General features: G+C 53.9%; 54 protein-coding genes, 3 tRNA genes and 1 pseudogene (2 of these 58 running past the window's edge). 37 read left to right on the plus strand and 21 right to left on the minus strand.

Annotated features, from left to right (window positions below):
- From IPH75_03800 to IPH75_03830, 7 genes are all read left to right on the plus strand, one after another.
- Positions 1-883: the 3' portion of an O-antigen ligase family protein gene (locus tag IPH75_03800; GenBank protein MBK7141191.1), read on the plus strand. It extends 416 nt beyond the left edge of the window; only the last 883 of its 1,299 coding nucleotides appear in the window; the start codon falls outside the window, past its left edge; its stop codon occupies positions 881-883.
- A complete protein-coding gene (locus IPH75_03805) occupies positions 880-2,079 on the plus strand; it encodes a glycosyltransferase (protein MBK7141192.1) in 1,200 nt (399 codons plus the stop codon). The genes IPH75_03800 and IPH75_03805 overlap by 4 nt, the downstream gene beginning before the upstream one ends.
- Positions 2,069-3,241 carry a DUF1972 domain-containing protein gene (locus IPH75_03810; protein ID MBK7141193.1) on the plus strand — a complete coding sequence of 391 codons (1,173 nt, stop codon included), beginning with the start codon at positions 2,069-2,071 and terminating at the stop codon, positions 3,239-3,241. The genes IPH75_03805 and IPH75_03810 overlap by 11 nt, the downstream gene beginning before the upstream one ends.
- A gap of 158 nt (positions 3,242-3,399) precedes the next feature.
- Positions 3,400-4,533 (plus strand): hypothetical protein, encoded by a 1,134-nt coding sequence (locus IPH75_03815; protein ID MBK7141194.1) that lies wholly within the window; start codon positions 3,400-3,402, stop codon positions 4,531-4,533.
- Positions 4,534-4,647: 114 nt separating this feature from the next.
- A tRNA-Tyr gene (locus tag IPH75_03820) sits at positions 4,648-4,732 on the plus strand.
- Between the two features lie 95 nt (positions 4,733-4,827).
- The gene (locus IPH75_03825; GenBank protein MBK7141195.1) at positions 4,828-7,110 is read left to right on the plus strand and encodes a sodium-translocating pyrophosphatase; all 2,283 of its coding nucleotides are present in this window, start codon (positions 4,828-4,830) and stop codon (positions 7,108-7,110) included.
- A gap of 341 nt (positions 7,111-7,451) precedes the next feature.
- The gene (locus IPH75_03830; protein ID MBK7141196.1) at positions 7,452-8,828 is read left to right on the plus strand and encodes an MATE family efflux transporter; all 1,377 of its coding nucleotides are present in this window, start codon (positions 7,452-7,454) and stop codon (positions 8,826-8,828) included.
- Between the two features lie 332 nt (positions 8,829-9,160).
- On the opposite strand, the gene IPH75_03835 is transcribed toward IPH75_03830, so the two are convergent.
- Together IPH75_03835 and IPH75_03840 are read right to left on the minus strand one after the other, a co-directional pair.
- Positions 9,161-9,454: a hypothetical protein gene (locus tag IPH75_03835; GenBank protein MBK7141197.1), complete on the minus strand. Its 294-nt coding sequence runs from the start codon at positions 9,452-9,454 to the stop codon at positions 9,161-9,163.
- Between the two features lie 58 nt (positions 9,455-9,512).
- Positions 9,513-10,367: a TonB family protein gene (locus IPH75_03840; protein MBK7141198.1), complete on the minus strand. Its 855-nt coding sequence runs from the start codon at positions 10,365-10,367 to the stop codon at positions 9,513-9,515.
- Positions 10,368-11,004: 637 nt separating this feature from the next.
- On the opposite strand from IPH75_03840, the gene IPH75_03845 reads away from it, so the two are divergent.
- The 4 genes from IPH75_03845 (at position 11,005) to IPH75_03860 (ending at position 13,027) form a co-directional block, all read left to right on the plus strand.
- Positions 11,005-11,496, plus strand: coding sequence for a hypothetical protein (locus IPH75_03845; GenBank protein MBK7141199.1), 492 nt, complete (start codon positions 11,005-11,007; stop codon positions 11,494-11,496).
- Between the two features lie 78 nt (positions 11,497-11,574).
- Complete coding sequence (locus IPH75_03850) at positions 11,575-11,895, plus strand: hypothetical protein (protein ID MBK7141200.1); 321 nt, start codon at positions 11,575-11,577, stop codon at positions 11,893-11,895.
- A 185-nt stretch (positions 11,896-12,080) separates the two neighbouring features.
- Complete coding sequence (gene lexA / locus IPH75_03855) at positions 12,081-12,722, plus strand: transcriptional repressor LexA (GenBank protein ID MBK7141201.1); 642 nt, start codon at positions 12,081-12,083, stop codon at positions 12,720-12,722.
- Positions 12,723-12,954: 232 nt separating this feature from the next.
- Positions 12,955-13,027 (plus strand) — tRNA-Thr (locus tag IPH75_03860).
- An 854-nt stretch (positions 13,028-13,881) separates the two neighbouring features.
- Here IPH75_03860 and IPH75_03865 read toward each other — a convergent pair.
- The 8 genes and pseudogenes from IPH75_03865 to IPH75_03900 form a co-directional block, all read right to left on the minus strand.
- Positions 13,882-16,158 carry a DEAD/DEAH box helicase gene (locus IPH75_03865; protein MBK7141202.1) on the minus strand — a complete coding sequence of 759 codons (2,277 nt, stop codon included), beginning with the start codon at positions 16,156-16,158 and terminating at the stop codon, positions 13,882-13,884.
- A 15-nt stretch (positions 16,159-16,173) separates the two neighbouring features.
- On the minus strand, positions 16,174-16,716 hold the full coding sequence (locus IPH75_03870; GenBank protein ID MBK7141203.1) for an archaemetzincin family Zn-dependent metalloprotease: 543 nt from the start codon (positions 16,714-16,716) through the stop codon (positions 16,174-16,176).
- 16 nt (positions 16,717-16,732) lie between these two features.
- Positions 16,733-16,930 (minus strand): hypothetical protein, encoded by a 198-nt coding sequence (locus IPH75_03875; protein ID MBK7141204.1) that lies wholly within the window; start codon positions 16,928-16,930, stop codon positions 16,733-16,735.
- 76 nt (positions 16,931-17,006) lie between these two features.
- On the minus strand, positions 17,007-17,687 hold the full coding sequence (gene deoC / locus IPH75_03880; GenBank protein MBK7141205.1) for a deoxyribose-phosphate aldolase: 681 nt from the start codon (positions 17,685-17,687) through the stop codon (positions 17,007-17,009).
- Positions 17,688-17,691: 4 nt separating this feature from the next.
- A pseudogene (locus tag IPH75_03885) lies at positions 17,692-18,876 on the minus strand (phosphopentomutase).
- A 111-nt stretch (positions 18,877-18,987) separates the two neighbouring features.
- Positions 18,988-19,833 (minus strand): hypothetical protein, encoded by an 846-nt coding sequence (locus IPH75_03890; GenBank protein ID MBK7141206.1) that lies wholly within the window; start codon positions 19,831-19,833, stop codon positions 18,988-18,990.
- A 27-nt stretch (positions 19,834-19,860) separates the two neighbouring features.
- The gene (locus tag IPH75_03895) at positions 19,861-20,445 is read right to left on the minus strand and encodes a zf-HC2 domain-containing protein (protein ID MBK7141207.1); all 585 of its coding nucleotides are present in this window, start codon (positions 20,443-20,445) and stop codon (positions 19,861-19,863) included.
- 2 nt (positions 20,446-20,447) lie between these two features.
- Positions 20,448-21,023: a sigma-70 family RNA polymerase sigma factor gene (locus IPH75_03900; GenBank protein MBK7141208.1), complete on the minus strand. Its 576-nt coding sequence runs from the start codon at positions 21,021-21,023 to the stop codon at positions 20,448-20,450.
- A 153-nt stretch (positions 21,024-21,176) separates the two neighbouring features.
- Between IPH75_03900 and IPH75_03905 the strand changes: the two genes are divergently transcribed.
- The 3 genes from IPH75_03905 to IPH75_03915 all read left to right on the plus strand — a co-directional run bounded on the left by IPH75_03905 (position 21,177) and on the right by IPH75_03915 (position 23,315).
- A complete protein-coding gene (locus tag IPH75_03905) occupies positions 21,177-22,577 on the plus strand; it encodes an MFS transporter (GenBank protein MBK7141209.1) in 1,401 nt (466 codons plus the stop codon).
- Positions 22,578-22,631: 54 nt separating this feature from the next.
- A tRNA-Ala gene (locus IPH75_03910) sits at positions 22,632-22,707 on the plus strand.
- A 182-nt stretch (positions 22,708-22,889) separates the two neighbouring features.
- Positions 22,890-23,315, plus strand: coding sequence for an OsmC family protein (locus IPH75_03915; protein ID MBK7141210.1), 426 nt, complete (start codon positions 22,890-22,892; stop codon positions 23,313-23,315).
- A 592-nt stretch (positions 23,316-23,907) separates the two neighbouring features.
- Here the strand turns inward: IPH75_03915 and cysE are convergent.
- The 4 genes from cysE to IPH75_03935 form a co-directional block, all read right to left on the minus strand.
- Complete coding sequence (gene cysE, locus IPH75_03920; GenBank protein ID MBK7141211.1) at positions 23,908-24,471, minus strand: serine O-acetyltransferase; 564 nt, start codon at positions 24,469-24,471, stop codon at positions 23,908-23,910.
- Between the two features lie 19 nt (positions 24,472-24,490).
- Complete coding sequence (gene cysK / locus IPH75_03925; protein MBK7141212.1) at positions 24,491-25,423, minus strand: cysteine synthase A; 933 nt, start codon at positions 25,421-25,423, stop codon at positions 24,491-24,493.
- A gap of 139 nt (positions 25,424-25,562) precedes the next feature.
- Positions 25,563-26,972 carry a PQQ-dependent sugar dehydrogenase gene (locus IPH75_03930; protein ID MBK7141213.1) on the minus strand — a complete coding sequence of 470 codons (1,410 nt, stop codon included), beginning with the start codon at positions 26,970-26,972 and terminating at the stop codon, positions 25,563-25,565.
- A gap of 123 nt (positions 26,973-27,095) precedes the next feature.
- The gene (locus IPH75_03935) at positions 27,096-27,941 is read right to left on the minus strand and encodes a WYL domain-containing protein (protein ID MBK7141214.1); all 846 of its coding nucleotides are present in this window, start codon (positions 27,939-27,941) and stop codon (positions 27,096-27,098) included.
- Between the two features lie 261 nt (positions 27,942-28,202).
- On the opposite strand from IPH75_03935, the gene IPH75_03940 reads away from it, so the two are divergent.
- Positions 28,203-28,889: an aromatic amino acid lyase gene (locus tag IPH75_03940; protein MBK7141215.1), complete on the plus strand. Its 687-nt coding sequence runs from the start codon at positions 28,203-28,205 to the stop codon at positions 28,887-28,889.
- Complete coding sequence (locus tag IPH75_03945) at positions 28,879-29,733, plus strand: aromatic amino acid lyase (protein ID MBK7141216.1); 855 nt, start codon at positions 28,879-28,881, stop codon at positions 29,731-29,733. The genes IPH75_03940 and IPH75_03945 overlap by 11 nt, the downstream gene beginning before the upstream one ends.
- 46 nt (positions 29,734-29,779) lie before the next feature.
- On the opposite strand, the gene IPH75_03950 is transcribed toward IPH75_03945, so the two are convergent.
- The 5 genes from IPH75_03950 to IPH75_03970 all read right to left on the minus strand — a co-directional run bounded on the left by IPH75_03950 (position 29,780) and on the right by IPH75_03970 (position 33,141).
- Entirely contained in the window at positions 29,780-31,402 is a 1,623-nt protein-coding gene (locus IPH75_03950) for an LTA synthase family protein (GenBank protein ID MBK7141217.1), read from the minus strand.
- Between the two features lie 125 nt (positions 31,403-31,527).
- Positions 31,528-31,782: a hypothetical protein gene (locus tag IPH75_03955; GenBank protein MBK7141218.1), complete on the minus strand. Its 255-nt coding sequence runs from the start codon at positions 31,780-31,782 to the stop codon at positions 31,528-31,530.
- Positions 31,783-31,827: 45 nt separating this feature from the next.
- On the minus strand, positions 31,828-32,151 hold the full coding sequence (locus IPH75_03960; GenBank protein ID MBK7141219.1) for a YbjQ family protein: 324 nt from the start codon (positions 32,149-32,151) through the stop codon (positions 31,828-31,830).
- On the minus strand, positions 32,148-32,591 hold the full coding sequence (locus IPH75_03965) for a hypothetical protein (protein ID MBK7141220.1): 444 nt from the start codon (positions 32,589-32,591) through the stop codon (positions 32,148-32,150). The genes IPH75_03960 and IPH75_03965 overlap by 4 nt, the downstream gene beginning before the upstream one ends.
- Positions 32,584-33,141: an RNA polymerase sigma factor gene (locus tag IPH75_03970; protein ID MBK7141221.1), complete on the minus strand. Its 558-nt coding sequence runs from the start codon at positions 33,139-33,141 to the stop codon at positions 32,584-32,586. The genes IPH75_03965 and IPH75_03970 overlap by 8 nt, the downstream gene beginning before the upstream one ends.
- Before the next feature lie 132 nt (positions 33,142-33,273).
- On the opposite strand from IPH75_03970, the gene IPH75_03975 reads away from it, so the two are divergent.
- Entirely contained in the window at positions 33,274-34,248 is a 975-nt protein-coding gene (locus IPH75_03975) for a DUF1028 domain-containing protein (GenBank protein MBK7141222.1), read from the plus strand.
- 69 nt (positions 34,249-34,317) lie between these two features.
- Here the strand turns inward: IPH75_03975 and IPH75_03980 are convergent, their stop codons facing one another.
- Positions 34,318-36,024 (minus strand): M28 family peptidase, encoded by a 1,707-nt coding sequence (locus IPH75_03980; GenBank protein ID MBK7141223.1) that lies wholly within the window; start codon positions 36,022-36,024, stop codon positions 34,318-34,320.
- A gap of 162 nt (positions 36,025-36,186) precedes the next feature.
- Between IPH75_03980 and IPH75_03985 the strand changes: the two genes are divergently transcribed.
- The 5 genes from IPH75_03985 (at position 36,187) to IPH75_04005 (ending at position 42,367) form a co-directional block, all read left to right on the plus strand.
- Entirely contained in the window at positions 36,187-36,891 is a 705-nt protein-coding gene (locus IPH75_03985) for a zinc-ribbon domain-containing protein (GenBank protein ID MBK7141224.1), read from the plus strand.
- Positions 36,892-36,955: 64 nt separating this feature from the next.
- Entirely contained in the window at positions 36,956-37,666 is a 711-nt protein-coding gene (locus IPH75_03990; GenBank protein MBK7141225.1) for a ComF family protein, read from the plus strand.
- 4 nt (positions 37,667-37,670) lie between these two features.
- Positions 37,671-38,582 (plus strand): tyrosine recombinase XerD, encoded by a 912-nt coding sequence (locus IPH75_03995; protein ID MBK7141226.1) that lies wholly within the window; start codon positions 37,671-37,673, stop codon positions 38,580-38,582.
- A complete protein-coding gene (locus IPH75_04000) occupies positions 38,503-39,513 on the plus strand; it encodes a GGDEF domain-containing protein (GenBank protein MBK7141227.1) in 1,011 nt (336 codons plus the stop codon). Before IPH75_03995 ends, IPH75_04000 begins: the two co-directional genes overlap by 80 nt.
- 82 nt (positions 39,514-39,595) lie before the next feature.
- On the plus strand, positions 39,596-42,367 hold the full coding sequence (locus IPH75_04005) for a thrombospondin type 3 repeat-containing protein (protein ID MBK7141228.1): 2,772 nt from the start codon (positions 39,596-39,598) through the stop codon (positions 42,365-42,367).
- Between the two features lie 93 nt (positions 42,368-42,460).
- On the opposite strand, the gene IPH75_04010 is transcribed toward IPH75_04005, so the two are convergent.
- Complete coding sequence (locus IPH75_04010; GenBank protein MBK7141229.1) at positions 42,461-44,443, minus strand: oligopeptide transporter, OPT family; 1,983 nt, start codon at positions 44,441-44,443, stop codon at positions 42,461-42,463.
- Positions 44,444-45,035: 592 nt separating this feature from the next.
- On the opposite strand from IPH75_04010, the gene IPH75_04015 reads away from it, so the two are divergent.
- From IPH75_04015 to IPH75_04085, 15 genes are all read left to right on the plus strand, one after another.
- Positions 45,036-45,860: a T9SS type A sorting domain-containing protein gene (locus tag IPH75_04015; GenBank protein ID MBK7141230.1), complete on the plus strand. Its 825-nt coding sequence runs from the start codon at positions 45,036-45,038 to the stop codon at positions 45,858-45,860.
- Positions 45,861-46,400: 540 nt separating this feature from the next.
- Complete coding sequence (locus IPH75_04020) at positions 46,401-47,171, plus strand: ABC transporter permease (protein MBK7141231.1); 771 nt, start codon at positions 46,401-46,403, stop codon at positions 47,169-47,171.
- Positions 47,168-47,440, plus strand: coding sequence for an ATP-binding cassette domain-containing protein (locus tag IPH75_04025; GenBank protein MBK7141232.1), 273 nt, complete (start codon positions 47,168-47,170; stop codon positions 47,438-47,440). Before IPH75_04020 ends, IPH75_04025 begins: the two co-directional genes overlap by 4 nt.
- Positions 47,412-47,939 carry an ATP-binding cassette domain-containing protein gene (locus tag IPH75_04030; protein ID MBK7141233.1) on the plus strand — a complete coding sequence of 176 codons (528 nt, stop codon included), beginning with the start codon at positions 47,412-47,414 and terminating at the stop codon, positions 47,937-47,939. The genes IPH75_04025 and IPH75_04030 overlap by 29 nt, the downstream gene beginning before the upstream one ends.
- A gap of 37 nt (positions 47,940-47,976) precedes the next feature.
- Positions 47,977-48,912, plus strand: coding sequence for an MCE family protein (locus IPH75_04035; protein ID MBK7141234.1), 936 nt, complete (start codon positions 47,977-47,979; stop codon positions 48,910-48,912).
- A 95-nt stretch (positions 48,913-49,007) separates the two neighbouring features.
- Positions 49,008-49,373, plus strand: coding sequence for a VOC family protein (locus tag IPH75_04040; protein MBK7141235.1), 366 nt, complete (start codon positions 49,008-49,010; stop codon positions 49,371-49,373).
- Between the two features lie 5 nt (positions 49,374-49,378).
- On the plus strand, positions 49,379-49,870 hold the full coding sequence (locus IPH75_04045; protein ID MBK7141236.1) for a hypothetical protein: 492 nt from the start codon (positions 49,379-49,381) through the stop codon (positions 49,868-49,870).
- Between the two features lie 5 nt (positions 49,871-49,875).
- Positions 49,876-50,472 carry a DinB family protein gene (locus tag IPH75_04050; protein ID MBK7141237.1) on the plus strand — a complete coding sequence of 199 codons (597 nt, stop codon included), beginning with the start codon at positions 49,876-49,878 and terminating at the stop codon, positions 50,470-50,472.
- A gap of 94 nt (positions 50,473-50,566) precedes the next feature.
- Positions 50,567-50,782 carry a hypothetical protein gene (locus tag IPH75_04055; GenBank protein ID MBK7141238.1) on the plus strand — a complete coding sequence of 72 codons (216 nt, stop codon included), beginning with the start codon at positions 50,567-50,569 and terminating at the stop codon, positions 50,780-50,782.
- Positions 50,783-50,906: 124 nt separating this feature from the next.
- Positions 50,907-51,401, plus strand: coding sequence for a nuclear transport factor 2 family protein (locus IPH75_04060; protein MBK7141239.1), 495 nt, complete (start codon positions 50,907-50,909; stop codon positions 51,399-51,401).
- A gap of 66 nt (positions 51,402-51,467) precedes the next feature.
- On the plus strand, positions 51,468-52,031 hold the full coding sequence (locus tag IPH75_04065) for a DJ-1/PfpI family protein (GenBank protein MBK7141240.1): 564 nt from the start codon (positions 51,468-51,470) through the stop codon (positions 52,029-52,031).
- Between the two features lie 147 nt (positions 52,032-52,178).
- Positions 52,179-53,453 (plus strand): hypothetical protein, encoded by a 1,275-nt coding sequence (locus IPH75_04070; GenBank protein ID MBK7141241.1) that lies wholly within the window; start codon positions 52,179-52,181, stop codon positions 53,451-53,453.
- A 78-nt stretch (positions 53,454-53,531) separates the two neighbouring features.
- The gene (gene galT, locus IPH75_04075) at positions 53,532-54,578 is read left to right on the plus strand and encodes a galactose-1-phosphate uridylyltransferase (protein ID MBK7141242.1); all 1,047 of its coding nucleotides are present in this window, start codon (positions 53,532-53,534) and stop codon (positions 54,576-54,578) included.
- A gap of 1 nt (position 54,579) precedes the next feature.
- On the plus strand, positions 54,580-56,046 hold the full coding sequence (gene glgA, locus IPH75_04080) for a glycogen synthase GlgA (protein MBK7141243.1): 1,467 nt from the start codon (positions 54,580-54,582) through the stop codon (positions 56,044-56,046).
- A gap of 32 nt (positions 56,047-56,078) precedes the next feature.
- Positions 56,079-57,671 carry the 5' portion of a hypothetical protein gene (locus tag IPH75_04085; protein MBK7141244.1) on the plus strand. 309 nt of this gene lie beyond the right edge of the window, so the window shows 1,593 of its 1,902 coding nt (coding positions 1-1,593); it begins with the start codon at positions 56,079-56,081; its stop codon lies beyond the right edge, outside the window.

Consider the following 57,671-nt stretch of genomic DNA (forward strand, 5'->3'; position numbering starts at 1 on the left):
CTACTCGATAAAGCAATTCTTTGTCATCTCCGACTTTGACCAGGCCCTGATCGAAAGCACCGCCGCCGACATGGATACCTGGCAGATATTTGGAAAGATCCGGTCGTTTGGATTATTCTCCGGCCCGTTTCATCTGGGGATTTTCGCCGGACTGATCTTCTGGATAGCCGTTGCTCTTCGAGCGGAGACCAGAAGCCGATGGTTCACCTGGCTGGCGGCTCTTGCTGTGTGCGCCTGCGTTGCTTCGCTGACTCGCGCCAGCCTGATAGCACTGCTAGTCTCGATCCCTGTTGTCCTCGTGTTTGTCCTGCGTCATGCCCGCGGCAGAGTAATAGCTATCGCGCTGACGGTACTAATAACCGGCGTGGTTGGATTCTATATCGCAAAAGCGACTTCAAGCACGGTCGCTTCGGTTGTCGAAGGTTACTCGTTGCTGGAATCACTGCAGAACGATGGCCGATTGCAGGGGAGATTTGAGGATTACAGTCACGCAGTCAAAACGCTTGTCGATTATCCGCTCGGTGCCGGAATGGGGAGTGCATCGGATGCGATGGGAGCTCATTTTGCCGCATCTAACGGCCTGCATATCACGAGTCATAATCTCTTTCTCTGGGTCGGCCTGGAGACTGGCCTGATCGGGCTGTTGCTGTTTATTGGGATTCTTTTTTCAATTTTTCTGGCGGCTCGCAAGCTGGTCGCTCTTGATGACCGACCATTGGCGATGGCCGCATTTGGCGCACTTGTGGTGATCCTGATCTCCGGCCTGACCGGCTCCACGCTATCAGCTTATCCGGTCAACCTGATCTTTTGGACACTCTCGGGCTGTTATGTCGGCTACCTCAGGACATTGGAATGGAACAGAAAACCAGGAGTGAGTAAATGAACCTCCTGATCATCCCATTCCACGATTGGCGCAAGGTGCAGCGCGAAGGGGAGAGGACGCGCGATGCGCATTTGATCCGCGAAATGGCCGACTCCGATCAGGTTGACAAGATACTGATTGTAAATCGCCCTATCAGCCTGCCGGAGATGGTTTATCGTCGAACGTGGTGGAAATGTGAAGGAGATCTTCTTCACTCTGACTCGCGCGGCCATCTGGTACAGGTAGCTCCCAAGACCTATGTATTGGATACGCTTGATAAATCGATTGTCGGCCCGCTGATCAGGGGGAAAAGGCACTTTTTTGATGCATACGGTAGCCAAGCGCTGAAAGCGTCAGTCGACTGGCATCTGATCATGCTGGGCATGCACGATTTTTCTACAATCAGTTTTAATGTCTACGCCGCCGAGCTGTTTGCGCAACTCGATTCCGATCTTCGCCATTTTGACGCATGGGATAATTTCCTCCGTTTTCCATCCAACCAGAAGATCCGGCCGGAGCTTGAATCAGCCTACGCAACGTATGCCCGGACCGCAACATCCTGGTCGACCAACTCGGAAGAAAACAGCGCATTCTACAATGTCATGCACCAGATTCCGGATTGCTCAGTGATCAGGAATGGTGTTCGTCCTGAGCTGTTTCAAATTGATTACCCGATCCCTGACGATCTCCAGAATGTCGCACGGCCGATTGTTGGCATGGGCCTCAAGGTAACTCACCTTCTCGATGTCGACCTGCTCAACCAAGTGATCTGGAACAACCCCGGCATCTCATTTGTCCTGATCGGCCAGATTCTTGATCGAGCCGTATACGACCGAATTCGCAAAGTGGCCAACTTCCACTACCTGGGCGACAAACACTACCGTGACTATCCGGCCTATGTCCGGCATTTTGATGTCTGTTTGATCCCTTACTGCGTCGGCGACAAACAACATGGCGGCGACGCCATCAAATTCTACGAATATCTGGCCGCCGACAAGCCGGTCGTCTCAACTCCGGGTAACGGCGTGACTGACAGCTTTGAAGGGGTCTGGTTGGAGACGTCGCATTCCCGTTTCTCCGATGCCGTTCAGTCCGCTGTCAACTGCGGCCCGATTCGACGAGACCTGCCAGTCGAGTTAACCTGGGCACACAAGTCCGAACAGATGCTTACCGCCCTTTCTCATTCCACCGACCGAAAGGAGCTGTATGTCGTCTGACAAGCGGCCGATCGGTTTTTGCGGCACTCGGGGACTTCCCGCCAGTTATGGCGGATTTGAAACTGCTGTCGATGAGATCACCCGGCGCTTCGTTGCGGCAGGTTATGAATGCAATGTTATCTGTCGCGCATCCAACACCGGCAACCTCCCGACCCAGCATCAGGGCCGCAACCTTGTCTATGTGAAAGGGAGCAGGTCGCGCACGCTCGATACGTTTGTCTCGGCGATCCAGACCGGGTGGTACCTCATCAAAAATCGCCGTCGGTACCAGCATATCTTCTGGTTCAACAACGCGAATTTCCCGGGCATCTTGATGACCTGGCTGGCGCGAATACCGATGTCCGTTAATACCGATGGTCTCGAGTGGCGACGGGCCAAATGGTCCTGGCCATTCAAACTCTATTACATAGTGTCTTCGCTCATTATCAGTCTGCTATGCCGTCGCCTGATCTCCGACTCGTACGCCATACAAGCATACTATCTAAAACATTTCTTCGCCAAAAGCACGATGATCCCTTACGGTGCACCTTCCGTGATGGAGGTCAGCGATCCTGAAACGGCGATGATCCTCAGAAAGTATGGCCTGAAAAAGGAGAAGTACTTCCTTCAGATCACTCGCTTTGAACCGGACAATCTCCCTTTGGAAACCGTGTCTGCCTTTCGTGAATCAAAACTGGCTGACCGCGGATTCCAGATGATCCTCGTTGGATTCAAAGACAAGACCGAGTATGCGTTACGCGTCAAGGCGCTGGAAACTTCACCGGATGTCATCGTCTCCAATGCGATTTATGACCCTAAAGTCCTCGCGGTGCTTCGAGCCAACTGTTATTGCTATGTGCACGGAAACTCAGTCGGCGGCACCAACCCCGCCTTACTCGAAGCAATGAGCTGTTGTCCTCGGATCATGGCGATCGATTGCGAATTCAGCCGCGAAGTACTCGGCCCGCTGGGACTCTATTTCGATTCCAAAAACATCACGCCGACGTTCTTCGAGTCTCTATCGCGCCCCCTTCAGTCGACCGAATTGGCGCGTCGCGTCCACTCCCTTTACCAATGGGATGCGGTCGCCGAGGCTTACATGCAACTGGCCGTCAGAGGAGTGGCAAACTACCGGCCGTTAACTCAGCACATTCGAACGCACAGCCCAGTTGGAACGAAATGATCGGCTGGCCGGGCAGTTCCTTCACACTTTTGCGCCGACTGGCGACACCTCTCAAATCACTCCTGTAACTCACAGTATAACAACGCAATATCGGACCTGATCCGGGCTCGTTTTGGCATGCAATTTGACATCCTCTCAGTGGATACATACGAGGAGTTATGAGCAAGCGAATTACTTTTACCGAATCTGACCAGCACACAACATCGATGGATGCGATTGTCAATGGGGGGTCGCATCAGTCAGCCGGCAAACTTCCACCGACCTACAGCGCCATTGAGTTGATCAGACTCATTCTCAATCGCCGCAGATTTGTGGTCGTTGTGACTGTGGCTGTCTGTATTCTGGCTACCGGCGTTCTACTGCTGGTTCCCAACAAATACCAGTCAGAGGCATCCCTGCTCCCTTCTGGCGCGCAGGATAAAATGGCCGATCTGAAACGATTGGCCGGGTTTGGCGCCATGTCACTCAGTGACGAAAACTCCTCCGAGCTATTTCCGGAGATTCTTCGCTCGCGGTCAATTCAGGACAGCGTCCTCTCCAAGCGATATCATTTCTCCCACAACAATCGCCCCATGACCCTTTTGCTGTCGCAGTATTTCGACCAGGAGAACCCGGACAAACTGCGCGGGGAGATCGATGATATCACCTACATCGCTCTTGATAAAAAGACCGGTGTGATCGATATCGCGGTTGAAACCAAGTACCCTGATCTGTCGCGTCAGGTGCTCAACTCCTACCTAAGCGAACTGGAGTCATTTAATCTTTTCGCCCGCCGTTCTGCCGCGCGAGACAACGCCCAGTATCTGGGGAAACAGATCGAGAAGACCAGAATTGAGATGGCAGCCGCCGAGGATTCACTCGAGTCCTACCAGGCCTCCAACCGAAACTGGCTCGAGGGCTCCAGCCCAGATCTGCTCAAGACAATTGCGCGTTTGCAGCGTGAGGTAGAGATCCAAAATAAGAAATACCTCTATCTGACTCAGGAATACGAGATCGCCAAGCTGGATGCCATGAAGGATGTCCCGATCATGCGAGTGCTGGATGAACCCTCACTCCCGGTCGAGAAGGCTAGTCCGAAACGCGGCCTGCTGTTGGTGACAATTGCACTGGTAACTGCTCTGTCTACGATTTTTGGCGTAGTTGCGGCTGATATCTGGCGGAAACGGATGGCGACTCAGGCTGATCCGGAGCTGTCCGGACTGTCGGAGGACCTTCGCGCCGCATTTCCTTTAGTCGGCAATCTGCTCCAACCGAGTGGAAAAGCGTCTGAAGTGGAAGAAGTTAACGTCTAATTTCCGAAAATCGGCCAATCGCATACATTTCGGTTGATTTTTCTGCGCCACGGGTATATTTTCCTGCCTCTGCTGGCAAGCCATAGGCAGTCCAGCACTTATGTAGCATAACGAGGTGGGGTTCCCGAGTGGTTAAAGGGAGCAGACTGTAAATCTGCCGGCGATGCCTTCGAAGGTTCGAATCCTTCCCCCACCACCATATAAGTCACTGAGCACTAAGAAATTAGTGCTCTTTTGACGTTTCTCGACATCAGCTCACGGCATCATTATATGAAGGTAGGAAAGGAGTTGTGAATGGGTGAATCCCAACTACTGGTCCTGATTCTTGGAATCAGCGTCCTGGGTCTGGTTGCTGCATGGATGTTGGCCCGCTGGGTACTCTCGCGAGGGACCGGCACACCGGCTATGCAGGAAATCTCAAACGCTATTAAAGAGGGGGCGGAATCTTTCATGCGCCGCCAGAACCGCACGATCGTCATGCTGGCGTTACTCGTTGCGGTTGGCCTCTTCATCGGCTATGGCGTCATTCGCGGTCATCATGACTTTGACCCGGTCCCGTCGGCGATGCAACTCGCCTTCTGGGTAACCCTGTCTTTCGTGTTTGGCGCGGTCTGCTCGGTCATCGCAGGTTATGTCGGGATGTGGGTGTCGATTCGTTCGAATATCCGCACCGCCGCCGCCGCCCTCACCTCGTTGAATGACGCACTTCGCGTCTCTCTCCGTGGTGGCGCGGTCTCCGGTCTGCTGGTAGTCGCCATGTCGCTGCTTGGCGTCGCCGGTCTTTATGCCTGTGTGACGTTTTTCACCGATGTTCCCAAAGTTCAGATCCCGCTCCTGATCGTCGGCTACGGTTTCGGCGCGTCGTTCGTCGCCCTTTTCGCCCAGGTCGGTGGTGGTATTTATACCAAGGCTGCCGATGTCGGCGCTGACCTCGTTGGTAAGGTAGAGGCTGGTATTCCTGAGGATGATCCGCGCAACCCTGCCGTGATCGCCGATCTCGTCGGTGATAACGTCGGTGACTGTGCCGGTCGTGGAGCTGACCTTTTTGAATCAACCGCCGCCGAAAATATCGGCGCAATGATCCTTGGCGCGACTCTCGCTCATGCCGCCGAAAAGTCCGGTATGAACTTCTCAGCCGGTGTCATCGGTGTGATGATGTTCCCGCTGGTCGCCCGCGCCTTTGGTATTATAGCCTCGATCATTGGTATCTATTCCGTGAAGCTAAAGAATGAGCAGGAAGATCCGATGACCGCGCTCAACCGTGGCTACTTCATCGCCGCCGTGCTCGCCATGATCGGTTTTGGCTTCTGCACCTATTGGCTGCTCGATGCGGAGGGTGCCCCGGATGCCTGGTGGCATTTCTTCCTCTGCGGTCTGGTGGGTGTTATCACGTCAATTCTCTTCGTCTATATCACCCAGTATTACACTGAATACAAATATCGCCCGGTGAAAGAGATCGCCGAAGCCTCCAAGACCGGCCCCGCCACCAACATCATCGCTGGTGTGGCCGTCGGTTTTGAATGCACCGCCCTTCCGGTGCTGACCATGTCCGGCGCGCTTCTGATCTCTTACTATCTCGGCAAATCGGCATTTCCACATGTTGAAGGTGCTGTAGGCGCCATCAACGGTGGTCTCTTCGGAACCGCCGTCGCCACGATGGGTATGCTCGCAACCGCCGCGTACATCCTGGCAATGGATACGTTCGGCCCGATCACCGATAATGCCGGTGGTATTGTCGAAATGTCCAAGCAGCCCGAAGAGATTCGCGTCCGCACGGACAGACTTGATTCTGTCGGAAACACTACCAAGGCACTGACCAAAGGGTATGCGATCGGTTCTGCCGGTCTTGCCGCATTCCTGCTTTTCCAGGCGTATATGGACGAGGTCCTGCACTACGCCGGACTGTACGGTCAGATCGGTGCCGATGGACTCCCGGTCGAGTTCACGGTTAACCTCGCCAAGCCGGTGGTATTTGTCGGCGCGCTCCTCGGCTGTATGCTCGTTTTCCTGTTCTCCGCCCTCTGCATTCGTGCGGTCGGTTCGGCGGCGCAGGCGATCATCAACGAAGTTCGCCGTCAATATGCCAAACTCCCTCGCGTAAACGACATCATCCAGTTCCCGGCCGACTTCAAGCCGGACTATGGAACCTCGGTTGATATCGTTACCAAGGCCGCGCTTCGTCAGATGGTCCTTCCCGGTCTGCTGGTAGTTCTCGCTCCGGTTGTCGTTGGGCTGACTTTCAAGCTCTTCATCGGCCCTGGCGATGAATTGATCTCGGCTGAGTCCGTCGCCGCTTTCCTGATGGTTGGCACGATCGGCGGCATTCTGACGGCGCTGTTCCTCAACAATGCCGGCGGAGCCTGGGACAACGCCAAGAAGTATATCGAGACTGGCGCCCATGGCGGCAAGTATATCACCTTGCCCGATGGTACCAAGGCAAAGAACCCTGTGCATGGTGCCGCGGTTGTTGGTGACACGGTCGGCGATCCTTTTAAGGATACGGCTGGTCCGTCACTGCACGTGTTGATCAAACTGCTTTCGACCATCACGCTGGTGCTTGCACCGCTGTTTATCTAGTCGAAACGGCATTCGAATGTTCAGGCCCTGGCGCAATCCAGGGCCTTTTCTTTTGGGGGAGAGACTGGCGGGCAGGTCACACCTCGCAGCGATTCTCGGCTATCGGTGCCAGTCGGATAATTTTAGCCTATTGGCTGCGAGGCAGGACCTGCCCGAACAACAGAAACGTTTCGTCAGGTCCTAGCGCTCCTCAGACTTCTCACTTGCTGAACTCACATCTCAATCGGGAGCGCGAGACCTGACGGTCTGCAAAACCTCCCACCGTCCGTTTCCGCTCATCCCGCCTCATATTTTCCTGCAGAGTCCTTGCTTGATTCCCCGATTTACCTATCTTGCGGCTTATGGCTGACCCAACAGTCGCGTCGGAAAAGACTGACTATACCGAGGGCTCCATCCTTGGGTCTATCCTCAAGATGGGGCTGCCGTCGATGTTCGGCTTTCTTGCTCAGAATATCTACGGCCTGATCAATACGTATTGGGTCTCACGGCTCCCCGCCGCCGAAAACGCGGTCGCCGGAATCACTTTCTTTAATAATCTCCTCTGGTTCCTCTTTGCCTTCAACCACCTGATCGGTCCCGGTTCGGTTGCGATCATCTCGCGTCGCTATGGCGAGAAAGAGTACGAGAAGGCGGAGAAGGCGATCAAAGAGACGATCGTCCTGAAGCTCTTTTTCGGCGTCATTTTCGGAATTGTCGGCTTTTTCATGATCCGGAGTTTCCTCGAACTGCTCGGCGCGACCGGCGAGGCGCTTGAGCTGGGCGTCCAATACGGCCAGATCATCATGGTTGGGCTTCCCATCAACTACTCTATCTATTCGATTTTCACTGCATTGCGCGGCGTTGCCAACCCGCACAAGGCGATGGCTCTCATGTTCGGGATGACCGTCCTCAATATCGTCCTCGACCCGCTGCTCATGTTTGGGTGGTTTGGTCTTCCGGCGATGGGGATGCGCGGTGCGGCGATCGCCTCAGTCATTACCTTCACGATCATCTTCAGCCTTGGCGTTATCATCTTTTTCGGCCCCTGGACCAATGTCCGATTGCATATGAAGGGGAAGGAGCGGATGTCGCTTGATTCGATGTGGATCCTGATAAAGATCGGCATCCCGGCCTGGATAGGGGATATGTCGTTCTCCCTGTCGCGTCTGCTCATTACCCCGATGATCGCCGGCTTTGGAACCGCAGTCGTGGCGGCGTATGGAGTCGGTATGCAGGTGACCTCGTTTGGGATCATGTCACTGGTCGGGATCGGTCTCGGGCTGTCATCGCTGATCGGCCACAATGTTGGATCCGGCAAACATGAGCGCGCCAAAAAGACCGCCGACAAAGCGATCGGGATGGGGGTAGTCTGGATGACCCTTATCGGGATCGTCGTCTTCTTTCTGGCCGAGCCGATCATGCAGATCTTCTTCTCGCACGAAGATACGGTCGCGCATGGGACGATGCTGCTTAAGATATTCTCTTTCGGGTTCCCCTTCCTGGGAGGATGGCTGATGACCGAATCGATCTTTGGCGGAGTGGGACATAATACGCCGAACATGGTTATCAATATCATCCACTCCTGGGGATTCCAGGTGATCCCGGTACTTATCGCGACACAATTTTTCGGCGGGGGAGAACTGACCGTCTGGTGGATATTAAACGTCGCTTCGGTGCTGAGCTTCTTCGCGTATTTCACCTACTACCAGAAGGGGACCTGGCTGAAGGTGAAGGTGTAGCATTTTCGCCTGAATCCAGCAGTCTGCCTTTCTGATTTTCTTGACAGAATCGACAAAACAGCCTACGTTATTCCCGGACGATAGTGTCCGCTAAAGCAACATCAAACCGGGAGTATCATCATGCCGTGCTGTGGAAAGAAGGCGCCAGCCAAGACGACCAAGACCACGAAAAAAGCCAAACCGGCCAAGAAGAAATAGACCGGGAAGAGTGAATGAGAGACCCGCCAAGCTCGGCGGGTCTTTTTTTTGGGGAAAGAGGATTGGAGATCACCATCCAGTGTTTGCGCGGCAGACGTCCCCGTCTGCCCGATCTTGGCCCAACATCGCCATCGTCACTTCTTTCCAGCCGGCTTCTCCGCTGGAATCAACATCGAATCCAACTGATCGATCGCTTGCTGCAAAGAGATCTCCAGACTATCGATCCCCGCGTTTGGCATCGCCACCGCCCCGATCGACCCCGTATCCGGCTTGGCGCGCGGGATTCTGGAAGGTTGGGGAGAGGAAGTCGAATCCGGCACCGCGACTAGAAGTGATCCGCTGTCAGGCGCTGGAAGAGCAACGTTTTGAGCGACGGAATCAACTGGTGCAGCTGCGTCGGAGCTTGGCTCAGACTTACAGCCGGACATGGACAGCAAGATGCCCGCGGTTAGCACAGTCCTGGAGAAGGGGGCAGCATTCACAATATCATCGCCCTTCCGTTAGTGTGAAATCGACTTTATAGGTGATCCAGACCGCAACTGGCTGACCGTCCTTCTTGGCCGGGATAAATCTGTTTTCCCAACCAGCATCCATCGCCGACGCATCCAGCGACATACTGCCGGAGCTCTTCAGAACCGCAACGGCACGAACTTTCCCCGTCTTATCGACCAGGGCCCTTATCCAGACGGTCCCCATTAAGCCAGCCGTCCTGGCGAGGCGGGGGTAGTATGGCTGAGCATTGTAGATCATATCAGGCATTGAGTCGGTTGGGATGTGATCATTTGGGCCGGGCAAGGTCGTGTCTAATTCACCTTTGAGCTGTGTGGAAAAGGTACTCTCTTTGCCGCCGGAGTATTGCTTACCCTCGAAATTCATCAGGCAATTCACCCAAGCCGCGACGGGCTTGCCATTCTGAATCGCCGGCTTGAAACTGCATTTTCGAGCTGCGGCGAGTGCGGCATCGTCAAGAGCCTGATTCCCGGAACTTCTGGCAACTTTGGCATCACGAACGACACCCTTCATATCAACACCGGCTCTGACCCAGACCATTTCTATGACAGACTGATTCTTCAGTTCCATTGGATAGACCGGTGGCTCGATGTGGAACATCTCTGGCTCGACCTCGACAGAAACAAATTCATCCAGTGGTGGCACGGTTGTGTCGTAAAGAGCCGAGGAATCTTCGACGGCTGGTCCTGTCTTTGGAGAAGTTGATTCTTTCTTTGGTCGCTTGGCGTCGGAGGTTGAAGGGAGAATCGCGAGCGCGAATGATACGGTGAGCAGCAGTGTAAGCGCGGTCAGAACTCGCGACGATGTGGATAACTTAGCGTGTGATGACATAAAGAATCCCTCCGGTTGAATCATTGGTCGATCATCATCATGTCTGTTGATCGGATGTGACCCGACAAATTTGCAAAAGAGATTGACTTTTTACAAATTTTTATTTGACAAAACTTTGAGCATCTGTTACGATAGCCCTTGGACAATAGTGTCCAAAAAAGCAACACTTAAAGCAGGGAGTTTTACCCATGGCAGCAAAGAAGAAAGCCGCGAAGAAGAAAACGGCGACCAAGAAAGCCAAACCGGCGAAGAAGAAATAAGGTCGAAGCAATTCGATTCTTTGGACCCACCGCCGTCGGTGGGTTTTTTATTCACGACTTTCCGCACTCCACCACTTCGCTGCAATCGCTCTCTCCACCATCACGAAGTTTCACTGCCCGATCTCTCGCCGATCATCATTGAGCAACGTCAACAGCTTGATTCGCAACCACGAATTCATAACCCTTCAAGAGATTGTTTAACTGACTTCCCGGCGCCACGATCGAATGATGATGGAGCCAATGGTCTTATCTCGCCTTGCACGTCCGCAAAAAAGCCGTATATTGATTTTGAGCAGTCAAACTCGTGTGTCTTGGTCTCTGCCAGGAACTCCGGGTGGCACAGGCTGTACAACTATTCAGGTTTGGAGCTGTTTCCTTTGATTCGAATTTCAAGCATTCTCTGTCTGATCGCCATTCTCTCGGCCGCGGTGCAAAACCGGACCGATCTCTGGATATTGGCCGCGTCAGACTGCGAATTCCGCCCGACAACCGCTCCCATGACCTGCAGCACCGGCCCGATCGGATGTCCCAAGACTGCAAAACCGGTCGATGAACCGACCGGATGTTGCTCTTCGGCCTGCGGCGCCGAAAAGAGCGTACCCAAGCCGACCTGCTCAACTGCCGAAGCGTTCCCCGATGGTGACCTTGCCTGTCCCAATCCAGATGAGCGCAAGAACTGCTGTCGCCTGGTTCATCCACTCTGGGCCGACATTCCGCACAAAGCTGCCGGGCCGGCACCGTCGCTGGACCCTATCGCCATTTATGCCGCAGAAAGCATGGTTGTCGTTTCCCGGCCTCATACCATCGAACTGTCTATCAGACCCTGGGGGATACATCCTTCTATTGCCTCGACTGTCCTTCTGATCTGATCTCCACCCGGATCATGTTTCCGCATGATCCATTCCGAAGACAGACGTAGTTCAAATCACAATAGTAGGAGATTTCTCATGAAGAAATATTCGATTCTCATTGTCATGGCGATCGCCTTCCTCCTTATGGTTGGCTCCGGCACCGTGATTGCCGGCGAAAAGTGCGCCAAGGGTGACGCTGCTTGCGCTAAGGTCTGCAAATCGAACGATACGGCAGGCAAGGCGAAATGCGACACTGCGTGCGCCGGCAAGACTGACTGCACCAAAAAAGCCGACTGCAAGAAAGCATGCGACACCAAGAAGTGCGATCCGGCCAAGTGCAAACCGGGTCAGTGCGACATGTCGAAGTGCAAACCGGCGGGAACTACCACTGCTCCCAAGGCAGAAACGAAGAAGTAGTAGTCCGTTCAGATAATCCTCAGGGAAGGCCGCCCATCTGGGCGGCCTTTTGTTTGTTGCGCGGCAGACGTCCCCGTCTGCCCGACTCAGTCCCTTGAAACGCGCCCACCAGTATCACATTTGCCCGAACCTGCCGACCTATTCTATTGACAACTGTACAAATGGGCAGTAAGGTATACCGTGCAATGCAATGGCAACAACTGGAGCAACTGGTGAAACTACCACTGACCGCCAAGCAGCGTCAGATATTCGATTACATTGAGGGGGAGATCACCGACCGCGGCCACGCCCCGACTATCCGCGAGATCGGCTTGCGTTTCGGGATCACGTCGACCAATGGCGTCCGCACTCATCTGACCGCTCTGATCAAGAAGGGGTATGTCAAAAAACAACAGTTCATCTCGCGCGGGCTGGAGCTCTCCCGTCCGATCGCCAACCAGATCGGCCGGATGCCTCTGGTCGGACGGGTCGCCGCCGGTTCGCCGATCGATGCTATCGAGAATATCGAGAAAGACCTCGCGTTTGATCTCTCGTTTGTCCCGAAAGGGGAGTCGTTTGCGCTCCGCGTGAATGGTGACTCGATGAAAAACGCCGGGATACTCGATGGTGACATTGTGCTGGTGAAAAAGCAGGCGGTGGCACAGCGCGGGGATATCATTGTCGCCCGGATCAATAACGAGGCTACGGTCAAGCGCTACCAACCCGAGGGGGACAAGATCCTGTTGATGCCGGAGAACGACGCTTTCGAGCCGATTGTGGTGAGCAAGCGTTCAGGTGAATTCCGGATTGAAGGGAAAGTCGTCGGCCTGGTCCGCAGGATGGGGTAATGTCGAGCTTGGTGGTCTGGTCTCGTCTTCGCTCGACCCGACGGGATTTAGCTATAAAGAACAACTCACCGGTTCGTCGCCCCGAGCGGAGTCGAGGGGTGCTTGTCAGCGAAGGCGACGCCTGACTCAACTTCTTGTCTATCTTACCGATACAATTCCAGTTGACATTACGGGGTGAGGCTATACATTGGGATTTCCACGGCGGCGCCAGCCGCCGGTTTGTTGTCTGCAGGCCGCAGTAGCTCAGCTGGTAGAGCAGCTGATTCGTAATCAGCAGGTCAGCGGTTCGATTCCGCTCTGCGGCTCTTTGTTCTGCTAGCGGGGTTGCGGGGAATTCTGTAATCCCAGCATGGTTGACATCGCTTTGCCTGAAGGGGAAGGAGACTGTCCGATGTTCGGAAAGGGTATCGTCGACATAGAAGAATTGTCCAACGCAGTACACGATATTGAATCACGCAAGGTGTTTGGAGGCGATTCTCAGCTACCAATCGGGCGCCTACAGAGCATCCACAAATGCCGTGTGGAACGCAGTAGTTTTCGACGCTTATAATAAGGTCCGCTATCTTTCCGAATTCTATAAAGATGCGGGTGCCACAGTTTTATTGAACGGTTTTGTAGCGGGAGTCAAAAACAGAGACTTTCGAGCAGAGCCGGAGCTAATTCGGGGGCTGTCTGTGGTACTGCACTTTTTCGATCAAACAGAATTAGACAAGCTCCTGGCAATTTTTGACGCGCGCAATTTATCCTCTCATCCCTCGTTGAATGCTGATGGGCGAATGAGGACTCCAACTGCCGAAGAGGTGCGCTATCACATGAGGAGCGCAGTCGAATTTCTGCTTGGTCATCCACCAGTAATAGGCAAGTCGGCGCTCGATTCGGTTATAAGGGACTTGGAAGGGACTCCCGGGTTTCCCCCGCCGATTGTTTTCTGGTGACATCCTGGTAATGACTTGAGTTGTTTTGCAAGTGTTCATTTAATCGGGGGCGAAACTTCCGTCCTACGTTATTTGTGGTTTGGCGCAAATACATTACTCTACACAGCCGAATCCCCCGCCGCAAAGCAGCGGGGCCGCGCGGGGAACAAGAGGCATTTGGAGTAGAGCTGAACGAATTGCGTGCTACGTTGTCGGGTTGAGCCAATAAGGAGGATTTGCCCCCATCACACCGGCATCAGCGCCAGCATATACTCCAGCAACTTCACCGTCCCCGCCTTGCCGCCGTCGCCGACTTCCATCGGCGGGCCAACACAAGTCGGACAGCCGGAATAACATTCGCACCGATTAATATGGTCGCGGCAGGCATCAAACAGACGTTCCGATTCACTATACAGCTTCTCAGCCAACCCCACCCCACCCGGGATATTCTCATAAATATAGACAGTCGGGCGTTCCGTGAATGGCGCCTTCACCTGCGAGATGGAGCGAAGGTCCCGGGCATCACACATCACCCACAATGGCGCAATCTTCCCCAGCATATTCGCCAATCCTCGCAATGACCCGCCAAACTGGTCCAGCTTGATACCGAGCTTCTCGGCGATATCCTCCGGGAAGGAGTACCAGAATGAATTGGTATGCATTTCAAGTTCCGGCATCACCAGATTGCCGGAGCCGATATTCTCATGCGTCTGGAACTTGATCTTTTTAAAGAGGACAGTGGTGCAGGTGACCGCCACCTCTCCGGCGTGGAGCCGCGCCTCGCCGATCTCTTTCTCCTGATTGACCGCCAACACTTTCAGGTCGGTTTTGGTCTCGGCATCGGTGTAGTAGTCGACCTGAACCTCCTTCACATACGCCTTTTTCCCATCCCAATCCAGATTGGTCACCTGGTACTGGTTGGCGGAGTGAAGATAGATTGCCTCAGGATGCAGGAAGACCGGAGCAGAGAAATAGTCAACCTCGCCGATCACCCGCGCATTATCCGATTCATTCAGGATCACAAAATTATCCGGCGAAGCTGACCTGAGGGAGACTCCCTCGGCCGGATATATCTCCGATGACCAGTGGTACCGGTCGTTCGATTTGCGGAGGATATTCTGGTCCGCCAGATATTCAAGGATCTGACGGGTGTCCGCGTCATCGCCGTATTCTTCCACGCCAAACGGCAATTCAAACGCCGCGCATTTGAGGTGGCTGGTCCTGATTATCAGATTGTCCGGGTCAATGATGCCCGACTCCGGCGTTTTGTCGAAAATGTATTTCGGCTCCGAGCAAAGGAATTGGTTAATTGCGCTCGAATTGGCGATCATGACAGTGACGGAGGTACCGGAGCGTCGCCCCGCGCGCCCCGCCTGTTGCCAGAGGGAGGCTATCGAACCAGGGTAGCCGACAATTATCGAGACATCGAGCGAGCCAATATCAACCCCCAACTCCAGCGCATTAGTAGAGACAACTCCCGTTATTGTGCCGGCCCGAAGCCCGGATTCTATCTGCCGACGTTCGTTCGGAAGGTACCCACCCCGATACCCGGCGATATTGATCCCTTTGCCGAAATCCCCCTTCAGTTCGCGCTGTAAATAGGTTAACAACACCTCGACATAGAGCCGGTAATGCGCGAAAACGATCGTCTGGACTTTATTGCGAAGGAACAGTGCGGCCAACCGCGCAGCCTCGTTTATGGATGACCGCCTGATACCTAACTGCTTGTTCACCACCGGTGGATTGTAGATAAGGAAGTGCTTTTCGCCAGTTGGCGCGCCATTGTTGTCTATCAGAGTCGGGCGACGTCCAATTATCCGCGCGGTCAATTCAGCCGGGTTGGCGATAGTCGCCGAACAGCAGATGAACTGCGGATTCGACCCGTAGAAGGCGCAAATCCGTTTCAGCCGTTTGATGACATTCGCCAGATGCGACCCGAATATCCCCCGATAATTATGGATCTCATCGATCACCACATACTTGAGATTCTCAAACAACTTGATCCACTTGGTATGGTGGGGGAGAATGCCGGCATGCAGCATATCCGGATTGGTCACGACGATATGCCCGGCAGAACGGATCAGCCGACGCGCCGTCTGTGGCGTGTCACCATCGAAAGTGTAGGTCTTGATATCAACATCAAGCTTCTGGATCAGCTCATACAACTCGGAAAGCTGGTCCTGCGAGAGTGCTTTGGTCGGGAAGAGGTAGAGCGCGCGGGAATTCGGCTCCCGCATGATCTCATTGAGCACCGGAAGATTGTAGCAGAGTGTTTTCCCCGAGGCGGTCGGCGTAACCACGACAACATCTTCGCCCCCGATCACCGCTCTGACCGCATCCGCCTGATGCGAATACAATTGTCGGATATTCCGCGCCTTCAGGGTCGCTACCAGTCGGTCATTCAGTTCGGTCGGAAAATCAGCATACACTGCCGGCTTGGGGCTGAACGATTTCCAATGGCTAATATTGTCGCTGACCTCGGTGTCATTCCGCAGCAGGTCGATGATCTGTTCTAAGTTCATGTACTCTTCTGATCGTCACACGACGCTGGTCAGATTCCGTTTACAGATATCGCAGAATTTGTCGCTTTTGTTGTCGATATCCAGCATCACCTGGCTGTAATAATTGACGCACTTCGGATTGCGGCACTCGGTCAGTTCAAACAGATGCGCCAGGCGGTGGACTGCTTCCTTGAACAGGCGGGGGTAAACTTTGCTTTCGTCTTCCGGGAGGCCGTAAAACTCCTGGCGTATTCGATAGAGCGAAAGCACCGCTGTCCCGGAGAGCTTGTCGACATATCCCATGATATAGTTCTCATCCGGCAGGTAGAGGTCCTCTTCGCAGATGGCCAGCACCTTTTCGCGGCTGTTTGCTTTGGTTCGCTCCAATTTGGCGAGAATCACCTGGGCGTAGTATTGATTGCGGATGACATTGTATGCCTCCGAGGGCATCTTCATCCCCTTGAGAATGTCAACCGAACGACTGAAGACCGGCCCCAGATTGGAGGCCAGCTTGTTGACCATCATGAAGTCGACATCCCCCATAGGGACAACAACGATCTTTGATTTCAACAATGACACGCGGTAATGGCTCCTGTCAGTCAGTCGTAAAGAAGGGGGTGCTCGAACCGGTCGAGGATACCTTTATCTCCGCCTTGCGAGCACATTTGGGACACCACCCGACAAATGCAGTCCCGGAGTTGTTCAGATAGATCCGCGCGTAGACCTTGCAGCATCGAAAATGAATGCCGACAAATGGTCGCTTGCGTCCCTCGTTATTCTCGGGCGTCTCCACACCCAAATATACGCCGTTGTGGATGCAAACAAAAGGGTAATTGGGGAGCCGAATATCACCTTCGGCGAGGCTCAGACTATTGAGATAACTGCTTGAGTTCTCGAAGTATGGCTGGTCCGGAGGAGGTCCCCAGGCGCGTCGCGCCGGCGGCCAGCAATTTCTCACAATCGGCGACCGTCTTGATCCCACCCGAGGCCTTCACCTCGATCTGTCCCGCCGAACTTGCGACCAGCCGGTTTACCTGATCGACTGTCGCTCCGCCGAAAAATCCAGTCGAAGTCTTCACGAATTGCGCCCCGCCGAGTACTACTGCCTTGGTAGCTTCGCTCTGCTGTTGATCGGACAGTTTACCTGCCTCAATGATCACTTTGAGTACGATATCTGCGGGGATCTGACGGCGAACCTTCCGAATCTCCGCCTCAACCTCCGCAAATCGATTTGCCACCAGCCAGCCGATATTTGCGACCATGTCGATCTCGTGTGCGCCATCCAGAACCGCTTCGACCGCCTCAGCGACCTTGATATCGGTTCGATTTGCCCCAAGCGGAAACCCGACCACCGATACCAGTCTGACCCGGCTGTCCATTAGCCGCTTGGATGCATTCGCCACCCACGCCGGATTGACCACCACCGCATACAGATCATATTCGATCGCTTCAGCGCACAGGCGTTCGATCCCTTCCTCTGTAACCTCTGAATGGAGTGCCGCCTGTTCGATGCGCCGATTCAACTCACGCAAGATAGAGTCGAGTACCATCCGCTTAACTCCGCTCCAGCGCATTCCGGAAAGAGACACCGGCCGATGGTCTGGTTACCTGAAGGATATCGCAGATTGTCGCTCCAAGGTCCGCAAACGAATCTCGCGTACCCAGATTGACACCCGCCTTGATTCCCGCACCGTAGACTATCAATGGCACATACTCTCGCGTATGATCGGTCGAGTGCTTTTGCGTCGGATCACACCCATGATCCGCTGTTATCACCAACAGATCGGTCGGTTTGAGATGAGGGAGGAAATTCCCAAGGTCAGTATCGAATTCCTCCAGCGCCCGGGCGAAATTGACTTCGTCGTTTCTATGCCCCCAGAGTTGGTCAAAATCGACGCAATTCGCGAAGATGAGCTTGTGCTCGGTATCGTTGGAAACTGCCTTTAGTGTAGCCTGCATCACCTCACGATTATCCGCAGTCTTGATCGCCTTGTTCACCCCCTGACCGGCAAACAGATCGTATATCTTGCCAACCGCCAGTACCGGCTTGCCACTATCGTTAGAATATCCAGCATTGTGGGGGAGAGAGGGAGGCGCGAGAAATCCTTCCGGCGCGATGTTCGCTCGAACGATCCCGGCTTCCCGATAAATGGGCGCGCGATCACCCTGCCGACATCGTATTTTCCAGTCAACATCTTGCGCGCAATCTCGCAGATCCGATACAACTCAGGTACTGGAATGATCTCTTCATGCGCCGCCAACTGAAATACGGAATCCGCCGAGGTATAGAGAATAACGGCGCCGGTCCTGACATGCTCTTCGCCTAGTTGCTCAATGATCTCTGTCCCACTTGCCGCAATGTTGCCGATCGTCTTCACTCCGGCCAACCGCTCGAATTTCTCGACCAGATCTCTCGGAAAGCCGTCAGGAAAAACAGGGAAGGGGGCATCAAGGATTATTCCTGCCATCTCCCAGTGTCCGGTCGTCGAGTCTTTTCCCGGCGATCTCTCAGCCATCTTGCCGTATGACCCTGATGGCGACTGTACCGTGGGCCACACCTGCGATCGGCACGATATTCCCAAGCCCCATGTTCTGCAATGTCGGGAGATTCAGGCCGCCGACCGATGTCGCGACATTTGGAATAGTGGATGCCCCGCTGTCTCCATAGGCGGCCGCATCCGGTAACTCACCCACCCCGCAGGCATCGGCAACAATGATCACGACTCGTTCGATTTGCATGGAGGAAATGTAGGTCTGAGTACTCTTCGCGCAATCAATTTCTTCGCGACCAGACAAACAAAAGGCGCATCCATCGGAATGCGCCTAATATATCTTTCTGGACGCGCAGTGCTATTTCGAATTCACCGCCACCAGCTCGTAATTCATATCGATATCCGCGAGGACTTTGCGTTCCTTCATCACGCCTTCTTTCAGGCCACGACGGTCGCCATCGATCTCCCATCGCTCACTCATATTAACGACCAATCCCTCATTGTGAGCGAAATTGACCGTTCCTTTGATCCGAATACGGTCGATCCCGGACCTCTGTAACGAATCGGTCGGATCCTGTACGAACGGTATCAGCAGATTGCCGTCATATCCAATACGGATAACTTCGTACCCCTGCTCCGTACCGAAATCAAGCACAGTAAAGGTGGTGGCGGCGACTGCGGATGTATCGGGAAGAACAACGTCGGCAGTCTGGGTCCAGGCCGAACCTTTGTGTACCGGTTCAGTAGGGAAGATCATGAACCCCTGGTCGTAATATTCACGGATATATTGCCGCTCGGCGGAATCAAGTGGCGTGATGAACTCAAGGTCCACCACTTTGCCGCGGCTCGACATATAGATGATCATCTCACGCTTGTCGTGCAGCGTATCGATCTTGGACTTGTCTTCTTTGCTCGGACCAACAATATCCCAGGAGGTCTGCTCGAGGATCTCGGCAGTGGAATCTTCAAGCGTCCGACGGACCACTTGCAGGATCTTCATGGAGACGGTTGAGTTTGCCTCTTCCAGCGTCGAATCTCCCTCCATAACCTGCCAGCGCCGGACGGCACTCTGGTCATATTCGAAGGCAGTTCCTGACTGGAAGTTCAGGCGAAGGGTGACTTGCTTTTCGGACGTCTCGCACCCGGAGACCAGAACAAGCAAACCCATGAAAAGCGATATGGCGGTTATACACTGTTTCATCATCAATCCTTGAATCGAAATGAGCCGCCCCTAATAGGAGCCAAGCATGTCGTCCATTGTAGTATATCGGCCGACAGGGCCCGGCGCTCCAAGGGCAAACATGCTACGGACGAGAGAATTTTTCTCCTCTTTGGTCAGGACTAATCCCTTGTCCGAGCCAAAAGTCTGGTTGATTGAGCCGGCGAGCAATACCGGAGTCTCGCTATGAATCGTCACCCCGGACAGCTCCTGGCGCTTTGACCCGAGATAGATCGCCCCGATCATCAGCACAAACGACGCCGCAAAGAGCATCATCGAACGGACCAGGGCCCCGGTCGGACGATTGTGAGTAATTGAGGTGATGGTCGTCCGCTCCAACTCCGCAGACCGGGATGACTCAACCGTCCGGGCATAGATCAGCGCTTCCGACTCACTCCAGTAGTCGGCGCCGGGCTCGGGGGGAGTGGATGCATCGCGGGTCTGCTTCAGCAGGTCGCGAAGTTTCTTTCCCGATTCCAGTTCGGATGTGCAGGCTGGACAATCTGCCAGATGGCGCTCCAGATCAGCCACCTGTTGCGGAGAAAGCTCCCCATCCAGATAGTCATCCAGAAGCGGCACGGCTTGGTGGCACGTCATTTTTACTCCTTTGCGCTCAGCCGTTTCTTCAAGATCTTTTTCAGCTTCGTCCTGGCGATATGGAGGTTCGACCGCACGGTCGCCTCTGGACACTCGAGAATCCCCGCTACTTCAGCTTTGGTGTATCCTTCGACATCATGCAGCACCACGGTGATCCGTTGGCGCGGGGGGAGTCGATCAAGTGCCTTCTGTATCTCCTCCATTACCACCTTGTCCCTGAGCAGTTCTTCCGGCGTCCGGACCCGGCGCGCCAGATCGATCTGCATCTCACCCGGCAACGCTGTCAGGTCATCCGACACCGTCCCCCGACCGCGCTTCTTCCGAAGCAGGTCGATCGCGTAATTCGTCGCGATCCGGGTCAAGAACGAGGTGAAGCTGTTGACATTCGCTATCTCTTTCTGGCGACGGTAGACCCTCACGAAGGTCTCTTGCACTACGTCGTCGGCATCCAGATGGTTTCCCAGGAGCCGATAGGCCAGATAGTAGATATTCTTCTGGTATCGCTTCACCAGTTCCGCAAAGGCCAACTCGTCGCCTTTGACAAAACTCTCCACCAGTTCGGGTACAGACTTATTCATATCGTGAGAGCCGTACCCTCGCTTTTACAGACGATTTCCTGCCTGAATTGTGCAAGGAAAGAAAAACCGATTGACGAACCATCACCCAAACGGTATGCTTACCGCCTGTCTTTGTCAATTGTTTTTTGTACAAGGACTTAGCACGGTAAATCTATGCAGGAAAATGTCGTCCAGGCCAACAAATGGAAGTTCTTCACTGTCGGGGCAGTGGGGACATTCATGGCCACGTTTGATGGTTCAATATTAAACGTCGCCCTCCCCACCATTACCTCCGATTTCCAGACCGATGTCGGCACGGTCGCCTGGACTGTCCTCGCCTATTCGCTCACCCTTATCTCCCTGATGATGATCTTTGGCGCCTGGACCGAGGTCAAAGGGTATAGCTACTCTTATAAGTTTGGCTATTATTTCTTTCTGATTGGGTCCGTGTTATGTGCCCTCAGTAACTCGATTGAGATGCTGATTTTTGCCCGGGTCGTTCAGGCGGTTGGCACCGCCATGTTCGCGGCCATCGGCCCCGGCATGGTGGCCCAGGTCTTTCCGCCAAATGAACGGGGGAAAGGGCTGGGTTTGCATGTCATGATGGTGGCCGGCGGCTTTATGTTTGGCGCCCCGATCGGCGGACTCCTGCTGACCTATCTTTCCTGGCACTGGATATTTCTGATTAATATCCCGATCGGCCTCTTCGGCCTGTCGCTGGTTTATCGCTATTTCAAGATCCTCCCGCCGCATGAATCCACGCGGAAACTGCATTTTCCGGGTGCGGTTGCGATCTCACTCAGCCTGGTCACCGGCGTATTCATGCTGACGCAACTGAAGGAACATCCGGTCACGGATATCACCGTCTGGGGATTGGCCATCGTGTCGGTAGTGGCGTTTCTGTTCTGGCTCAAGTCAGAGTCAAATCCGGCAACCGCGCTGATCGGCCTGGATCTGTTTAAGCAGAACAAGACATTTACGTATTCACTCGCCTCGGCCTCGGCTCATTTTACCGGGACCTCGGGTATCTTTGTTTTGATTCCGTTTTATCTCGAGAATATCCGCGGCTTTGAGCCGAAAGAGGTCGGCATGTTCCTCATTATCCTGCCGATCCTGATGTTCATTCTCTCGCCGCTGGCAGGGAAACTTTCCGACAAGATCGGCTTCCGCTTGCTGACCACGGCCGGGATGCTGATCACCTGTGTTGGCCTTTATTTGCTTACCGGGTTGGAGCCGGATTCCACCACGCTGTACATTGTCTCGGCGATCATGGTGATCGGGGTGGGGATAGGCTTTTTCGGCACCCCTAATTCATCCGCCATGATGGGGGCTGTCTCCGAGCGCCAGCGGGCGGTCGCCTCCGGGATACTGGCAACCAACCGGAATATCGGGATGTCGGTCGGAATCGCGCTTTCGACCTCGCTTTTCACCTATCTCCAGCGGGTTAATGCCGGGGCGGGGTCCGAAGAAGCGATATTTCTCCTCAGTTACCGTCCGGTCATCTATGTTGGGATCGTTTTATGCCTTTTTGGGACGATTTTCTGCCTCTTCCGGGGAAATCGGACCTCCGCATAAAGGGGTATTGACAAGAACTTACCCCGGCTATATACTTGGGGCTCTTATAAAGACGGGGCCATAGCTCAGCTGGGAGAGCGCTTGAATGGCATTCAAGAGGTCGGGAGTTCGATCCTCCCTGGCTCCACCAAATTTGAACCTCGCTTCGGCGGGGTTTTTGTTGAGGGACCCCGCGTCCGCCCTCCCGATGCGTGCTTCCCCCTGGCGGAGACGTTTCCCGCGAGCGAAGCGACCGCCATTCCCCTCCGCTCTGCCTGGGCCGAAATTGTATCAACGACTTATTCAAACCCTAAGCATACTCATGGAGAAACAATGAAACGAACTGGTTCGGCGGTCTGGAATGGCGGCCTCAAGGATGGAAAAGGGACTGTCTCAACACAAAGCGGCGTCCTCAAAGAAACTCAATACTCATTCGGCTCGCGCTTTGAGTCCGGGATCGGCACTAACCCCGAAGAACTGATTGGCGCGGCGCATGCCGGCTGTTTTTCGATGGCCCTCTCCGGCCAACTGGGCGAGGCCGGTATGACCGCTGAGTCGATCCGGACCACCGCCACTGTCACCCTGGAAAAGACCGATTCCGGTTTTGGCATCACCGAGATTCATCTCGACCTGACCGCCAAGATCCCCGGCGCGGACCATGCGAAATTCATGACGGCGGCGAACAACGCGAAGGCCGGCTGCCCGATCTCGAAGCTGCTGAACACAAAGATCACGCTCGACGCCAAGCTGGAAGCGTAGTCATTAGATATTGTGATGTGATGAAAAGCCCCGCCTGAGCGGGGCTTTTTTTGTATGTGTTGTCGTAGAGTACACTATCAGTTCAAAGAACGTCATCGCGAGCCTGACATCTCTTCAAGTTGTCTCGCACAACGTCAGGCGCGTTCGCTTCGCTCATCCGCCTTCGGCGGAAGTGGGCCTGACCTACAGGCCTTTCAATCTGGAAACGGGCAAACGGGGACGTCTGCCGCGCAAAGAATCAATTCAGATTCGCATCTCGTCTTCGCTCGATGCGACAGGAAAGTCGGTGATGCTTGTTTTCAGAAATTACGGTCCTTGGGACCGTCGGGTCGAGCGAAGTCGAGACCCGAATAATGTCGCCCCCCCGTATTACAACACTCACTACTCCCGGACCCACCCCCATTAATAGAGCGGAGAAGTGTGGTCAGATGCCTTTCTCTTTTGCAGACGGAAATCGATCACTCCTCCCAAAACATCAAACCACTTCCACACAACAACATGATGATTCCAGCCTGGTATCCCCCTCCCGACTAGCACCGGTCACTGTTGCTGTACCACCAAATTGAGAAATGCCATACAAGAAAAAGGCGGCCTAAGCCGCCTCAATTCGCTCTACCGTTTTCGGTAGCTCTTCATCCACGAACCTGTCGTGGCGTTTGATTATCCTCGCCGGTGTCCCCGCCACCGTTGTATTCGATGGTACATCGCGCATTACCACAAAACTGTTTGCGCCGATCTTGACATCATTCCCGACATGGATCGGCCCAAGCAAAATGGCGCCGGTCCCGATAGTCACGTTGTTGCCAAGCGTCGGGTGACGTTTTCCGATATGTTTCCCTGTCCCGCCGAGCGTGACATTATGAAAGAGCTGGCAGTTTTCGCCAATGATGGTCGTTTCACCGATCACCACTCCCATCCCGTGGTCGACAAAAAAGCCTTTACCGATCGTCGCCCCCGGGTGTATCTCCAGCCCGGTCAGAAACCGCACCAGTTGCGACAACAACCGCGGAATGAACGGCAGATGCAGCTTGTAGAGCAGATGGATAAACCGATGCGCCGTGATCGCGTGAAACCCGGGGTAGAGGAGGAACTCGATATTCTTCGCCGCCGGATCATTGCGGAAGATCGCCCGTATATCTTCGACTATCGCTATCATAAGATATTTCCTGTATCGGCTAATTGGCCGGCGGATTTGACTCCTCAAACAACTTGGTGGAGAGATACCGTTCGCCGGTGTCGCAGACAAATGTCACCACCGTTTTCCCCGGCCCAAGTCGTTTTGCCACCTGCAGAGCGGCCCAGACAATCGCTCCTGACGATGTCCCTGCCAGAATTCCTTCCTTGCGGGCAAGCGATCTGGCAGTTTCGAAAGCATCATCGGTCGGCACCTGGACAATTTCATCAACCACGTCTTTATCATAGTTGTCCGCGATGAATCCAGCGCCGATCCCCTGAATTGGGTGCGGCGTATGTGTCCCGCCGGACAGCACTGGGGAGGCCTGTGGTTCAACCGCTATGATCTTTGCACCATATTTCTTCCTCAGCACTGCACCTGCGCCGGAAATTGTCCCGCCAGTCCCGACTCCAACCACAAAAGCATCAAGATGGATATTGCCGAGATCTTCGATTATCTCCGGCCCGGTGGTCGAAGCATGAATCGCCGGATTGGACTTGTTATTGAATTGCATCGGCATAAAGCCATTGCCGAGTGCGAGAATCTCTTCGGCCTTTTTGATCGACCCTTTGATCCCTTCCGCCGCAGGCGTGAGCACCAACTCGGCGCCAAAGTGACGCATCACCGCGCGGCGCTCTATTGACATTGAGTCAGGCATCGTAATAATGCACTTGTATCCTTTGGCAGCCGCCACCATCGCGAGGGCAATGCCGGTATTTCCGGAGGTTGGCTCAATGATCGTCATGCCTGGCTTCAGGCTACCGTCCCGTTCGGCTGCGTCAATCATGGAAATCCCGATACGGTCCTTGACTGATCCGCCGGGATTGTGGCTCTCCATCTTGGCATACACAGTCGCAGAGCCGGGGTATGGAATGCGGTTCAAGCGAACGAGGGGGGTCCGTCCGATCGCCCCGATAATGCTGTCGAATCTCATCACATCCTCCAAAATGTTATGTAAGATACGCTACAACCAAGGTCCAGATTGCAATGTTCCCGCAAACTGGACAAAGCAAGAGCCGGCAGGACTGCCATGCTCTATATCGACTGCTTGAATGAATTAGATAGGTGTCCCCTCAGGGACAGCTCGGGAAAGTACCGGACCCGGTCAACAGAAAGGCTATCAACGTGCTAAGATCGGTCAGGTCAATTGTCCCCAGCCCATTGATATTCGCCTCTTCCGGGCAGGGGAGAGCCGGACGGGGAGTCACGGTCAGATACGAAATGAGGAGCGACAGGTCAGAGAGGTCGATTGCGCCGACCACATTGACATTGCCGGTCGTGCCCACACAGCAGGGACCGGATGTACATGCCGATGGTACCCCATCGGGGACGATTTTGTAGATAGTACCACCGTAATGGACTATGTAGAGTTCGCCATTCCAGTCTTCGCCGAATGAACTGATCTGAATTGAACCTAAATCAAGTTCGGTGCTACGATCCTGGAAGTTGGTCACGGTTGTGCCATCATAATTGAGGCTCCAGATCGTCCCCTGGCAATAGTCGCCATAGAAATATGTGCCGGTCAGATCGGGGATAGCGCATCCGCGATAGACATATCCACCGGTGACGGAGCAACCTTCGGAGTGGGAATATTCAGTAAACGGATCGGTCAGCCCGGTGAGTGATTCGCATCCTGTCGATGGGTTATGGCAGTGGTCCCCTTCTTTCAGTCGCCAGCCGTAGTTGAGACCGCCCGAAGAGGATGCACCTTCGAAATTCACTTCTTCCCAATTCCCCTGGCCGACATCGCCGACATACATATCGCCGGTCGTCCGGTCAAAGCTAAACCGCCACGGATTGCGCACACCAAGCGCCCATATCTCTTCGCGCCATCCGGGCTGTCCGACAAAGGGATTACTCGGCGGGATCGTATAGCCGCTCACAGTGTTGACATCGATACGCAGAATTTTCCCCAACAAATTCGTGCTGTCTTGCGCGCGATTGCCGGGGTCGCCGCCGGAGCCGCCATCGCCCAATCCAATGTAGAGGTAACCATCCGGGCCAAATGCCATCATGCCGCCATTGTGATTGGAGAACGGCTGTGCCACGGTGAAAAGAGTATCCTGCGATGCGACCAAACCCGAATCCTGGCTGGTGGCTGACCGCTGAAATCGTGCAACGACGGTAGCGCCGTCCGACACACGAGTATAGTTAAGGTAGAAATAGCGATTGGTGGCGTAATCTGGATGAAACGCCAACCCAAGCAACCCCTGCTCGCCGCCAGTGCGACGAACCAGCGTACTGCAGTTCATGAACGGGGTCGACTGGAGAACACCGTTTTTTATCAGGCGGATCAACCCGGCCCGCTCAATCACAAAAAGCCGTGTAGTGTCACCAGGTGCATACGTCAGGAAGAGCGGCTGATTCAGACCACTGACCACCGGAGTGGTTGTCAACGGCGTGGCTGCCTCGGTCGCCTCAGTCAGGGTGAACAAAGCTAGAAAGCCAGCCAGTATCAGGAGTAGTCGTCGGCTTGTGTGCATGGTCGTCATAAGTCGCTTCCCCGGTCTGTCGTCCGATGTTGTGGACTAATTGCGTCTACGTATTATACCGGCGAACGACTATTTTGCCAAGAAAATTCGAGCGTGTGAAGGGTAAGGAATGCGTTAGCTGTCGATCAGTTGGAAACTCTGGATCCGGTCAAGCCGGAATGTCCGTTCTGCTTGGGCGGTCTGGCAATAGGCGATAATGTAATAGAGCGACCGCTTGGCTTGTATCTGTTTGGGATGGATAATTCGTTTCTGGGGGATACCATTCTCTGTCGCATACAGTATTTCAATCGCCAGCTTCTGTTCGATCGCGATTGTCAGATCGGTGAACTCTGCCGGCAGGTCTATCTCTTTGGCTCGCCATTCCTGCAGCGAATGGCGACCGAATGTCTGATAAACTGCGACAGGATCGGGGAGATCAGCCAATCTGACTGCGGCTTCTTCCATCAGCGAGCGCACATGAAGGGCATCGGATAACGCCCGATGTTCCTGATTTTGCGCGATTTTGAACGCTGAGATCAATGACAGGAGCGAATATGACGGCGCCCCGGGGAATAGCCGATGGAAGATGTCGACAGTATCAAGCACCGGATTGTCCGGGATCGTCAGGCGCGCACGGTCCAGCTCCACTCCAACAAATGAAATATCAAACGGCGCATTGTGCGCGACGAGTACGGCATCGCCAATAAACTCGACAAAGCGTCCAAGAACCTCGGCCGCCTTGGGGGCATTCAGCACCATGCTGTTGTTAATATGGTGGACCGCGATCGCGTCGGGTGGGATTTCTCGCTCGGGGTTGATCAATTCCTGGAAGGTTGCGGTTGGGTTTTCACCCAGCCTGAACTTGACTGCGCCGATCTCGACAAGTCGATCCGAAACCGCCCAAAGGCCGGTAGTTTCGGTATCGAAAGCGACAAGCGATCGGTCGCCGATCAGCTTCTGGTGTAACGCAGGGGTGGACATCGCTTTAGTATACCCAGCGCGCAACCGTTGACAAACACTTTTTACCCTGTATCTTACATCCGGAGGTTATGGTATGAAACTCATGCAGTCGGATTGTCGACTTCCCGCCGCCCACACCAAAGCGGTGCTCTCTTACGCCTTCTACTACAATGCCCTGGCCGGGTCAGGTCTCCAGGACGAATAGCCTTCCGGGTTCTCGCGTGGCCACCACGCCTGCATTCACTTTTCGCCAACAATTAACATTCGGATAGGGAGTAGCTCATGGCTGCCAAAGAAGTTGTCATAAATGGTGCCGACCTGACGATCGATCAGGTGCACGAAGTTAGCCGTCTCGGTGCGGTCGTTAAAGTCGCCCCCGAAGCGTTCAAAGCGATCGAAGCAAGCCGTAAGGTCATTGAAAAGAAAGTCGCCGCCGGACTGGCCGTCTACGGCGTCACTACCGGTATCGGCGAATTCGCCCGCATTCAGATCTCCCCCGAGCAGGGGATGGAACTGCAGAAGCGCATTGTCTATTCACATGCCGCCGCAGTCGGCAAGATCATTCCGGAAGAAGATGTTCGCGCCGCCATGCTGCTTCGCGTCAACTGCCTTTCCAAAGGGTATTCAGGCGTCCGTCCGTTGATCGTCGAAACACTGGTTGCGATGCTCAACAAGGGCGTACACCCGGTTGTTTATCAGAAAGGTTCGCTTGGTACCTCGGGCGACCTGTCGCCGCTCTCTATGATCGCAGAAGTAGTCATGGGCGAGGGACGGGCATTCTACAAAGGGAAGATGATGCCCGGTGGTGAAGCGATGAAGGCCGCAGGGATCGCCCCGGTCGTGCTCAGCTTCAAAGAAGGTCTCGGTATTATCAATGGTACGCAGGCATTCACCGGAGTCGGCGTGCTGGCTATCTACGATGCCATAGGTCGCCAAAAACGCGATCATTGCCGCGGCCATGACGGTTGATGTCGTCAGCTCGTCGGTGGGTTGTTTTGATGCCCGCGTGCATAAGATCCGCAATCATCGCGGACAACAAGTGGTCGCCGAAAATGTGCGCCGCCTTATTGCCGGCTCCGAAACTATTCCGGGGAATGTAGGCAAAGTACAGGATGCATATTCACTCCGCTGCATTCCTCAAATACTGGGTCCCTCGATTGATGCATTGGCCTATTGCACCAGAGAGCATCTCGATGAGATAAATGGCGTCAGCGACAACCCGCTGTTTTTTGCCGCAGAAGATGAGTATTTGGCGGCCGGGAATTTCCATGGCCAGCCGGTGGCGATGGCGCAGGATTTCCTCGCTATTGCAATCGCTGAATTTGCCGATTTGGCCGAACGCCACACCAACCGGATGATGAACCCGGTTCTCTCCGGTCTGCCGGACTTCCTGGTCGAAGGGAAAGGACTCAACTCCGGTCTGATGGTGGCACAGTACTCTCAGGCCGCACTGATCTCTGAAAACAAGATGTTTGCTCATCCGGCAGTGGTTGACAACGTTTCAGTTTCGGCCGATCAGGAAGACCATGTCTGCATGGGCTCGGTGACGGCGATGAAGCTGACCGAGTGCATCCGCAATACCGAGATCTGTATTGGAATTCAGATGATGTCTGCCGCTCAGGCGCTTGATTTCCGCCGTCCGCTCAAGGCAGGCAAGGGGACCGAGGCCGCCTTCAAGGTGATCCGTGCTAAACTGAGCAAATTGATCGATGACCGCCCGCTCTATCCGGATATCGAGATCGTGACCGAGATGGTCCGCGATGGTTCGATCATTGCGGCTGTTGAGGCTGCGGTCGGCGAAGTGAAACTCTGATCTGAATGGTGATTTGTTCAAAGGCGCTCTCGGAAGAGCGCCTTTGTTATTTCTGCGGGGTTGAAAGTTGATCCGCCAACTGCAGGTAGATCTGCATCCTGCGTAGCAGTCGGGCGAATCCCTCGGGATCATCCTTTCGGATATCAACAGCATAGTTGATCAGACTGTGCAGGTCGCTGGTGCGATAAAACGACGGCGGCAATCCTACCCATGAAGTGAAATACCGGTCTCCTTCCACAAATCCGCACTTATTCAGAATATTCACGGATACAAACCCCGGTTCAGTTTCGGGCAGCCTGAGCAGGTCTCGACCCCAACTGGCATGGGTGTATTCTCCTCCGAGCAGCCCCATGACTGTCGGAATCACGTCAACCTGACCGCCGACAACTGAGATCCGCTGACCTTCTGTTCCTATCAGCGACGGTGCATAGATAAGACAAGGAACCCGGAACTGGAGCGGATGTGGAGTTGGAATAGCCGGAACCAATTTGTTGTGGTCGCTGAGAAATACGAAGATGGTAGAATCAAATATCGGAAGCGCGGCCATCGAATCGATAAATCTCCCCAGCGCCCAATCGGCGTAGCGATGGGAATTCCGGACACGCGATTCTTCGGAATCGTCGAAGTAGATCTGCACCGAGGAATCCGGCAGATCAAATGGTTCGTGATTGGAAAGGGTCAGCAGTGTGACGTGAAAGGGGCGCGGCATCGTGTCCAGGACATGGACCATCCGGTCGAATACGACATGGTCAGGGACTCCCCATTTGGCAAAGATGTTCTCTTTCCCGATATCAGTTTCCCCCATGAACCGCTGAACCCCCTGCGTCTTAAAGAACCCCTGCATATTATCGAAGACCAGATCCCCGCCGTAGGCAAACATGGTGCTGTAACCACGTCGCTCCAAAATTTTCGGCAGTGAAACAAAGGGATGAGCCGCTTGATACCGGTCGAGGATCGAGCGACCGGGCAGGGAAGGAAAACTGCAGAGTGTGCCGGCCAGTCCGTAGTTGGTGCGAGAGCCGGTCGCATAAAACTGATCAAACAGTATGCCATCGGCCGCCAGGCTGTCGAAACGCGGAGTCAGCCCGAGATCAGACCCCAGCGCACCTGTGTACCGTCCGGTCCAACTCTCCATCAGGACAATGAACACATTCGGCTTGAATCCGAATCGCTCCGGAACGATTGTTTCTCTCAGCAGCGACGATTCCGGTTCCAGCCATCGTTCGTTCGGCATTGCCAGCATCGTCTGAACTGTGTCCAGAGCATCCTCTGTCGGAATGAAGGGGAAGCGAAACCGCTCCGGTGTATAGACCAGTCGCGGATCGTGCCCCTCTTCATTAAACGCCTTGGCGAACGTATAAACGCCATTGAGACCGAGTTGGTTGACGAATGGATTATCGCTGATGTAGGCAACGCCCCAGTCGATCGGCGATATGCCGGTGCGGCCACGGATACCCAGGAAAACCAATGCAAAGGCTACAACAAACCAGATGATCTGTCTGATCCAACCGCGCCTGTTCGGCAGTGATTCTGTCTTTCGGAGGATCAGACCGATCACGATGTAGATCGCAACGGAGAGGATCATCCAGGCTGCAATTGATGGCCAGAAGAGTGGATCGGTGACGGTCACATGCCAGGTCGTTTTCCCACCTGTCGCTACGTACTGCAACGCCTGGAAATTGAGATGAGAATCGAAGTTTGAGTAGTAGCGAATGTCGGCAAGCAGAAGAAACAGAAAGAAGGAGAACGAAGTTGTCAGATACCAGTGGACGATTCTCCTGACCAGCTTCAGCCCTAAGTCAAGCCAGGGAGAGTGACCGCAGGAAGCAGCAATGCAAAGAGCACGATAACCGTATCAAATCGGAATCCGATCAAGAACGCCTGCGCCAGTTCTTCGATGGCGGGATGATTGGAGCGGTCGTTAAAGATCAGCACCATCGCCACGCGATAGAGGAAAAAAAGCGCTATCCCGAACAGGTAAACCAGCGCCAGCATGGCGATCGAGCGGGGAGGGGAGAAAAGTGCGTCGCGAGGAGCCGTTACATTCATAGCCGGAAATAACGGCTCCTCAGGCGAAATGCAAGTAGAAGAATTCTAACGTTCGTCTTCGAGAATGACCGCCGTGCCGTAAGCCAGCAACTCGGCGGTGCCGGCCATGATCATGGAAGTTTGAAATCGGGCCATGATTATGCCGTTCGCGCCCAATGCTTCGGCATCAGCCACCATGCGATCAAGCGCCTGCTCGCGCGATTCGGCCAGCAACTTGGTGTAATTGCTCACCTCACCGCCTATCATATTTTTCAGGAAGGCGAGTATATCTTGACCTACGTGCCGCGCCCTGACAGTATTCCCCTTGGCCAGACCCAGAACTTTGACTACCCGTTTCCCCGGGATTTCATTCGTGGTTACCACTATCACTTAATTACCTCCCGGTAGCGGTCGTTCTTATAAGCAAAGATCCGTTCGCGAATGACCGAGATGGTCAGCACGATCAGGCCGATCAACAGACCAGTCACGCCGATCTTGACGATCCACGAGATACGGGAGTCGGAGTAGAGAGTCCCCAGCATCTGAATTATCCCATAACTGGCCAGGAGGACCGCACTAACTGAGAAGAGGATCCAACCGATCCCTCGTTCCAGCTTATGGTAGAGGGATGACCAGTAGGTCTCCCAGACGGCATCCGGAAGGTCTGCATAGCGCACGGAGTCGGTCACCTTTTTCAACTTTCTGAACTGCTCAAGCTCCGCCCGGAGCTCCGGGTTGCGCTGCAGCTCATTTTCGAATTCCCGGCGTTCACTCGGGTCGAGTTCATCATCGAGGTACCCCGCCAGGAGTTTGTTCCAGCGTTCATCCATCGGTCTGCCTCATCAGGTTTGCCAGTTTTTTTCTGGCATAGTAGAGGCGGGACATGACTGTTCCGCGGGGTATCCCAAGAGTTGAGGCGATCTCATCATAGGACATCCCGCGAAAATGCTGCAGCGTGATGATCTCCCGATCATCAAAATCAAGTTGCATCAGCGCGGCGCGAAGTCTCTGGATCGTCTCCGCCTCGATTAACTGGTCCTCCGGCGTCGCAGCATCAGAGATCAAAAAGTCGGTCTCCTCAAGCGGCAGTGACCGCTTGGCGGCGACCTGCCGACGTTTCAGCCAGGTCTTGCTCAGGTTAGCGATGATCGCATGGAACCAGGGAAGAAACGGCTGCTTTTGGTCGTACGTATCGGCGGAGCGATAAACCCGCAGAAAGGCTTCCTGCGAAATGTCGTACGCATCCTCCCGGTTGCCAACCATACCGAGCGCAGTTCGAAAAGCCATCTTTTTATGCTTTTCGACCAATGCGGCCAGCGCTTTCTTGTCACCAGATTTGATGCTCATAACCAAAGTTGTGTCGTTATCAACACGTTCCATGCTGTTTACCTCGAATACTCGCAGTTAACGATGTTATTCAATCGATGCTACGAGTTTTTCGAATTAAGAGTTCATTAAATCGGTTGAAAATCGGAACACAAGAACAACCATATGTAATCTAAGGGGATAGCCATGAAACTGCAAGCTCTCCTGATAGTCGCCCTTACGGTGGTAGTCGTTGAGCCGGCTGTGGCAAGAGATAATCCGCTCGTCTCCACCTACTCAATTGTCGCCTGGGATTCCGCCACCGGCGAGTTTGGCGCCGCCGTCCAATCACACTATTTCAGGGTTGCCGATGTTATCTGGGCTGAACCCGGTGTTGGAGTGGTGGCCACGCAGTCATTCGTCGATTTCTCCTACGGCCCACTCGGGCTGGCACTGATGCGGAATGGGAAACCTGCCACCAAGGCGCTGGAGGGTCTTCTGGCGTCGGATTCCACCAATCAATCTCGCCAGGTCGCGATGATCGACCGGTTCGGACGAGTTGCGACTTACACCGGCCCTAAATGTATAGACGCTGCTGGCCATCATGTGGGCAAGGGTTACTCCTGTCAGGCGAATCTAATGCTCAAGGCGACTGTCTGGGATGCGATGGCACGCGCATTTGAAGAGACCAGCGGCTCATTGGCTGACCGGATGATGGCGGCGCTGGAGGCCGCCCAACGCGAGGGAGGGGATATTCGAGGAATGCAGTCGGCGGCGATTTTGGTAGTCAGCGGCAAACCGACCGGACAGATCTGGCGTGACCGGCTGATCGATCTTCGTGTTGATGACAGCCCCGAACCGCTGAAGGAGCTTCGACGACTGCTCGATCTCAACCGTGCCTATCGACGGGTCGACCGGGGGGATGAACTGGTGACAGAGGGGAAGATCGATGAAGCCGAGGTCGAGTATGCCGAGGCGGCTAAACTCGCTCCGGGGAATAACGAAATACTCTATTGGGAAGCGGTGACCCTGGTTGAGAACGGACGTATCGAGAAGGCGCTCCCAATCTTCAAACTGGTCTTTAAGGCGGACAGCGCCTGGCGCGAGTTGATCCCGCGACTGGTGAAGCCAGGATTGCTCAAGGACGACCCGACGACCATTGAGTTGATTCTGAAGCAGTAGCCAGACAAAAACAAGCGCGCCGTGGTTCTAACCAAAGGCGCGCTTACTGATCTGGTAGCGACTGATCGGCTACTTGAAGACGATCGGCAGACTGAGCGTGTCTGTTCCACGTTCAACTATCACCGTCGTGCTGTCCCCTTTGCTGAATTTCCCCAGCGCATTCATATAGGCGGACATATCATCGATCGTCAAATGCCCAAGCTTGATGATCACATCCCCTTTGAGTATACCGGCTCGTTCGGCGGGGCGGTCAGGGGAGACACCATCGACTTTCACCCCCTTTACCTGGGCGATGTAGTCAGGCATGATCCCTAGCGTCACCTTAAAAGCCGCCCGCTGTTTCCCTTCATCCGGATCCTTGGTTTTCTGGAAAGTCAGAGGCGCGTTGAGTGAGTCGAAATGCCAGGCGATGTCCGAAACGAATGAGACTACCTTGAATATCCCTTCATAGTCAATTTTATCCGGCGTGTCGCTCGGTTTATGATAATCGACATGCGCGCCGGTAAAGAAATGCAGGACCGGGATACTGTTGTTGTAGAATGCCGTGTGATCGGAAGGCCCTGTTCCCGGTTCGCGGAAGGCCATCTTGAGACCCTCACGAGTCATCTCTCTAAAGTAGGCGGCAAATTCAACGCTTGTACCAGTCCCAAAAACAGCCAAACCGGATTCCTGGTCTTTCAATCGCCCGATCATATCCATATTGAGCATCATGCGCGTTTTGGTCAGCTCGACTGTCGCGTTTTGTGCGTAATACGATGAACCAAGAATCCCGGCTTCTTCACCAGAGTACGCGGAGAAAAGCATGGAGTGATGTAACTGATCCTGACGCGACGCAAAGTATTTGGCAAGCTCCAGAAGTCCAGCGGTACCCGATGCGTTGTCATCAGCGCCGTAGTGAATCTTTTTCTCTTTCTCGGTATAGCGCGAGGCGGAATTCCCCCAACCCAGATGGTCGTAATGCGCACCGATCACGACTGTGGTATCGCTTTTGGCTGGTAAGTAACCCAGGACATTGTAGCCGGTATCTTTGACCGGGATCAGCTCAACTTCACCGCTGAGGGCGACAAGGAGCGGGTTGTTCAGTGGCTCTTCCATCTTCTCCATAGCTTTGTGCCGAAGTAGGACGATCGGGATATCTTTTGGAGTCACATGAGTGAGGCCCATGGAGCGAAGGGAATCATCTTCGCCCTCCGGCGTGATGAACACGATCGCGGCCGCCTTGCGATTGATGGCTGTCTGGATCTTGTCGTACAGACTGCTGTACTTGCTGAAATCGACGTGCGGGTTTATAGAGTCGGGTGGAGCGAAGCGTTTGATGACGACCGCTTTTCCTTCGACATTCAGCCCAGCGTAATCATTGTAGGAACTGTCTTCAGTGACAATTCCGTATCCAACAGGAACGGGTTCGCCAAAAGCGAATGTCATATTAGCGGACTGTGGGAGCGGGACCCACTCCTCGTTAATGGTCAGGCGGGCTTTGTTGAGGCTCAGTCTGTTTTTTGGTCCTTGGCTGATCTCTTTGACGAACTCAAATGGCTGGAGGTATCCATCGGTCCCCTTTGGTTCCAGTCCCGCCGCCTTGAACTGGGCGGCGATGTACTGTGCCGCTTTCCACTCACCCGGCTCGCCGACTTCGCGTCCTTCCAGAGAATCGGATGCCAGCACTTCTATATGCGCCTGAATCGAGGTGGGGGTGATGTCGTATGGTGTGGGGGCAGCCACCAGCGAGACGGAGGCTAAAACTGCCAACAGCAACAGAATGCGCGAGCCGTTCATGAACCAACCTTTCCTTGTTTGGCCGAAATTCGTGGTCTGAATATAGGTCTGCGAGGCCTGGTTGTCAGCCGCTTTTTGAACGGATAAGGTCCAAATTAGATTGCTTTCGGATGTCCCATTCCTATATTGCGGGCCAAGTTAAGAGAAAGGGAATTTAGCAGTATGTCAGATAGATTTTGTCCGCAGTGTGGCGCCAAATCGACGGGAGACGCGAAATTCTGTTCCGAATGTGGGACCCCGGTCTCTGCCTCGGCCAACAAGTCTGCCAAGCCCGGCGGCAAATCAACCGCCCCCAAGAGTGGCATGCGCGACCTGATCATTGTGGTCGGCGTCCTTGCGATCGTTGCCGTCGGCTATTTCCTGATCGTTGATCGCCCGGAACCGCCATCACCACAACCTCAGCAACAAGCGGCTCAACAGCCAATGCAGAATATTGATCCGCACGCCGAAGAAAACCTCTCCATGGCGATGCTGGATTCCCTGCCGAAAGACTACAATTCGCTTATTCAGACCGCTTATCACTATCATGACATGGGGAGCCAAACCCGCAATACCCAGAATTTCGCCATCGCGGCGGAGATCTATCGACGGGCACTGGCAATCGACTCATCCGATCCAAATGTCCGGGTCGACTACGGCGCGGTGTTGCACGGTATGGGACTCCCGCAGCGCTCTCTTGAAGAGTTTGGGAAAGTGCTCAAGACGTTGCCCCGTCATGGTGTCGCCAATTTCAACATGGGAATCGTGCATCACGATGTCGGCAACAGCGACTCGGCCAAGATCTATTTTAACCGCTACCTTGAATATGAGCCTAACGGTCCGGCATCCCAGGCGGCCCGCGATTTCCTGAAAGAGCTTGGCGGCTGATAAGGTTCTCATCTCCGCTCGTTTTTGATTTGTATACCGAGAGTATCTTTGCTTACTTTTCGGTATGTCCTCCCGTCTTGTAGATCATCCATTGGTCGGGCCGTTGCTCGAGTTTGCATTTCCGACACTTTGTCTCGGGTGCGGGGAACAGACCGATTCCACCATCCAGGTTTGCGACCGATGTTTTTCCGGGATCGACCGCTACACCGAACCATTCTGTCTGACCTGCAAACGCCAGTTGTTTGACCGTCCAGACTGCCCGGACTGTAAGAGCGATTCCTGGCTGCTTTTCCCGTACGGCAACTACGTTGATCCGCTGAAAGAGATCGTCATCAGCTTTAAGTTCCGCTCCTTGACCGGTGCCGCTGATTTTGCGGTTGAAGGGATCTGCGAACAGTTCTCCGAACGGATATTCTCGCTCGAGCCGACCTGGCTGGTCCCGATACCTCTGTATCCGATGCGTCAGTTGATCCGCGGCTATAATCAGGCGGAGATCCTGGCCGACAAGCTGGGGGAGAGACTCAATCTTCCAGTTGCATCCGATTTCCTCGTGCGGAAGAAACGTCGTCGCGAGCAGGCCAGACTTTCTGAACACGAACGGCCGGCCAATGTCCATGGCGTATTTGAGGCGATGGCTGATGCTGATCCCGGCGAACGGGTGATTTTGGTCGATGACGTCGTGACTTCCGGAGCCACGGTTGCCGAAGCGCGCCGGATCCTGATCGAGGCCGGCTTTGACGTCCCCGGCTGTATCTCTTTAGCGCACGGACTCTGAGCGTATGTTTGAGATCGCCGTCAATGATTTCCTGCAACATCTTCGTCTTGAACGGGGAGTCTCGGCCAATACTCTGATGGCCTACCGGAGGGATCTTCTCGGATTCCGCAAAGAGACCAACGCGACTGACCCGAGAGCGATCTCTGCTTCGATCATCACCGGATATTTCGGCAAGCTGAATGCCAAGGGGTCACGTCCGGCTACTCTGGCTCGGAAGATCTCAAGCCTAAAGCAATTCTTCGAATATCTCAAGGAGAGGAATATGGTGGCGGAGAACCCCGCCCAGGTATACAGCGCGCCAAAGATCGCGCGCTATCATCCCGATTATCTTTCCCCTCGTGAGATAGAGTCGATAATCAACGCGATCGATATTTCGACAGAGTCCGGAAAGCGCGACCGCGTCATTATCGAAATGTTGTATGGGAGCGGGCTACGACTATCAGAGCTCCAAAACCTGAAGATCGAGGATGTTGAGTTTGAGGCCGGTTTTGTTCGGGTGATGGGGAAGGGGAATAAGCAACGGCTGGTGCCGTTGGGGGAATACGCCAGGGTCGCCCTTTTGTCCTATCTTGAGGCTTCCGAAACCGGCAAGGCGGTAAGTCGCCCCCGGGTAATCGTTCTAAGTAAGTTAGGGAAGCCATGTTCCCGGGTCGGGCTCTGGAAGATCATCAAGCAGATGGTCCGGAAGGCCGGACTTGGCAAGCAGGTTACCCCCCATACTTTTCGCCATTCCTTTGCGACACATCTGATTGAGGGAGGGGCAGATCTGCGAGTAGTACAAGAAATGCTCGGACATGCCGATATATCTACGACAGAGATATATACCAGGCTGGACCGTGACTACATTATCGCCGAACATAGAAAATATCACCCTCGAGAACTGGCTGGTCCCCGAAATTCGGGAGCCAAAAAGTAAGCCGGTCTATCATTTCGCTGTCCGGCAGACCGGACTCAGCCTCGACTTCCATCTCCAGCAATTTTTTCGCGGTAGTCAGGTCTCGTTCCATTATTTCAGCCATTTTGAAACACTGACTGAGATCTCGCGCCATTTCCCGCTTTCGGCTATCATGATCGGCGGCAAGGGAGATTTCTACGAAGAGGTCCAGCTCGTTCACTCCATCAAACAGAACGTCTTCCTTTCGATCGTGCCGGTGATCCTGTTTCATCCCGATCCCGAGGTCAACTCCGTGGTGGCAGCTTTTGAAAACGGAGCCGAAGAATTCATTCATGGCGAGTGGATCGACCGGCTGGTCGAGGTTCGCATCCGCCGAGTGATCGAGCGCAGCCGTCGAGATATCGCGGTGAATCCGTCGACCCAGTTGCCGGGGACAGCAATCATTGAGCGCGAGATTCGGCACCATCTGGATATGCGGACCACCTTCGCGCTTTGTTATGCCGACCTGGATAATTTCAAAGCCTACAATGACTATTACGGATATCACAACGGCGACAAAGTGGTGAAGCTGACAGCCAGGATCCTTCGCGATGTCATCTTCGATATCTGCCGCGAGGGATTTGTCGGGCATATCGCCGGCGATGATTTCGTCTTTATCATTCCCAATGACCTGGTCGACACCGCCTGCCAATGGATCATAAAGACGTTTGATTCAGTCATCCCGTACCGCTATGAGTTGGTTGACCGGGAGCGCGGATTCATCACTACCCTGAATCGGAAAGGGCAGACGGAGGACTATCCATTGCTGACCATTTCGATCGCAGTGATTATCAATACTCAGGGGCAATTCCACCACTTGGGTGAGCTATCCAAGATGCTTGCTGACCTGAAAAAGGCGACGAAACAGCTCTCCGGCTCCAATTACTTGGTCGAACGCAGACAGAAGTACTAATACCCTCCGGTATTTCCTTTTTCATTGACAAGAAGGGCGATTTTGTTGATATTGAGTTAACAATTTCGCACTACTCGGGGAAATGTCAGTGCTATTCTCGCCCAAGGTTCCTATCTCCTGTGCATTGGCTTTGGCTGGGCTGCTTCTCAGTCTGTTCCTTCCTGTCTCCAGTTATTCCGACGACACACAGACTCCATCTGTATCATCCGAAGAGATCAAACTTCTACAACAGCGGGCTGAGCGTGAGGGGTGGACATTTACGGTTGGGGAGAATAGCGCGACCCGCCGCCCGGTAAGCCAATTGACCGGATTCATCTTCCCTGATTCTGAGATCCAAGCTCCGCTGACTGCGCCCGTGGTCGTTCCGAGTGCATTGCCTCTGCGATATGTCAGCATAATGCCACCGATTCGCGATCAATTGGGATGCGGGTCCTGTTGGGCCTTTGCGACAGTCGGCGCCGTCGAAGGGGCGATGATCAAGTATGACTCTACGCTCCAATCGACCATTGATCTGTCTGAGCAACACCTACTGGATTGTACGGAAAACACCTGTATCGGCGGGGCGGAGTCATTTCAGTATTTCACTGATGTTCGTGACTTCTGTGGAAGGACAGGCGCACTCGAAGAAGTGGATTACCCGTATGTCATTGGCGAGGGAGAGTGCAAATGGCAACTGCCTCGAAAGCACTGGCTGACAAGTTGGGGATGGGTATCGGGAAGTCCCGGGCTATTTGCCACTCCGGATCAGGTTAAAGCGGCAATTATGCAATATGGCGCAGTTACCTGTCTGGCAATGGCCAACGCGCAGTTTTTTGGCTATGATTCCGGTGTCTACAATTACTGTCCGTCCCAATGGGTTTTCCCCAATCATATGGTAGTCATTTACGGGTGGGACGATGACTATGATCCGGTCACGGTCGAGGGGCCTGCCAAAGACAACCCCATACCGGTCTGGTATGTGAGAAATTCGTGGGGAACAGAATGGGGGATCGACGGGATAATGGTGATCGATCAGCGATGCGGCAACGTGCTCGATTTTCGCTGTGCCTACGGTGTGTACAGCGGTCCCGATCCCGATTCCGATGCGGTCCTCAGCGGAATAGACAATTGCGCACTGACCCCAAATCCGGACCAGTCTGATTCGGATGGAGACCAATTTGGCGATGCATGCGATCTCTGTTCCCAGGTCGCTGACACATTTCATTCGGATTCCGATCTCGACGGGATCGGCAATAGTTGCGACAACTGTCCTACCCGGGCCAATGTTGATCAACTGGATACCGATGGTGATGATTTCGGCGATCTGTGTGACAATTGCCCGCAGATATTCAATACCGATCAAAGTAATGCAGATCATGATCGATTTGGGGATATCTGCGATGTCTGTCCCAACGACCCGGTAAACGACTACGATCATGACAGTATCTGCGGCGATATCGACAACTGTCCCTGGACCAAGAATATCGCACAAGAGGATCAGGACTTTGACGGTGTTGGCGACTCATGCGATATTTGCCTGATGGCGGCAAATCCCGATCAGGAAGACACAGATGGTGATGGGATGGGAGATTCCTGCGATGTCTGTCCATTCGACGAAAAGAATGACCCCGACCATGACGGGGTGTGCAATGATATTGACAACTGCTCGACAATCCCCAATCCAGAACAGGGTGACCTGGATGGCGATGGTATTGGCGACGTGTGCGAATTTGGTCCTGAGACGCTGGACAGTGTGAAGACGTCGCTCACTGGATTGCATGTCAGTAACATGGCCGAAGGAGGGCTGAATCACAACAGCGGTGGAGTGAATCTCGATTACGCGCATCATGGCGGGTGTGAGGAAGTGGGCTGGTTCTACGGGTACAGTGTTTACTTGGGTTATACCAGCCCTGTGGTAGGGTATTTAAAGGGAACGGATCCGATGATAGTTCTGGGCTTTCAGGGTCGGAAACTCGAAGGGGGAAATCCGACAGTCGGTACACAAACTACCGTGGACTGGGACCACTATCAGTCGGGTACTGTGGTAGTCAGGGACTCCACCGCTTGTATGGAATCCTCCTGGTGGGCTCCCAAGGACCAAGACACCAACAACTTCGTCATACAGGAGATCAAGTTTTACTCGTACGGCGGGAAGACCCTGAACGGGCTCTTGCTGGGCAGTGCTACCAAGTGGCAAGTACCCTCTGAATATATGACCGATCGAGTAAATGGGCACGATACTCTGCTTCAACTTGCATACTCGCGCGGCGGTGGTCTCGACACCATCAGTACCTGTTATCCATTCGCTGAACGATTCGGTGGAACCGCTTACCTTGGCATGCACCGCAATGACACCTGCGAATTCTCTAAAGGAATGCACCCATTCTCTGCGTTCGGGACCACTGACTTTGAAGGTCGCAAATTATTCAGTAATATGCTTATTCCAGGTTACCGAAGCGGCAGCACTCAATCTGACGGTTATATCACGGTATTTCGGTTCGATACGACTTCCAGTTTGGGCCCGGGTGATACGGTCAGCTACTATCTGGTTCATTCCACGGTGCGCCGAGGGACCATTGACAGTCTCAGGCAGAATGTACACAAGGCACGACGCTGGCTCTTCGACCACGTGATACGAGGGTGTTCATGTTGCCGCGATATGGTTGGGAATCTGAGTAACGACGGTGATGAGCGAATTGACCTGACCGACCTTTCCCTGCTTATCGGGTACATGACTGGGCAGGGGGTCGAGCTGCCATGTGCTGATGAAGCCAATTTGACGGCAGACCCACAGGGGACTATAGACTTGTCTGATCTCTCCTTCTTGATCGGCTACATGACCGGGACCGGTGTTCAACTCCGCAATTGTCCCTAACTGGAATAGTGAATTTCAAAGTGTTTGTGTCGATAGAAAAGCGGCGACCCGATTGGATCGCCGCTTTCATTTTATTCGAGTAACAGAAATGAATTACGTTTTCGATTTGGTCCCGCCCATAGCCATCCGATATAGTAGAACAGCCAGGCCGACATAAAGAACGATCGAGAGGATCGGCCCGAAGCTGGTGGTCAGAGAGGTCCCCTGGTCTCCATGCGTGTTGAAGTAATCGCCATACCAGGACCATCCGCCGACCAGGAAAGCGAGCAGAACACCGATCAACGAATCGCCCGCAACAAGCCCCGAGGCAAACAGCGTCCCTCGCATGGTCTTGCCTTCGACATCTTCCGGCTTGCTCCGTTTGTTAACAATCCATGCCACAATTCCACCCAACATGATAGGAGTAGACAGAGATGGTGGCAGGTAGAGGCCGATCGCAAACGGCAGTGCGCCATGTCCCAGCAATTCCACACAGATCGCGATCATGCCACCGACGATGATCGGCAGCCAGGGGAGGTTCTGATTCATGATACCGGAGACGACCGTCGCCATCACATTGGCCTGCGGGGCCATCATCGGAGCGCGACCGACGACCTCACCTTCGACAAAACCAAACGTCTCGCGAAGGAAAAACAGCATGGCGCCAATGACCAGAGCGGGGGCCGCCATACCGATAAGAGTGGTCAACTGCATCCTGATCGGGGTTCCGCCAAGGAGGAATCCGGTCTTGAGGTCCTGTGAGATATCACCCGACATACAGACAGCGATACAGACGATCGTGCCAACCATCATCGCGGCGACCATGCCGGTGATACCGGTATGTCCCAACCAGACCAGCAAGAGGCTCGTAATCAAAAGGGTGGCGATCGTCATGCCCGAAACCGGGTTCGAGGAGGATCCTACCAGACCGACAATGCGGGCCGCGACTACGACAAAAAAGAATCCGAAGATCACTGCGGCGATAATACCGACCGCCGGAAGGCCAGTTCCCGGAATCAAGGCAATACCCGCGGTGACTGCCAAAATGCCGAGAAGAACCCACTTCATTGGCAGATCGTAGTTGGTTCGGTCAATGCTGGCGTCAACCTTTTTGCCAACCAAAGAACGGAAGCCTTCCCGGAACGATGTCACGATGATCGGCATCGACTTGCTGAGCGAAATGAAGCCGCCCATCGTTACGGCGCCGACACCAATATACTTAATGTAGAAGTTACGAAGTTCTCCGGCACTCATTTCACCGAGGGGGATAGTCCCTGGCGGAACAATGAGAGTGGATGAGTGCGAGCCGATAAACGACAGGAGCGGGCCGATTCCCATATATCCGAGGACTGCTCCTGAAAGCATCATGGCGGCGATTCGCGGACCAATGATGTAGCCGACCGCGGCCAGAGCGGGGGTAGCCTCGATACCGAGCTGTCCGCCTTTGAGTATTCCGCCGAAGTACTGGTTGACTGTCTCCGACCAGGTCTTTACGCCGGACATCAGGATCTTGTATGCCGCACCGATGGCGATGCCGGTGAAGACCAGCTTTGCGCGACTTCCTCCCTGGTCACCCGCCACAATGATCTCGGCGCAGGCGGTACCTTCAGGATAGGCCAGTTTACCATGCTCCGTTTCCACCAGGTATCGGCGGAGAGGGATCATCAGCAAAACGCCCAGCGTACCACCCAAGAGCGCCAACAGAATGATCTGCCATTGGGCGATCTGGAATGTGTATCCCTGTGCTTTTAACTGAGCCGAGGCGGACCAGATGAAAAAGGCAGGGACAGTGAAAATGACACCTGCGGCGAGCGACTCGCCGGCAGAGCCCATTCCCTGAACGATGTTGTTCTCGAGGACGGTCGCACGCTTACGGAACATGCGAAGGATCGCCATCGAAACAACCGCGGCCGGGATAGAGGCCGAGACGGTCATACCGACTTTGAGTCCGAGGTAAGCGTTGGCGAGTCCGAAAACGAGTGCGAGGATCACACCCAGGATAATAGCTCGCCAGGTGACCTCGGCAGGGGATTCCGATGCCGGCACAAAGGGAGTATGTTTGGCTGGTGCGGCGTCAGCTTTTTTCGTTGTTTGCACAAAACCTCCAGAAGGCAGCTCACAACCTGTACATTCTTGTGCAAGAATACCGGAAAGAGTCTACATGTCAAGCGTTTAGTCCAATGCGGTCAGTTGAGCGGCCGACACCCGTTTGCCAAAATTGAATCTCTTACTCATAGAATGCGAACAGTTGGGTCATTCTTTCCCGGTTAACAGAGACCGAGAGATACGATGTTCGCAGGTTCTGCGCCGCAGTCGACTGCAGATTCCATACGGCTCGCGATGTTTTTGTGGGTTGAGTTGTCTGGCCGAGCGTATAATTGGTGAACAGTGACCGCAGTCGCGTGTGATATCTGTCCTACGCACGGAACTGACAGTGGGCGCAAGCGGTTGTCTGATAAAACATCTTGACATAACGTCTGATAAAACGTTATGTTAAAGACAGAGGGACGATAGATTCACTTGCTCTTCATTGATTGCTCGCTTTCACGATTGCTTTTCCGACAACCGCCGATTAGTTACATCGCCGATTCATATTGTGAATAGAAAGCGGCTGCGTGGCGCGAAGGATTGTGCCCTGTCACGTCAGCCAGATCGTTAACCATAGCTAACCCTTAGGGGGTGAGCCTTGTTGAAACGCACATGGACAGTAACAGTCATCCTTGCTCTTCTGGCATTCCCGCTTGCAGCCTTTTCGGCCGGTGAACGACTGGTCCCGGGAAAAGCGGAAATCGCTGACGACAATACGGTGACTATCCCTCTTGAGGTGACCAATCAGGATGATCTGGTCGGGATTGACATTGCCCTCAAGTATTCCGATGGTGTGACGCTCAAGGAAGTTCGATTCGAAAATACTCGCGTCGACTACTTTGATCTGAAAGCCACGATGCTTGATGCCGACAAGCGGCAGGTCGTGATCATGATGGTCCCTCAGACTTCGATGAACAAGAAGCCGGCGCTTGCGGCCGGGACGGGCCCGGTGGCCTATCTGGTATTCGAACGGAACGATCCCACCATTAAAGAGATCGAGTTCGAACCATTCGTCATGGAAGAACCGCATCACTCGAATTTCTTTGTGTATGCCTCAGTCGCGACTGGTGAGTACCAGCAGTGGCGTGAAGACCCGGCGGTCGAAGAGACCCGCGTCTCTCTTTCTGCGGCGACCGGAAGCATACCGAATTCGTACGCTTTGATGCAGAACTATCCGAACCCGTTCAACCCGTCGACGGAGATCTCATTTGATCTGCCGAAGGCCTCCAATGTGGAACTGCGCATTTTCAACGTCCTGGGACAACAGGTCCGGACGCTGTCAAATGGCGCGATGGAAGCCGGCCAGCATAAGATCGTTTGGGATGGTCGCGACCAGGGTGGTTCACAGGTTTCTTCGGGAGTCTATTTCTATCGGTTGACCGCGGGGAATTACACCGATACTAAGAAGATGATGCTGTTGAAGTAATCGCACTATTCCCAGCAGTGCGAAGTCAACATCGCGTTGAATAAAGTGCTTAGCCCGTTCGGACGGTCACTCCGGACGGGCTTTCATTATCCCCAAAAGCGCACGAATTAACGACCTCAAGGTCTCGAATCGCATCTCTTGCGATGGAAATGGCCGTCCGGAAGCGCATCGCGTTCCGTATCTTGTTGTTGTATGGCGTGTTAGTCGAATCGATCCGGTTCGGCACAGCAGTTGTTTATATATTGGTCAAGCAGACCGACTGACATCGGAGAGCAGCCATACAGCCTTTCGATGCCTGGCCTTTTCGGTTCTGAACAGTCTTTCTTGGCGGTTATGCTGTTTGGATCTGCATCGGTTTGTTGAGTGAGGAAAGAAGGTCCTGACAAGAGTCGGGACCTTTTGATTTGTTAGCGGCTCATATTGTTCTCTCACGAATTCTATTGATTCCCCACACAATGTCTCTGTTCCGGCAAAAGTCTTGACTCCCTGCCGCCAAAAGTCTACTATGAGCCAATTCAGGAAGGGACACTGCCAAGAACTGTGCTAGGCTGGCTTAAGAATTTTGCATACGAGTTCCAGGGACTCTTTTTCTTCTCCCTGAAGATGCTTCGAGGGATCTTCGGTCGACCATTCTATGTGGCGGAGACACTCGAACAGATGTATCTGTTGGGGGTCGGTTCGCTGTATCTGGTCGCATTGACCGGGATGTTTGCGGGGCAGGGATTCGCGCTCGCCTTTGCCAATGAGCTGGCAGATTTTGGCGCCAAAAATTACCTCGGCCGCATTATGTCGATCTCTATCATCCGGGAACTGGGTCCAACCCTGGCCGGGCTGATCATTGCCGCCCGCGTATCATCCGGAATTACCGCCGAGATCGGCGCGATGAAATCATCCAATCAGTTGGATGCGATGGTCGGATTCGGTATAGACCCGATCAAGAAGATCGCTGTTCCCCGACTGATCGCCCTGATGGTCATGGTGCCGGCCCTGACGATAGTCACCGATGTGGTCGCGATTGTCGGCGCCTGGATCATTGCGGTTTATCTGGCCCATATCTCGTCGACGCTTTATTGGGCGAATATCTTCGAACGGCTGGTGTTTGGTAATCTCTTCCTGGGGATCGCCAAGCCGATCATTTTCTCTTTCGTGATAGCATTCATCGCCTGCTACAAAGGGTTCACCTCCGAAGGCGGAACCAAGGGCGTGGGCAAAGCGACAACCGATTCCGTGGTGCTTAGTTCGATCACTATACTTCTGGTCAATTTCTTCATCACCAAGGTCATTTACCCGTACCTGAAGGGGTATCTATGATCGAACTGAACAATGTCAGCTTCTCGTATGGTGATCGCCCGATCCTGAAGAATGTGACGTTCAAGATCGATCAATCAGAATCGGTAGTGATCATGGGGCCATCAGGATCCGGCAAATCGACCATCCTTCGGCTGATACTTGGGCTGAATTGCCCGCAGCGAGGGTCCATCCTGGTAGATGGCGAAAATATCTGTACGATGTCCGAGCGCGAAAAGCGCGAGATCCGCAAAGGGGATCGGGATGGTCTTCCAGGATGGCGCTTTATTTGATTCGCTGACAGTCGGAGAGAATGTCGGCTACTACCTCCTGGAGCATTCTCAGATGGCCTGGCCGGATATCGAAGCAAAGGTGCGGGAAATGCTTGGATTTGTCGGATTGGATGCAGACGAAATAATCGACAAACTCCCCGAGCAGCTCTCCGGCGGTATGCAGCGTAGAGTGGCGATCGGACGGGCATTATTATCAACCGACCCCAAAGTGATGCTGTACGACGAACCGACTACCGGTCTTGATCCGCAATCGAGCGAGACCGTGCTTGAGTTGATAAATAAGCTGACCGGTCAGCGGCAGATCTCGACCATTGTGGTCACGCATGAGATCGCTGATGCTTTTGCGGTGGCTAATCGGTTTATGCTGATCTGGGGCGGAGAACTAGTTTTTGACGGCAATGTTGATGAATTGCGAACCTCCTCGGATGAGCGGGTACGCAGTTTCCTCGAACCATTCAGAACATCATTTGCCGGGGTTATAGAACGGAAATTCGTCTGATGCTGAACCATCAGATCAGGGTAATAAGGGTGATAGTATGAAGAGATCGATTCGCGTCCCATTTGCCAATCTGAAGGTTGGGTTGTTGCTGACTTTTGCACTGGCGATGGGGCTCTGGGCCTCATTTGCCGGCGGCGGTACCTCGATCTTTCAGGAGAAGGAAGAGTATATCACCTATTTCCGGAATGTCGCCGGGTTGCTGAAAGGATCGCCGGTCTGGATGGCCGGAGTTGAGGTCGGCAACGTCAAATCAATCGAATTCGTCAATCTGGATTCGATGCGCCAGATCGAGGTTCGCTTCAGGGTTAGCGGAAAAGTTCATCGAATGATGACCGAAGGGACCGAGGTACAATTGGGGACGATCGGCTTCCTGGGCGACAAGTACATTGAGGTGGTGCCGGGGACGCCAGGTGGACCGGTCATTCCGAATGGCTCGGTGATCCTCCCGCGCGATGTGGGGGAAGCCTCGGCGATGTTCAAAGAGGGGCAAGAGGCGATCCAGGATGTCCGATCCCTGACTGGCGGGCTGGATACGTTGTTGAAGAGGATGAACCGTGGAGAAGGGACACTGGGCAAGCTCTCGGTTGATTCGGCGCTGTATCTGAATATGACCAAGCTGATGTCCAGCCTCACGCTACTGACCAATGACCTGCAGAAGAATCAGGAGCGAATCGTCACATCATTGGAAAAGACCTCCAACTCCGTCTCAGCGCTGGCCGACAAGGTCAACCAGGGAGAAGGGACGCTGGCCAAACTGGTATCCGATCCAGCCCTTTATGATAACCTGGCCGCGACGACGGCTCAGTTGGACAGTATCACCACCAAACTGAATCAGGCGCGCGGGTCGCTTGGGCTGATGGTGAATGATACGGCGATGTACGTCCAGATGGTCGACCTGCTGGGACGGGTCAACACACTGGTGACGGATATTCAAAACGACCCTCGCAAGTATTTCAAGTTCTCGGTCTTCTAAACGGGCAGAAGTGACTTGTATTGAGCGGTTCAATTGATATATTGGACTAAACTGATACGCGTTACGCCTGTCACCGTTTATCTCCGGGAGGCCTTATGATCAATGGCGGCCTTGCCACCATTTTCGTCTCAGATTTCGACCGGGCAGTCAAATTCTATACCGAGACGCTCGAACTCAAGCTGGTTTTCCGCTCGGGTGATTTCTGGGCCGAGATATCCGCCGGCTCGGGTCTGACTATCGGGCTTCACCCAGCCTCTCCATCTGCTGCCGCTCCGGGAACCAACGGCTCGACGGTAGTTGGTATGGAGGTCAAGGAGCCGATCGAACAGGTGGTCGAAAAACTGCGGGAACGGGGAGTGAGGATGTCCGGCGAATTGACCAACGACGACCCGGTCATGATTCAGAATTTTCTCGATCCCGATGGAAACGAAATGTACCTCTTCCAGGTCATGCACGAATAGGACAAATGATGAAACGAGCCATCCTCATATTGCTGATCACAGTTACTTCGGTAGCGGCTCAGGTGACCGACGCACCGTTGCGCGGAGGAACGGGCCGTCGTGTACTCCAGCTTTCCTGGCTGGTCGGTAGCTGGGAACGTCAGCAGAAGAATTCAGTACTGGTTGAACGATGGCACTTGGTGGATGATACCCTGATGTCCGGCGAATCGCTGACCATCAAGGGAATAGATACGACGGTTGCCGAGCGGATGTCGATGCTGGCTCGGGACACCTCAATCTATTTTGTTGCGACTGTTCCGCACAACGATTCCGCCATATATTTCCGGCTGGCTGAGGTCGATTCAGTCGGCTGGCATTTTGAAAATCCGGGTCATGACTTTCCCACCAGAATCTGGTATCGCCAGGTTTCCGCTGATTCGATGTACGCCCGGATTGAAGGAGAGATCAACGGACAAACCAAGGGGATCGATTTCCGATTCCGGAGAGTGGAGAAGTAACAGAGATGCCTGTCAGAGATGTCAAAATCCCGCGCGGATATGATCCCCGCAAGCAGAAGATAGTCGGACTTTTTGCCGGACAATTGGACGACCAGTTGCGACTACTGGAGAAGTCCGTCGAGGGCCTCACGGTACGTCAGCTCGAATGGCAAGCCCACAAGGGGATGAACACAGTCGGCATGCTGCTGGCCCATCTGGCGGTAGTTGATCTTTGGTGGGGCGTGATCGCTCCCAAGGGGATGCAGCCCGAACCGGAAGGGGATGCCGTCAACATGAAGATCATCGGCATACGTATGGATGACGACGGCCTTCCACTGGCCAAGAACGGCAAACATCCGAAATCGCTGGCAGGAAAAACGGCGAAAGAATATTTGGAGATGTTGGCCAAGGCGCGCAAAGCAGTTCACAAAGAACTACGGACCTGGAACGACTCCAAGTTGCCGACTACGTATTTGCGGAAGCGTGGAAAGAAGCGGATCAATATCAGTCATACCTGGACACTGTACCATCTCCTGGAGCATTTCGCCGGCCACTATGGGCAGATCCTTCTATTGAAGCATATGATGCGTACTGCCGGCGTTTTGTCGAGCCCGGCGGACTAAAGAGGCAGGCACAGTCGTTTTTTTGTTGCTTCGATTTCCACAACCTGCTACTATCGCCTCGGCAATGTGAAGTAAAGCAACAGGGAAAACGACGATGCACGACAGTACCGGCGAGATCAAGGTCCCCGATTTTCAGTGGAAATTCGGGACCTGCACCGTGTGCGGCAAGCAATTCCGCCACCTCAAGAAGTCAGCCCCAAAACTCTGTTCCAACGGCGACTGTCGGTATAAATACCAGTACAAGATAGACCGCCACCTATGGGCGGATTACCAGCCGACGCTTTTTGAGTCCTCGGAACCGCGTACGTAGTTCTGGGCCACACTCGATCCACACGTTTCACTGCGCTATTAGCTGATCTGACTGCAATCTCCTGTTAGTCACTCGACCACGACAGTAAGTTCCCCTGGATTGACAAACGAAGGGAAATTACGTCATGCATAAACTCCAACCTCTGTTTTGGATGCTATTCGGCCTGCTGGTTCTGGCATTATCGACAACAACGCAGTCTCAGACGATCGACTCAGCAAAAATCAGTCAGGTACGCCCCTTTGTCGATGCCTCGAATGCCAAGTGGTGTGAGGCCCATCGGATCGGCGACCCCAAACTACTGGCTTCGCTGTTTACGGCGGATGGAGCGCTACTTGGTCGCGACGGCAAGATGTGGCAGGGACACGCCGCTATTGACAGTCTCTTCACCAGACTCTTCAGCAATTTTGGGACTGCCGACATGACGATCACCACACTTGATCTCTGGGTGGTCGATTCGCTCGCGTACGAGTACGGCAGATATACCCAGAAACTGCACAAGCCGCCCGACAGCGACACGACGACCGGGACCGGCATGTATTTCGAGATCTGGAAGCAGATGCCGGACGGTGGGTGGAAGATCTGGCGCGATGCCGGGATCCATCCCGACCGCGGCAAGTGAGTCTGTAATCTGTCTTGCTTGGGTCCACCATTCCGCGTTATACTGCAGCGCAAAGAAGGAGGACGGATGTCCAAAAGAGTTCTGGTGCTGCTGGCGGATGGGTTTGAGGATATCGAGGCAATTGCGCCGATCGATATCCTGACTCGGGCCGGTGTTGAGGTGACCATTGCCTCCCTGGCTCCTGGTCCGGTTAAAGCAGCCTATGGCACGACTATTGTGCCGCATAAGCTCATTGATCACATAGGGGAGACATTGTTCGACGGTATCTTTTTCCCCGGCGGACGGCGTAACGCACAGGCGTTGGCGGCCCATCCCAGAGTCCGAGAGATCACCCTGATGCACTATACGGCGGCGAAGATGATTTCCGCGATTTGCGCGGCTCCGAGTCATGTTTTGGCCGAAGCATGCGACCTGTTGCGGGGGAAACGAGCCACAGGCGACCCAAGTTTCAATGAAAAACTGAGAGCAGGCGGAGCGATCATCACTGATCAGTTGGTGACTGTTGATGGAACTATCGTTACCGGTATGGGCCCCGGCGCGGCAATGCCGTTTGCACTGCAGTTGGCGGAATATCTTGTCGGCAAACAGATGGCCGACGAGTTTGCTACCAAGTGGCGGGTCTCTCGATAGTCGGTCTGGCCGGGAAACCCGCTTGAAAATTATCTTGCACCCCTTGGGGTGGGGCGCTTTCTTCCACCGGAGTATCGCTGTACTTTATTGGCCGACATGCCGATATAGTCGAGGTAGATACCCCCACTCAACAGTGCAGGATAGGATATGTCATTACGGATTTGTTTGTACGAAGATGACGCGTTTGATCGGTTTTTCCCGCTGACCTTGCTTCGGCCGGTTTACCTGCTTCGCGCCGGTATTCTGCCGCTCTTCAAGCGAGCGTTGATGCATTTCCCAGAGGCCCCTCTTACGCTGATCGCCCGCGATCAGGTTACCGCCGCAATGGGAGATCTGGCCGCGGAATATCCTCTCAATATCATCAAGCACGAGGCTGGTGGCGAAGTGCTCTTCCTGAATGGACGTATTCGCTCGTATGGAAATCTGGCCAAGCTGGTTAACGAGTCGCGCATCTCGACCAAGTTTACATACAACGGCGAAGTGGTGGCGGTCTTGTTCAAGAAAGAGCAGCTTGAGTCAGTTCCTCCAGTGGCAACGCAGACAGAATATCTTGCAGCATTCAATCGGGCTGGGGGAGATATTTCTGACTTCGAAACAACCGCGACTCTCTACCAGGGATGGTGGGAGTTGGTGGCCGATATTGAAAGCGCTATTGCCGAGGATGCAGCCTATCTAAAGGCAAGCGCTCCGGTTCAAGCGACACCGAACATTCCGAACGGCGTCTATCTGGTAAACAAGCAGGAGATCCAGTTCGGTTCAAATATCGAACTGCTGCCCGGTTCGGTTCTGGATGCGTCCAAAGGACCGATTGTCCTTGGGGACAATGTCCGCGTGGAGTCGCATGCCGCAGTGATCGGCCCTTGTTATATCGGTTCGGACTCGGTGGTTGTCGCCGGGAAAGTGGTTGCCTCTTCGATCGGATCGACCTGTCGAGTTGGCGGTGAGGTGGAGGAATCGATCTTCCAGTCCTATGTGAACAAGTTCCATGCAGGATTTATTGGACATAGTTACGTCGGCTCCTGGGTCAATTTTGGCGCCATGACAACCAACTCTGATCTCAAGAATAACTACTCGACCATTCGAGTGGCGCAACGCGGTGAAATGGTAGACACCGGCATGATCAAGGTAGGTTCCTGTATCGGAGACCATACCAAGTTTGGCATTGGAACATTGCTCAATACCGGTATTACGATAGGGGTCTGCTGCAATATCTTTGGCGCGGGATTAACCGCCGACAAAGAAGTTGGTTCGTTCCAGTGGGGGAATTCATCTGCGTGGCAGGACTACCAACTGGAGAAGGCAGTGGAAACGGCGGTACGCTCTGCAGGACGACGTAAGGTCACGTTGTCTGACCGGGAGATAACGCTATTGGATGATATTAGCCATCACCGTATCGACGCGCAGGGGAGTCTCAAGTTTTGAAGTCCCGACTGGTTGGTAAGTCGTTATTGACAGATATCTTAATGCTTTGTAGTTTAGACCAAACTCGAGAGTTTACATATGCCTGAACTTCGTAAAGACCCCATTATCGGTCGCTGGGTGATCATCTCCACCGAACGCGGCAAACGACCGACTTCATTCGCCCCGGTTCCCAAGCGGAGCCAGGAGGTGACGCTTTGTCCGTTTTGCCCAGGCAATGAGACCTTCACGCCGCCAGAGATCATGGCATATCGCCTTCCCCAGACATCGCCAAATCGTCCCGGCTGGAATGTCCGAGTCATTTCCAATAAGTACCCGGCGTTGGTGATCGAGGGGAGTCTGAATCGGGCAGCTAAAGGTCTGTATGACCAGATGAATGGGATCGGCGCGCATGAGGTGATCATTGAAACCTCCGATCATGCCCGCGATCTGGTCGACCTGACTGAGAACGAGATCCGCGATGTGCTCTGGGCATTTCGCGAGCGGATGCTTGATCTGATGCGCGATGCGCGCTTCAAGTATATCCTGATCTTCAAGAATCAGGGAGAAGCAGCGGGAGCATCGCTCGAACATGCTCACAGCCAGTTGATCGCGACGCCGATCATCCCAAAACGAGTCACCGAAGAACTGGATGGCGCGCAGCAATATTTCCAATTCAAAGAACGCTGTATTTTCTGCGATATCATCCGCCAGGAGATGCTGGAATACGAACGGGTGGTGCGGGATTACGATTCGTTCATTTCGTTCGAGCCGTTTGCATCGCGGTTCCCTTTCGAAACCTGGATCATCCCCAAAGCGCATCAATCCAGTTTCCTGGAGATGAGCGACAGTGATTATCATTCGCTGGCGGCATCGTTGAAGGACACACTCCTTCGCCTTCGGTTCGCGCTGAATGACCCGGCGTATAATTTCATCCTGCATACTCGACCGACCTCAACTGAATCGCACGAATATTTCCATTGGCATATCGAGATCATGCCGAAAGTGACCAAAATGGCCGGCTTTGAGTGGGGTTCCGGTTTCTATATTAATCCGACTTCTCCGGAGGAAGCGGCGGCGTTCCTTCGCGGTATCGATGTCCACGCTCGCCACGCACACAGGTCCGAGGCTACGGCCGGCGATGTCTAAGCTGCGGATACTGGAAGTCGCTTCTGAAGTCGCTCCCTTTGCCCGTACCGGTGGACTTGGGGATGTACTCGGCTCACTCCCCAAAGCGCTCTCAAAGCAGGGGCATGAAGTCAAAGTCTTCATGCCGAAATTCGGCTCTATCGACAGCAAGCAGTTCTCGCTTCGTCCGCTCGACCGAACACTCAAGGTAAAAGCGTTCGGCGAAGAGATCCCGTTCTCACTAGAGATGCACCACGATGGTCGGCAGAAGGTCGATCACTATTTTGTCGTGCAACCCCAGTACTTTGGGCGGCCATCGTTTTACCTGGACCCGGCAACCGGCAAAGATTATCCCGACAATGATGACCGCTTCAACTTTTTCTGCCGGGCGGTACTGGGCTCACTTGCCACGCTGAACTGGCGACCGGATATCATACATTTGCATGACTGGCAGACCGCGCTCATTCCGGCTTTGCTCAAGTATCCGTTTGCCAATGATAGTTGGGTTGGCCAGGCGAAAACCGTCCTGACCATTCACAACCTCGGTTATCAGGGGACCTTCCCCGCCTCGCGGTTTACACGACTAGAACTTCCCGAAAAGCTGTTTTACGCCATGACTGGACCATTCGAGTTTTTCGGAAAGGTCAATTTCCTCAAGGCAGGGATCATCCTGGCGGATAAATTGACCACGGTCTCAAAGCAATATGCGACCGAGATACAGACAACCGAAGAATACGGGTATGGACTTGAAGGTGTGCTGACCGAGCGGACCAAGGATCTTTCCGGTATCCTTAATGGAGTGGATTACACGATCTGGTCTCCATCGCGGGACAGGCTTCTCCCGTATAAATACACGCTGAGCAACCTGACCGGCAAACGGGAGAACAAAGTCGAGTTGCTGCGATTCGCCAAATTGCCGCTTCGACCGTCCGCCCCGCTGATCGGGATGATCAGTCGTCTGGCCGACCAGAAGGGCTGGGATCTGATCGAGAAGGCTGCGGAAGAGCTCTTTACGCTGAATATCCAAATGATCGTCCTGGGGACTGGTGACAAGAAGTATGTGGATCTGCTCAAGAAGCTGGAAAAGCAGCACCCGGACAAACTTCGGGCATTTATTACATTTGATGATGCGCTGGCGCATCGGATCGAAGCGGCCTCTGACATCTTCCTGATGCCCTCGCGATGGGAACCGTGCGGCCTCAATCAGCTTTATTCACTGAAGTACGGCACAGTGCCGGTGGTTCGCAAAGTCGGCGGATTGGCTGATACCGTGGTTGATTGGGATCCAAAGAAAGAAACAGGCACGGGATTTCTGTTTGAGGAATATGATGCTGACGCGATGCTGACGGCGATTCGACGGGCGGTTGAGCTCTTCTCCCGCAAGCGGACCTGGACCAAACTGGTCAAATCCGGAATGGAGCAGGATTTTTCCTGGGAATCATCGGCGCAATCCTACGGCAGGCTGTTTGAAGCGCTTGCCGCCAAGTGAACGATACGTTACAACCCCAATAGCGAGACAGCGTGAAATTATCCCAGCGGACAATCTCTATCGTTTTACCGGCAATTGCTCTGTTCGGCCTTTTTGCGTGGCAGCTCAACTTCACGCAGGATGACGCCTATATCTCATATCGTTATGTAGCCAACTTTCTGAATGGTCACGGACTGGTCTTCAACATTGGCGAGCAGGTGGAAGGGTACACCAACTTCTTCTGGGTTATCCTGATGTCACTGGCCGGATGGCTGGGAGCCGATTACGTCTTTGTCTCCAAACTCCTTGGAGCACTCTGTGGTGCCGGAACGATTATCGTCAGTTTCCTGATCGCAGAACGGCTGTTTCACAACCGGTCAATTTGGTATGCGGTGATGGCGGTGGCGCTACTTGCCACCAATGGAGCCTTTGCCTACTGGTCACCGGCCGGATTGGAGACTGCGGCATTTTCGCTCGCAGTTGCCCTAGCGGTCTATTGGTATCTGGTCGGGAACTGGATGCTGATCGCAGCGCTGACCTGGGGGGTGCTGCTTCGACCGGAAGGGGCCGTTCTCGCGGCGCTCCTGATCGCGGCCGAATATGTGTCAGAGCGCAAAGTCCCGCGCTTCAGTTTTCTTGCAGGATTCATTGCGTTTTGTCTCTGTCTTCCGTTTGTCGGATTCAAACTATCCTACTACGGATCGATACTGCCGAATCCGTTTTATGCCAAGACCGGCTTTAACGCGACCCAATTCTCCAATGGTGTCGAATACACCTGGCTTTTCCTCAAGCATTATGGATTTCTCGGCATCGGTGTTCTCGTTGCCCTGGCAATGTATCGTTCGCTCAGTACAGAGATCCGTGCTGTGCTGGTGATCCTGGTGGGTTATTTGGCGTATATCCTCCTGGTCGGAGGAGACGTGCTAAAGGTGCATCGCTTTTACCTTCCGTTGTTCGGCCTGAATGCGATCATTCTGGCGGCGGCGCTTCACTCATTACTCAACAAGTTGGCTCTGAAAACACAGCAACTCTTAGTGATCGTTGCTATTGTCCCACTCGTCTTTCTCACCTGGTGGGTGCCCAAGCAGTATGTGCAGGATTACAATCGCCATGAACGGGCATTTGTCTTTCGGATGGGGACCCTGGCCAAACAGTTGCGCGAGAGTGATCCGCGAACTTTCTCGGTCGCAACACCGACAATCGGGATTTTCGGTTATGAACTGCTGGGACACCGGGTGATCGATATGCTTGGGCTGGCGGATTCCACAATCGCTCGATACTCTGATCCGCCTATTGAGGGGATGCAAACGACCTGGAAAGAGTCAAAGCATAACTCAAGTTATCTTCTCACCTGTGCGCCCGATTACGTTGTATTCTCCACTGGGATAAAACCATCGGCACCCGCAGAAAGAGCGTTGGTTCTCTACGATGAGTTTCAGGAATCATACCGCGCGCTGGTCTGGTGGTTTCAGGATGCCGACTATTCGCCGCGCGGGATGTTGAATATCGCTTATAAAAAGATGCGAGATGTGAGAGCTCCGGGGAAACCCTCATTGCCGGTGGAGTTTGCAGAGAAATTGAATCAGGGGCTGGATGCCGGCGGTAGTGATCGTCCGGATGATGCCGTGAAATACCTTAATGAAGCG

This window comes from bacterium (genome assembly GCA_016708025.1).
Taxonomy (GTDB): Bacteria; Zixibacteria; MSB-5A5; order GN15; family FEB-12; genus FEB-12.

Coding starts and splice junctions, on each gene's coding strand:
- IPH75_03805 (MBK7141192.1), top strand. CDS start 880: ATGAACCTCCTGATCATCCCATTCCACGATTGGCGCAAGGTGCAGCGC.
- IPH75_03810 (MBK7141193.1), top strand. CDS start 2,069: ATGTCGTCTGACAAGCGGCCGATCGGTTTTTGCGGCACTCGGGGACTT.
- IPH75_03815 (MBK7141194.1), top strand. CDS start 3,400: ATGAGCAAGCGAATTACTTTTACCGAATCTGACCAGCACACAACATCG.
- IPH75_03825 (MBK7141195.1), top strand. CDS start 4,828: ATGGGTGAATCCCAACTACTGGTCCTGATTCTTGGAATCAGCGTCCTG.
- IPH75_03830 (MBK7141196.1), top strand. CDS start 7,452: ATGGCTGACCCAACAGTCGCGTCGGAAAAGACTGACTATACCGAGGGC.
- IPH75_03835 (MBK7141197.1), bottom strand. CDS start 9,454: ATGTCCGGCTGTAAGTCTGAGCCAAGCTCCGACGCAGCTGCACCAGTT.
- IPH75_03840 (MBK7141198.1), bottom strand. CDS start 10,367: ATGTCATCACACGCTAAGTTATCCACATCGTCGCGAGTTCTGACCGCG.
- IPH75_03850 (MBK7141200.1), top strand. CDS start 11,575: ATGAAGAAATATTCGATTCTCATTGTCATGGCGATCGCCTTCCTCCTT.
- lexA (MBK7141201.1), top strand. CDS start 12,081: ATGCAATGGCAACAACTGGAGCAACTGGTGAAACTACCACTGACCGCC.
- IPH75_03865 (MBK7141202.1), bottom strand. CDS start 16,158: ATGAACTTAGAACAGATCATCGACCTGCTGCGGAATGACACCGAGGTC.
- deoC (MBK7141205.1), bottom strand. CDS start 17,687: ATGGTACTCGACTCTATCTTGCGTGAGTTGAATCGGCGCATCGAACAG.
- IPH75_03890 (MBK7141206.1), bottom strand. CDS start 19,833: ATGATGAAACAGTGTATAACCGCCATATCGCTTTTCATGGGTTTGCTT.
- IPH75_03895 (MBK7141207.1), bottom strand. CDS start 20,445: ATGACGTGCCACCAAGCCGTGCCGCTTCTGGATGACTATCTGGATGGG.
- IPH75_03900 (MBK7141208.1), bottom strand. CDS start 21,023: ATGAATAAGTCTGTACCCGAACTGGTGGAGAGTTTTGTCAAAGGCGAC.
- IPH75_03905 (MBK7141209.1), top strand. CDS start 21,177: ATGCAGGAAAATGTCGTCCAGGCCAACAAATGGAAGTTCTTCACTGTC.
- IPH75_03915 (MBK7141210.1), top strand. CDS start 22,890: ATGAAACGAACTGGTTCGGCGGTCTGGAATGGCGGCCTCAAGGATGGA.
- cysE (MBK7141211.1), bottom strand. CDS start 24,471: ATGATAGCGATAGTCGAAGATATACGGGCGATCTTCCGCAATGATCCG.
- cysK (MBK7141212.1), bottom strand. CDS start 25,423: ATGAGATTCGACAGCATTATCGGGGCGATCGGACGGACCCCCCTCGTT.
- IPH75_03930 (MBK7141213.1), bottom strand. CDS start 26,972: ATGCACACAAGCCGACGACTACTCCTGATACTGGCTGGCTTTCTAGCT.
- IPH75_03935 (MBK7141214.1), bottom strand. CDS start 27,941: ATGTCCACCCCTGCGTTACACCAGAAGCTGATCGGCGACCGATCGCTT.
- IPH75_03940 (MBK7141215.1), top strand. CDS start 28,203: ATGGCTGCCAAAGAAGTTGTCATAAATGGTGCCGACCTGACGATCGAT.
- IPH75_03945 (MBK7141216.1), top strand. CDS start 28,879: ATGACGGTTGATGTCGTCAGCTCGTCGGTGGGTTGTTTTGATGCCCGC.
- IPH75_03955 (MBK7141218.1), bottom strand. CDS start 31,782: ATGAATGTAACGGCTCCTCGCGACGCACTTTTCTCCCCTCCCCGCTCG.
- IPH75_03965 (MBK7141220.1), bottom strand. CDS start 32,591: ATGGATGAACGCTGGAACAAACTCCTGGCGGGGTACCTCGATGATGAA.
- IPH75_03970 (MBK7141221.1), bottom strand. CDS start 33,141: ATGGAACGTGTTGATAACGACACAACTTTGGTTATGAGCATCAAATCT.
- IPH75_03975 (MBK7141222.1), top strand. CDS start 33,274: ATGAAACTGCAAGCTCTCCTGATAGTCGCCCTTACGGTGGTAGTCGTT.
- IPH75_03980 (MBK7141223.1), bottom strand. CDS start 36,024: ATGAACGGCTCGCGCATTCTGTTGCTGTTGGCAGTTTTAGCCTCCGTC.
- IPH75_03985 (MBK7141224.1), top strand. CDS start 36,187: ATGTCAGATAGATTTTGTCCGCAGTGTGGCGCCAAATCGACGGGAGAC.
- IPH75_03990 (MBK7141225.1), top strand. CDS start 36,956: ATGTCCTCCCGTCTTGTAGATCATCCATTGGTCGGGCCGTTGCTCGAG.
- IPH75_03995 (MBK7141226.1), top strand. CDS start 37,671: ATGTTTGAGATCGCCGTCAATGATTTCCTGCAACATCTTCGTCTTGAA.
- IPH75_04005 (MBK7141228.1), top strand. CDS start 39,596: ATGTCAGTGCTATTCTCGCCCAAGGTTCCTATCTCCTGTGCATTGGCT.
- IPH75_04025 (MBK7141232.1), top strand. CDS start 47,168: ATGATCGAACTGAACAATGTCAGCTTCTCGTATGGTGATCGCCCGATC.
- IPH75_04030 (MBK7141233.1), top strand. CDS start 47,412: ATGGTCTTCCAGGATGGCGCTTTATTTGATTCGCTGACAGTCGGAGAG.
- IPH75_04035 (MBK7141234.1), top strand. CDS start 47,977: ATGAAGAGATCGATTCGCGTCCCATTTGCCAATCTGAAGGTTGGGTTG.
- IPH75_04040 (MBK7141235.1), top strand. CDS start 49,008: ATGATCAATGGCGGCCTTGCCACCATTTTCGTCTCAGATTTCGACCGG.
- IPH75_04045 (MBK7141236.1), top strand. CDS start 49,379: ATGATGAAACGAGCCATCCTCATATTGCTGATCACAGTTACTTCGGTA.
- IPH75_04050 (MBK7141237.1), top strand. CDS start 49,876: ATGCCTGTCAGAGATGTCAAAATCCCGCGCGGATATGATCCCCGCAAG.
- IPH75_04055 (MBK7141238.1), top strand. CDS start 50,567: ATGCACGACAGTACCGGCGAGATCAAGGTCCCCGATTTTCAGTGGAAA.
- IPH75_04060 (MBK7141239.1), top strand. CDS start 50,907: ATGCATAAACTCCAACCTCTGTTTTGGATGCTATTCGGCCTGCTGGTT.
- IPH75_04065 (MBK7141240.1), top strand. CDS start 51,468: ATGTCCAAAAGAGTTCTGGTGCTGCTGGCGGATGGGTTTGAGGATATC.
- IPH75_04070 (MBK7141241.1), top strand. CDS start 52,179: ATGTCATTACGGATTTGTTTGTACGAAGATGACGCGTTTGATCGGTTT.
- galT (MBK7141242.1), top strand. CDS start 53,532: ATGCCTGAACTTCGTAAAGACCCCATTATCGGTCGCTGGGTGATCATC.